The following is a 57,671-nucleotide window of genomic DNA, read 5'->3' on the forward strand; positions in this document are numbered from 1 at the left end:
GTGCAGCTCACCCCGCTGCCGGAGGGCGCCGCGGCCGCGCTGGTCGCTGCTGCGGCCCGGTGGTCGGTGGCGCCTCCCGGCGTGAACGCGAGGCGGGCGACGGCGGAGGCGGTCGCTGTGGCGTGGCACCGGCTCTACCGCAACGGCGAACTGACGCCCCATCAGCCCGCCCCGCCCGGCCCGAGCCGCCACGCCCGCCGACCGCGCACTGCTGCGCCCCTGGTTCGCCGCCTTCGCCGCGGACATCGGCCAACCGCCGCCCCGGGACGACCGGGCGCTCGACGAGCGGATCGCCCAGGGCCGCTGCACCCGCTGGGAGGACGGGGAACATCCCGTGTCCATGGCCGGGATCACCCCGACGCTCTCCGGCACAGCCCGGGTCGCGCCCGTCCACACCCCGCCGGAGCGGCGCGGACGCGGCCACGCCGGCGCCGCGACCGCCGCCCTCTCCGCGGCCGCCCGGGCTTCCGGCGTCACCGGGCTGCTGCTCTTCACAACCCTCGCCAACCCCACCAGCAACGCGCTCTACCAGCGGATCGGATACCGCGCGGTCGAGGACCACGTCGTCATCCAATTCGGCACCGAACGCGCCGGAGGCGCTGAGGACGCCGAAGGTACCCGGGGAGTAGTAGAGGCGCAGCCGAGTCGGGGAGAAGAGCGGCTGCCCACGTCGGCTCAGCCGCCCGTTCACCCGAACGGATGTCGTCAACTGGCCGTTGCGGGCGTCCTGTCGTAGGGGCCGGATCCAGCCACCGTTTCCGGGCCGGGAGGTGTCCGGAATGTCAGGTCGGGAATGCATGGGGCGGACCGGCTGTTGTGACGGAGAGTGCCGGTGCCGGAGCCGTGGCGGCCGTCCTGCGGCGGTCCGGTGGCGCCGGAACCCAGCGTTCGTGCGGTCCGTTCACTTCGCGACTGCCCCGACCATGGAGGTGCCGTGACCGCATCCCGACCCCGCGCCACGCGACTGGCCGCGCTGCGCCCCGCGAGCTTCGGCGCCGAGCCGACGGGTGAGCGGCTGGCGCGGATGCGAAGATCGCCGCAGTTCGTGGACGGCCAGTTCCGCAATCCGGTGCCCACCCGGCAGCTGCTCCGCGGCGCCGCCCTGCCGATGGCCCGTACGCAGCTGAGTCGCGAGGGGCGGCTGCGGCGGGCGCCCGTCGGGCGGATCCCGGTGCACCGCCCGGCCGCCGAGGACTGGGGCCGGCCGCCCGCCTCCGGGCTGCGGATCACCTGGATGGGACATTCCAGCGTGCTCGCCGAGATCGACGGGCATCGAGTGCTCTTCGACCCGGTGTGGGGCGAGCGCTGCTCGCCGTTCGACTGGGCCGGCCCCAAGCGGATGCATCCGGTGCCGGTGGAGCTGGCGGAGCTACCGCCGGTCGACGCGGTGGTGATCTCGCACGACCACTACGACCACCTCGACATGCCCACCATCAAGGGCCTGGCCGGCTCCGGCGCGGCCTTCGTCGTACCGCTCGGCGTCGGTGCCGACCTGGAGTTCTGGGGTGTACCGGCGGCGCGGATCACCGAGCTGGACTGGCACGAGTCGACACGGGTCGGCGGGCTGACCCTCACCGCCACGCCGGCCCAGCACTTCTGCGGCCGCGGGCTGCGCGGCGCCCAGCACACCCTCTGGGCCTCCTGGGTCGTCGCCGGCCCCGAGCACCGCATCTTCCACAGCGGCGACACCGGTTACTTCCCCGGATTCGCCGAGATCGGCGCGGCGCACGGCCCGTTCGACGCGACGATGGTGCAGATAGGCGCGTACTCCGACTTCTGGCCGGACATCCACATGACGCCGGAGGAGGGGATGCGGGCCCATCTCGACCTCCAGGGCGGGGAGCCGCGCGGGGTGCTGCTGCCGATCCACTGGGGCACCTTCAACCTCGCGCCGCACCCCTGGGCCGAGCCCGCGGAGCGGACGGTGGTGGCGGCGTGGCGAGCCGGGGCGGAGGTGGCCGTACCGACGCCGGGCCGGCCGTTCGAGCCCGCGGACGAGCAGGTCGTGGAGCCGTGGTGGCGGGCGGTGGCGGTGCCGCCGGTGCAGGGCTGGCCGAGCTGGCCGCCGGCGGGTCCGGTGCATCGGGCCGCCGCCGCGGTGACGGACGGAGCGGCGGCGGGGCCGGCGGACGGTGCGCTGGGGGCGTCGGTCGAACTTCCGTGGTGAGTCGGGGGCCGTGGTGCGCCCGGGGCGCCTGCGGCGAGGTTCAACAGTCGCTTTCTGTACGGGAGTTCGGATCTTTTCGCACCCTCGTACGGACGGTGCCTACTCAGGGAGGTGGCGCGGGGTAGCGAACCCCGGAGAGGGGCCGTACCCCGCCCCCGCAACAACTAGCGTGCGTGCTCCGCGAACTGCCAACGGCCGATCCGGAGGGCGCCGATGCCTACCGCTATCCCGCAGAGGACCGAGACGTCCCGGGAGACCTCCCGGTCCCATGGGGGACGGCACGGTCGGGTGGCGGCCTTCCCGGAGCCGGTCTCGGACGCGGCCATACGGTCCCGCCTGGTCCGGATCGCCGCCGTCCCCGCCCTGCTGGTGGCCGTGGTCTGCGCGGGCGTCGCCGCGTTCGTGGTCCGCAGCGGCGGCGCCCGGCTCACGAGCCGCGAATGGGCTGTGCTGGCCGGCGGCCTCGCCGCGGTCTGCGCCATCGTCCTGATCGGCGCCCTGGTCGGGAGCTCCGAGGCCCGCGCCCTGGCACACCGCTGCGGGCGCCTGCGCGAGGTGTGCGCCCGCGCCCGCACCGACCTCGCCGACCTCCTCGACCGGGTGCGCAACGACGAGTGGCTGCGGCCCGGCGAGGAACGGGAACCGCTGCCGGAGCCCGGCGGCGACTCCCTCACCCGGCTCGCCCACGAGGTCGCCGCCACCGGCCGGGCCGCCGAGGCCGCCCTCATCGAGGCGGTGGGCATCGTCCGCAGCGACGCCACCGGCAACCAGCAGAAGCTGGAGGTCTTCGTCAACCTCGCCCGGCGCCTCCAGTCCCTCGTCCACCGCCAGATCCTCACCCTGGACGAGATGGAGCACCAGGTCGAGGACCCGGACCTGCTCAAGGGCCTGTTCGTCATCGACCACCTGGCCACCCGGATCCGCCGGCACGCCGAGAACCTCGCCGTGCTCGGCGGCGCCATCACCCGCCGCCAGTGGACCCGTCCGATCACCATGACCGAGGTCGTCCGCTCCTCGACCGCCGAGGTCGAGCAGTACACCCGGATCAAGCTGGTGTCGCCCTTCGAGGGCACCCTGCGCGGGCACGCGGTCGCCGACGTCGTCCACCTGCTCGCCGAACTCGTCGAGAACGCCACCGAGTTCTCCGACCCGGAGACCCCGGTCACGGTGCGGGCCCGGCACGTCACCGCGGGACTCGCCGTCGAGGTCGAGGACCGCGGCCTGGGCATGCCGGCCGAGGAGCAGGAGCAGATGAACCGGCTGCTGACCGACCCCGAGCGGATCGACCTCACCGAACTCCTCGACGACGGCCGGATCGGCCTCTACGTCGTCTCCTCGCTCGCCCAGCGGCACGGCCTCCTGGTGCGGCTCCAGGGCAGCATCTACGGCGGCGTCCAGGCGGTCGTGATCGTCCCGCCGGAACTGCTGGGCGCCAACTCGGCCGAGACCCGGGAGGAGTTCCCGGACGGCATGGAGGACGAGGAGGGCGAACCGGCGCCCGGACGCGGCCGGCGGCCCCACGGCGACCGGTTCGACGACGTCCCCGAGCGCCGGGAGGTCACCGCCGGACCGGCCCCGTCCGGCGCCCCCGCCCCGGCCCGCGCGCTGCCCGCCGGCTCCGACGCCGTCCCCGCCCGCCGGCGCATCGTCCGCACCCCCGCCTCGGCCACCGCCGCCAGCGTCCAGGCCGCCGTCACCGCCCCGCAGCACGCCTCCGGCACGCCCCACGGCCCGTCCCGCGGCGGCCACCCCGCCGACCCCGGACCGGTGGTCCTGCCGCCTCCGCCGCTGCCCCTCGACGACACCGACCGCCCCAGCCTGCCGCGCCGCGTCAAGCAGTCCCACCTGGCCCCGCAGTTGCGCGACGGCCCGGTCCGGCCACCCGACCGGGCCGGGCCCGAACGCCTCCACGACCCCAACCTGATGGCCGCCTACCAGCGCGGCTTCAGCCGCGGCGACCCCAACTACGCGGCCGGCCTCGCCGCCACCGGCCACCCCGCCTCCGCTCCCGCCCCCACCCCGGGCCGGCGCGGCGGTACCGGCAGCCCCGGAGACCCCGAGCCGCACCCTGTCCCCGACCACGACGCCCCGATGGCCCGCCCCCGAGGAGACGACCCCGACCATGGTGAGTGATGTGCGCGAGCAGACGTCCACGGAGTTCCGCGGCAATCAGCACACCGACCTTTCCTGGCTGCTGACCGGACTCGTCCAACGGGTACCGCACACCCGTAGTGCCGTCCTGCTGTCCGCCGACGGCCTGGTCAAGGCATCCCACGGCTTCGAACCGGACGTCGCCGACCATATGGCGGCCCTCTCCTCCGGTCTGTACTCCCTTGCCCGCAGCGCCGGTTCCCGCTTCGGGGAGGGCAGCGACATCCTCCAGGTCGTCGTCGAGATGGAACAGACCTTCCTCTTCGTCGCCGCCGCCGGATCCGGTGCCTGCCTGGCCGTCCTCGCCGACCGCGAGGCCGACGCGGGCGTGCTCGGCTACGAGATGGGGATGCTGGTCAAGAGCGTCCGGCCGTATCTGTCGACACCCCCGCGCCACCAGGCCCCGGCGGGTGGCCGTTGACCGTTGCCCTGCCCCGCCGGCAGCGGCCGCCCGGTCCGGACGCACCATGGGTCGACGACGTGGCGGGCCGGCTGGTCCGCCCGTACACCGTCAGCAAGGGGCGCACCCGCCCCTCGGCGCACTTCGACCTGATGACCATGGTGCGGGCGACCGGGCGGCGGCCCGCCGGCCTCCAAGGACCCGACTACGACCGGGTCCTGGGGCTGTGCGACGGGCCCGTCCCGGTTGCCGAGATCGCCGCGCACATACGCCTGCCCGCCGCGGTCACCAAGGTGCTTCTCGCCGACCTCGTCGACTGCGGGGCGCTCACCGCGCGAACCCCCTCGGCCGTCTCGGCCGGGCCCGCCTTCCGTACCGACCGCGCCCTGCTGGAGGCCGTGCTGCATGGACTTCGTGAACGACTGTGACCCCCGGCCCGTGGGGGACCCGGGGGCCGACTCCTTTCCGACCGCGGTGAAGATCCTGGTCGCGGGCGGGTTCGGAGTCGGCAAGACCACCTTCGTCGGCGCGGTCAGCGAGATCGAACCGCTCAGCACCGAGGAGCTCATCACCCAGATCAGCGTCGGCACCGACGACCTGGAGGGTGTGGCGGACAAGTCCACCACGACCGTCGCCATGGACTTCGGCCGGATCACGCTCGGCCCGAAACACGTCCTGTACCTCTTCGGGACGCCCGGGCAGCACCGCTTCTGGTTCCTGTGGGACGAACTGTCCCACGGCGCGCTCGGCGCGGTGGTGCTCGCCGACACCCGACGGCTGGACCAGTGCTTCGCCGCGGTCGACTTCTTCGAGGGGCGGGGCATCCAGTTCGTCGTCGCGGTCAACGAGTTCGACGGCGGCCACAGTTACGCGCCCGAGGAGGTCCGGGCCGCCCTGGACCTCGACCCGGAGGTCCCGGTCGTGCTCTGCGACGCCCGCCAGTGCGCCTCCGGCACCCAGGTCCTGGTGTCCCTCGTCGGCCACCTCCTCTCCTCACCCGCCCGCACCGCCACCCCGGAGCTGCCATGAACGTCCCCTCCGCACGCTTCCCCTTCCCCGCCCGCCAACCGTCCTGGCGCAGCTACCCTTCCTCCGAACTCCCATATCTGGACGACGATCTGACGAGGCGTCTGCTGATCACGCCGGAGGACCACGAGGCACCCGCGCGGGTCGCCCGGCTGCGCGAGCTCGGCATCGGCAAGAACCCGCTGCCCGCCTTCGACGCGTTCGCCCGCAAGCTCGCCAAGACGACCAACACCCCTTACGCCATGGTCAACTTCATCGACGAGCGCGAGCAGTACTTCGCCGGTCTGTACGCCCCCGACCTCGACACCTCCGTCGAGCTGGGACCGGCGCCGCCCAGCGGCCGCCCGGAGCGGATCATGGCCCGCGACCACGGCTACTGCCCCTACGTCGTGGTGCGGCGCAAGGCACTGGTCCTGGAGGACGTCTGCGACTACCCGAGGTTCGCCGGGAACCCCGTCGTCGACGAACTCGGCATCCGCACCTACCTCGGCGCCCCGCTGATCGACCACACCGGCATGACGCTGGGCACCGTCTGCGTCATCGACCGCGAACCCCGGCCCTGGGGCCGCGAGGGGCTGCGCACCATCAAGGCATTCGCCGCCGAACTCGTCGAGCAGATCCACGAGATGGAGCAGCGGCAGCGGGAGGCCGACGCCTCCTGACCGGGCCCGCCCGCGGCCCCGGAGGCCCGTACGGCCGGGCCGGGGCCGCATCCCGGCGTCGCGCGGCGGCGGCCCGGCCCGGCCCGGCCCTCAGGACACCCGGACCAGCGCCTCCCGGCCGCCGGGCGCCCCGTCTTCGTCCCGCCACTCCGCCGGCGCCGCCCGCAGCAGCCCGGCGAGCCGGTCTGACCACTCGCCCTTCCCCTGGCCCAGCGCCAGCTCGCCCAGCCGCAGCAACTGGACGTCGGAGGTGCCGGCCGGAGCGAAGATGTGGTGCGCGTCGCGCAGGAAGCGCTCCACCGGCCGGTCGGTGAACAGCCCGCAGGCGGCGTGGATGTCCATCGCGTCCCGTGCGGACTCCAGCGCCGACTCCACGTTCACCAGCTTGGCGTTCATCAGCTCCGCGTCGCACGGCAGTCCCTCGTCCAACAGGTGCACCGAGTGGTACGCGGACAGCCGGGCGAGCAGCAGCCGGGACTGGATCCGGCCCAACTTCAGCTTGACGGTGGGAAGTTCCGCGAGCGGCTCGCCGTAGCGGCGGCGCTCGGTGCAGAACGCGGTGGTCTCGTCCAGTACGGCCTGGTGGATGCCGAGCGAGACCGCGGTCAGATTCGGCCGCCCGTACAGCACGCTGGAGGAGTACGCCACCGGCAGACCGTCGCCCTCCCGGCCCAGCAGATGCGTCGCCGGCACCCGGCAGTCGTCGAAGAACAGCTCCCCGAAGCTGAAGCCGTGCAGGCCCATCGCGGGCCGCTGTGGGCCGACCCGGAAACCGGGCGTGCCGGACTCGACGAGGAACGCCGACAGGCCCTTCGAGCCCTCGCCGGTGCGCACCACCACCCCGTGCAGATCGCCGATGTGGCTGTTGCCGACGTAGATCTTGCGGCCGTTGAGGACGTAGTCGTCGCCGTCGCGGACCGCGGTGGAGGCCATGCCCAGCACATGGCCGCCGGACTGCGGCTCGGTGACCGCGATGGTCGGCAGGCAGTCACCGGAGGCGATCGCCGGCAGCCAGGTCTTCTTCTGCTCCTCGCTGCCGAAGTGGACGATCTTCGCCACGCCCAGCTGCGACGCCTGCACCATCGCGCCCATCGCGGCACTCACCCGCGACAGCTCCTCGATGATCAGGGTCTTGGCGACGTGCCCGGCCCCCATCCCGCCGTACGCGCGGTCCACCGTGGCGCCGATCCAGCCCTGACGGGCGATCAGCCGGGAGAGATCCGGGCAGACGGCGCGGCTCGCCTCCATCTCGGCGATCCGGGGCCGGACCTCGCGCTCGGCGAAATCCCGTACCCGGCGCCGGAGTGCCTCATGGCGCCGGTGGGTGAAGTAGCGATGCAAGACGAGCCCTCCTCCGCGGACGTCCGCGTGCCGGCCGCTCGCCGCCTCGGGGCGGCGATGGGCGGTGCCGCGATCGTACCGGAAAGTGATCCCTCGCTCACCGCGTGCAATATTCGTTGCAATGCCGGCTACGGATCAGGCAAAACGCCAACCCGGCACATTCCTACGGACACTTGGGATCCGGAGGCGGCGCACCGCCCCGGCCGCGGGCGCACGGGCGGCGCGGTCCCAGGAGTCCCGGAGCCGCGCCACCCCGCGCCACCCGGCCGTCAGTGCCCGGGGTCGCAGCAGGACTCGCGGGCCTGCTGCCGGCCCACCGCCAGCCAGTCGGTGCCCCCCGCCGCGCGCAGCGCCGGCCCGCCGGGTGCCGGGAACGACTCCACCAGCGCCCGCTGCTCGTACAGTCGGCCGCCCTTGACCACCGCCGAGGTCCGCACCAGCGCCGCGATGTCCCGGAACGGATCGCCGTCCACCAGCGTCATGTCGGCGAGCTTGCCGACCTCCAGCGTCCCCAGATCGCGCTCCGCGCCGAACGCCCGCGCCGGCAGCACGGTCGCCGTCCGCAGCGCCTGGGCGACGCTCAACCCGCCCCGGTGCAGCGCCCGCAGGGCCAGATGGAGCGACAGCCCCACCGGCACCAGCGGCTGGTCCGTGCCCAGCGCCACCAGCCCGCCGCCGTCCAGGATCCGGCGGTAGACCTCCACCTCGATCCCGATGTCGGCCAGCTCCTCCGGCGTCGGCCGGTGCGTGGCGTTCTCCCGGACGACCGCACTGTCCCACGGCGGCATCAGCCGCGTCACCCGCACGTCCTCGGCCAGCGCCGGATCCGCGCCGATCAGCGGCGACGCCGAGAACGGCGTGGCCAGCATGTGCAGCCCGCCGGCCGTGTAGACCTCCGCCACGTCCTCGTACGCGTGCCCGGTGGCGGACACCGCATGCCCGAACTCCAGCCGCTGGGTGGCCTGGAGATGGGTCGTCAGATCCTGACCCATCTGCAACCCGGGAGTGAGCAGATGACTGCCCGAGCGGACCCCGAGCCGCTCGTGCGCGAAGCGGGCCGCCTCGGCCATCACCCAACCCGGCGCCCGCACATAGGTCTTGACGAAGTCCCAGTCCAGCGCCGCACCCCGGTCCAGCGACCGCCGCAGCCCGGCCTGGGTGCGGTGCGCCCGCCCCATGCTGTAGGCCACCCGCCCGCCGTCCAGCAGTTCACCGCAGGTCAACAGCCGCGGCCCGGCCAGCACCCCGGCGGCCAGCGCCTCCCGCAGCCGCGCCTGCTCGTAGGAGAAGCCGCCGCAGGAGACGGTGGTGGTGATGCCGTACGCGAGCTGTAGCGCGGTCTGCCGGCCGCCGTACGTCGTCTGCCAGGGATGAGTGTGTGCGTCCCAGAGTCCCGGCAGCACCGTCCGGTCCGCGGCGTCCACCCGCCGGGCGGTGCCGGCGCGGGACGCCCGGTGCGGCTCCACCGCCGTGATCCGGCCGTTCCGCACCACCACGTCGACGTCCTCGCGGACCGTGTCGCCGGTGCCGTCCCAGAACCGGCCCGCGTGCACCACGGTGTCCCGGGCCCGGGCCGGCCGCCGCTCCAGCGCGACCGGAACGGTCCGCGCCGCACCGCCGGACACCGCGACCAGCCGCAGCCGCCCCGCCGAGAGGTACAGCAGCGTCGTCGAGTCCCCGGACCACGACGGATGGTCCGCGGCCTCCTCCGTCAGCTGCCGCGGCGCACCGTCCGGCGTGCCGTCCGGCCGCACCGGCAGCACCCACAGCGCCGACTCGGCGATCACCGCCAGCCACTTCCCGTCCGGCGACCACACCGGACCGGAGTCGTAGCGGTCGGCGATCGAGACGTGCTCGGCGACCTGGTGCAGCCGGTCCTTCCCGGTCTCCGCGTCGACGATCCGGATGACGTTGTAGCCCTCGCGGAAGCGGTGGTTGAGGCGGTTGCGGTCGCACAGCGCCAGATGGCGGCCGTCCGGCGACCAGCTGGGCCGGCCCGGCAGCCCGCCCGCGCCCATCGGCGCCGCCAGCGACTTCTCCGAGCCGTCCGCCAGGGTCCGCACGACGAGATTGCCGAACATGTCCAGCGCCGCCAGCCGTCCGCCGTCCGGCGACAGCGCCGGCTGCACCCGCCCGCCGGACGCCAGCACCGTCTCCGCACCGGAGCCGAGCTCCCGGCGGCGCACCGCGAACAGCCCGTCCCGGTCGTCCGCGTACACCAGCGCCCGGCCGTCCCGGGACCAACTCGGCGCGTACACATAGCGGGTGGCCGCCGCACCGGTGATCCGGCGCGGCGCGCCACCACCCGAAGTGGGCGCCACCCACAGGGAGTTGAGGGCGGCGAAGACCACCTTGCGGCCGTCCGGGGAGAGCGCCGGCAGGTGGATCCCGCGGACCGGCCCGGCCGCCGCGGATTCAAAACCGTAGTCCTTGACGCGGTACCGCGACCGGTCCACCGGCAGCTGCGCGGTGAACGGGATGGTCTCGGTCCGCTCCGGCGCATCGGGACGGACGATGCGGAACTGCCCACCGGCAGTCACCAGCAGCGCGTCCCGCGACACCCAGCGCGGCGGCACCGGCTCCACATCGTCGTCCACCGCCACCGCCGCGCCGTCCACCACCAGCGTGCAGGTCGGCCCCGGACGGTCGGTGGTCCGCAGATACGCCAGCCGTCCGGCGGGGGACAGCGCCGGCACCATCACCTGCGCCGCGGCCGTCTCGGTGTGCTCGGTGCGGACCGCGCCCCGCCCGTCCGCGGGCACCGACGCCACCGTCCGGGAGACCAGCGCCGTGGTGTCCAGCCGGCCGCGGACGAAGACGATCCGGGTGCCGTCCGGTGACCAGCACGGGTCGAAGTCCTCCCAGGCGCCGTCCTGATGGGGGCCGTCCTGGCCGGGCAGCCCGGTCACCCGGGTCAGCCGACCGGACGCCACCTCCAGCACCCATAACCGGTACGGGCTCCCGACCACCGCGTCGCCGCCGCGCTCGGAGGCGAACGCGATCCGGGTGCCGTCGGGCGACCAGGCCGGGCCGCGGTCGTCCCACGGGCCGTCGGTCAGCTGCGTCAGCTCCGAACCGTCCGGGGCCAGCGCCCACAGGTGGAAGTTGCCGCCCCGGTAGGCGCAGACCGCGAGACGACGGCCGTCGGGGGAGAACACCGGGCGGGTGGGCTCCAGATCGGGCGGGGTCAGCGCCCGCGCCGGGCCGCCGGCGCGGGGCAGCGACCACAGGACGTTCTGCACCTCGGCGACCAGTCGGTCGCCGGCGGGCGCGAGGGTGGCGGCGCCGTTGGTGGCGGCCGTGAAGGACAGGCCCGTCGCCGCGTCGGCGGCCGGGGCACCGGCCGGTGCGGCGGGCAGGGCCTCGGCGGTGGGCGCCACGAAGCCCACCAGCCCGGCCGCGGCGGCGGCCGAGGCGGTGCCCTGGAGGAATCTGCGGCGGGAGAGCGGCGCATGCGGGATCGGGGCGTGCTCGGAACGGTCTGCGATGTCCAACGATCCTCCTGTGAAAGGGGGTTGCGGCACAGTGCCGGCACAGAACCGCCTGATCGTTGCACGCCGGACGGGCCGCGGGCCATGTCCTTGCGCGCGCCCCGTGGCCAACCGCCGCCCCGCGGGCCAGAGTGGGCGCGACCGACCACCGCCCGCCCCAGGGGAGCACCATGCAGCAGGACGTCCACGAGGCCCGCGACGGCGCCCGCATCGCCACCTACACCTGGCTCCCGGAGGCCGGTACCCCGCGCGCCCTGGTCCAGATCGCCCACGGCGCCGCCGAACACGCCCGTCGCTACGACCGCTTCGCGCGCTTCCTGACCGGCCACGGCTATGCCGTCGTCGCCTCCGACCACCGTGGCCACGGCGCCACCGCCGCCTCCACCGGCGGCCGCGGGGTGACCGGCGAGGACGCCTGGCGGGCCGTCGTCGGCGACCTCAAGGCCCTCGGCGACCGCACCGCCGCCGCCCACCCCGGCCTCCCCCTCGTCCTCCTCGGCCACAGCATGGGCGCGATGCTGGCCCGCGACTACGCCCAGGAGTACGGCGCCGACCTCGCCGGCCTGATCCTCACCGGCACCTTCCGCACCCTGCCGAGCCTCGACATCGACGCCGCCACCGCCGAACTGGAGGCGGAGATCGCCGCACACGGCCGGGCCCACCCCTCCCCGTTCCTCCCGCGCACCTTCGGCTCCTTCAACGACGCCTTCGCGCACCGCACCGGCTACGAGTGGCTCTCCCGCGACACCGCCGAGGTCGACCGCTACGCCGCCGACGAGGACTGCGGCTTCCCGTTCTGCGCCGGTCTCGTCCTCGACTGGGTACGCGCCATCCGCAAGATCAACGACCCAGCCCACCTCGCCCGCATCCCCCGTGGCCTGCCGATCCATGTCGCGGTCGGCGACCAGGACCCCTGCCACCAGCGGATGACCCTGGTCCACGAACTCCTGGAGGACTTCCGCTACCTCGGCATCCGCGACCTGACCTGGCGCGCCTACCCGGAGGCCCGCCACGAGATCCTCAACGAGACCAACCGCGACGAGGTCCGGCACGACCTGCTGGCCTGGCTCGACAAGCACATCTGATCCCCCGTCACCGCCCTGCCCCGCCCGTCACCGCGCCGCCCGCCCCGCCACCGGCGGCGGGCTACCCGCCGAGGAAGCCGGCGATCCGCCCCCGCAGGCCCCGCGGGTCGAGCCCATGGGCGGCCAGATGCTCGTCGAGCTGCCCGTAGCGGCGCAGCTCCCGGCGGCCGACCCCGAGCCCCAGCACCCGGTGCGGCCGGTCCGCCAGGGCGTCGCCGGCCTCGCGGGCCGAGGTCCCGGCCAGATACGGCTCGACCAGCACCACGTCCGAGGAGCCGGCGGCCCCGGCGGCGGCCCGCAGCGCCCGGCCGTCGAAGGGCCGCACGGTGGTCGCGTAGAGCACCGTCACGTCCAGCCCCTCGGTTGCGGCGAGCACGTTGTCCAGCATCGGCCCGACCGCGACCACCACCCCGCGGCGGCCCTCTCGCGCGGTGTGGAACCCCGCCCCGTCCACCGGCCGCGGCGCCTCGTTGACCTGCACGGACAGCCGCACGTACACCTTGTCGTCGCCGGCCGCCGCGGCCTTCCGCAGCAGCACCTCGGCCTCGTCCGGGTGACCGGGCACATGCACGGTCCAGTCGTCGAGGGTGTCCAGCAGCGCCACATCGCCCGGCGCCATATGGGTGAAGCCGCCGCTCGGCCAGTCATAGGAGGCGCCGGCGCTCACCAGCACCCCGCCGGTGCCCTGGTGGCCGAAGTCCAGCTTGAGCTGCTCGAAGGGGCGCTCCACCAGGAAACTGGCGAAGGTGTGCAGCACCGGCCGCAGCCCGGTCAGCGCCAGCCCGCCGCCGACCCCGACCAGCAGCTGCTCGCGGATGCCGACGTTCACCACCCGCTCGGGGTGCCGCCGGGCCGCTTCCGCGAAGCCGTCGAGGCCGATGTCGGCGAGCACCACGGCCAGCCGGGGGTCCTCGTCCAGCAACCGGGAGCCGACCGCGGCGAAACGCTCACGCATGGTGTCCATCACTGAAGACCTTTCACAAGAGGGGGAATCGGGGGGAGTTCCGGGCAAGCCGTGCGCGTTTTCAGCCGACGTTGCCCGGCCTCCCGGGGCTCCCGGGGGCGATGGGGTTCTTCGGCTCGACGCGGGCGACCACCGCGTGCGGCCGGCCCGGGTGGGGGGCGCGGAACGCCTCGTACAGTGCCGCGTGGTCGCGGCCGTCCACGGTGGCGGCGGACCAGCCCGCGGCCTCGAAACGGGAGGCGATCCCGCCGCGCCAGCCGTGGGTGGCCGAGGAGTTGTCGACGACGAGGGTGTGCAGCCGGTCCAGTCCGGCCGGGCCGGCGAAGGCGAGCGCCTCGTGGTTGCTGCCCTCGTCCAGTTCGGCGTCGCCGATCAGCACCCACACCGCCGGTCCGGTGCGGCCCTGGGCGCGCAGCCCCAGTGCGGTGCCGACGGCCAGCGGCAGCCCGTGCCCGAGCGATCCGCTGCCGATCTCGACACCGGGCACCAGCGTCCGGTCGGGGTGGTGGCCGAGCGGTGACTCGTACGAGCCGAAGCCCGGCAGCCAGTCGGCGGGGAAGAAGCCCTTGGCGGCCAGCACGGCGTAGTACGCCATCGGGCCGTGGCCCTTGGAAAGCAGGAAGCGGTCCCGGTCGGGGTCGGCGGTCGTGCCGGGGGAGACCCGCAGCACCCGGTCGTAGAGCACCCAGAGGGCGTCGAGGGTGGAGGTGGCCGCCGGGCCGTGCTTCTCGTCGCCGGTCATCAGCCCCATCAGCCGGGGCAGTTCACCGAATCCGCGGGCGCCGTGCAGAGGGGCGGCCACGGTGGGGTCCGTCGCTGTCGTCGTCATGGGACAGAGCCTGCAACCTCAACCAATCTTGAGGTCAAGGCGAGGGTCGCGAGAGGGTGGCGCGCGGTGGCTGGGCTCGCCCGCCACCTGCCCCGTTGCCGGCGCCGGCCGGGAAATGGCAGCACGCACCCTCTGACATGGGGTATTGTTCTCATGCACGAACGCCCGGGGAGTCCTCCGGAGCATCGGGCAGCGGGACGTGGCGCAGCTTGGTAGCGCACTTGACTGGGGGTCAAGGGGTCGCAGGTTCAAATCCTGTCGTCCCGACTTACGGAAACGTGAGTCAGAGGCCGTGTCGGAAATTTCCGATACGGCCTCTTCGCGTTGCCCGCCGGTGCCGGATGTCCGCGAAAGATGGCCGGAAATCGGCGTCGTGACGCTCTGGAGCGGAACCACGCTCCCCGGCGGTGCCGCCCTCGCCCCCGAAGCCGTACGCCAGTTGGCCGTCCGGGGCGCCCGCGGAGACCCGCCGTCCCAGCTCACCGCGCCTGAGGGCCTCTTCGATCGAGGGGTCGTTGTTGCCTTGTCACTCAACTCGCGGTTAAGTTCGGTGCTCCTCACTGTCCGTATGTGGACTGGTGCGGGGTGTTCGTGCCGTGACAGGATGGGGGTGAGGTCGCGATGGCCTTAACTGCTCGTTGGGGCAACTCGGGGAACGGGGGATGACAGTGGGGGGCGACAGCCGGGCCAAGGGGGAGGGCAGCGTGCTCGCGGAACGGCTCAACCACCTCTTCGCGCACATGCACCCACCGGGCGCCCCGTACACCAACGCCCATGTGGCCGACGAGATCAGCCAGGGGACGGCGGAGTACGGCGGGGTCAAGGTGACCGAGCAGTACCTCTCGATGCTGCGCAACGGACGGCGGACGAACCCCGGCCCCGAACTCCTGCGCGCGCTGGCGAAGTTCTTCGCGGTCCCCGTCGGGTATCTGCTGGGGGACCTCTCGCAGCCGCAGGCCGCGCGGGTGGAGGAGGAGGTCAAGTTCCTCGCCGCCATGCGGGATCAGCGGGTGCGTGCCATCGCACTGCGCTCGGTCGGGCTGCCCCCGGAGGTCCAGGACAGCCTGACGACGATCATCTCCCAGTTCCGCCGGCAGATGAACCTGCCGGACGGCCCGCCGGAGCAGGGTGGTGATCGGCGTGGCGCACGGCCCGATACGGACCGCTGAGCGCGACCGGATCTTCACTACCTGGCGGGGGGCCGGACACGAGGACGGGACGAGCATGCGAGTGGGGCAGATGCGCAGGCGGTGCAAGCAGCTCATCAAGGAGCTGCGGCTGCCCGCCTCGACCGATCTGCGGGGGATCTGCGACATCGTCGCTGCCCGGGTGGAACGGCCCGTCCACCTGGTGCCGATGAGCCTGGGCGGCGTGGTCTCGGGCATGACCGCCACCACCGAGGACGGCTACTGGGTCTTCTACGAACTCCGGACCTCGCCCTGGCACCAGACCCACATCGTGCTGCACGAACTCAGCCACCTCCTCCTCGGCCACGCCCAGGACCCCGCCGTCACCGAGGACGCGCTGCGGATGTGGACCCCGTCCGTCGACGTCGCCACCGCCATGCGGCGGATGGGCCTGACCATGGGCTTCGCCCGGCACCACGGCTACGACAACCTCGCCGAGCGGGAGACCGAGGTGCTCGGCACGCTCCTGATGGAGCACGTGGTGCCCGCCGCGGCGGAGCGCGAACTCCCGCTGGAGGGGCCGGCCGCCGAGGTCGCGGCGGCCCTGGGCCCCGCCCTCCAGCACATCCGGCACCAGCAGGTGGCCGCCGGGCCGAAGGGGGAGGCCGGTGTTTGACGTCGTCTACCTCTGCTTCGGGGCCGCCGCCTGGGCACTCGTGGCCTACAAGGCCGTCGCCTGGTTCCGGGACCGCTCCAACACCGACCTGGGCCTCGCCTGTGTGATGACCGGCGGCGTGGCCACCGTCTTCCTCTTCTCCGCGCCCAGCCTCTACCGCGGGTTCGACCGGCTGGTCGGCGTCGCCAACCTCGCCATGGTCTTCCTGTACTCCTCCGTCGTGGTGTTCGCCGCCGGGGCGCTGGTGCTGCTGCTCCGCTGGACGGCCGGCGAGGGCGACGCGGCCCGGACGCGGGCCCGCGCCCGGGCCCGGGCGGCGGTCGGCGCGGTCGCGCTCCTGTGGGCGGTGGCCGTCACCGGCTTCGCCGTGGGCCGCCCGGACGCCGTGGAACACCCCCGCGACTTCTCCACCGCCTACACCGACGCCCCCGGCGTGATGGTCTTCCTGGTGCTGTATCTGGCCATCTTCGGGGCGAGCCTGGCCGGCCTGGGCACGCTCTGCCCGCGCTACGCCGCCCGGCTCGGCGGCTCCTGGCTGGCCCGCGGACTGCGGGTGCTGGCCGCCGGCTGCTGGCTCGGCCTGGTCTACTGCGCCTGCAAGGTCGTCGGATTCGTCCTGTCGTGGACCGGGCACCCGGCGCTCTGGCTCTCCAACGGCGTCGCCCCGCTCAGCGCCTCGGTCGCCGCGATCCTCGTCCTCGCCGGCTTCAGCCTGCCCGCGGCCGGCCCCCGCGTCGCCGCCTGGCGCCGGCTGCGCCGCCTGACACCGCTGTGGCGGACCGTCACCGCGCAGACCCCCGAGGTCACCATGGACGGCTCCCGGTGGTCCGGCCGCTGGCCCTTCGCCGACCTGGAATGGCGCGCCAACCGCCAGATGGCCGAGATCCGCGACGTCCAGCGCGGCATCCGCCACCACGTCGAGTCCGACGCCGTCGACATCGTCCTGGAGCGCGCCCGCGCGGTCTCCCTGGACGACCGGCAACTGGCCGCGGTCGCCGAGGCGGCCGCCCTCCGACGCGGCCTGGAGAACCGCGCGGTCGGCCATGTCCCCGCCCACGGCGCCGACAGCGTGGTGGTCGCCGACGGTCGGGAGGCCGCCGAACTCTCCGCCGAATACGAGCACTTGGCCATGGTCGCGGACGTCTACCGTTCGCCGCTGATCGAGACCGTGCTCACCGAGTTGCGGCAGCGCAGCGCCACCTTGCGCAGCTGACCGCGACCCCGAAGACGGGGTGGCCCGGTACGGGGGTCCGGGCCTCCCGCTCCGCGCACGGCGGCACCGGCCCATGTGGCCGGTGCCGCACGGCGCCCCCACCCGTTGATCTACGCTCGGACGCCATGCAGAACACCGCCGAGACCGGCCCCGACGCCCTCGCCCCCATCGACACCACGCCCCTCCTGGACGACCCGTACGCCGCTCTCGCCGCGCTCCGCGACGCCGGCCCGGTGCACCGCATCACCGGCACCGACGGGCAGCCCGCCTGGCTGGTCACCCGCTACGACGACGTCCGCAGCGCGCTGGCCGACCCCCGGCTCTCGCTCGACAAACGCCATGCGACCCCCGGCAACTACCGCGGCTTCTCGCTGCCCCCCGCCCTCGACGCCAACCTGCTCAACATGGACCCCCCGGACCACACCCGGATCCGCCGCCTGGTCGTCAAGGCGTTCACCCCGGGCCGGGTCGAGGCGCTCCGCGCACCCGTGCAGCGCGTCGCCGACGGCCTGCTGGACACCATGGCCGCGAAGGGCCGCGCAGAACTCGTCACGGACTACGCCGGACCGCTGCCGATCACCGTCATCTGCGATCTGCTCGGCATCCCCGCCGAGGACCGCCGCGACTTCCTGGCCTGGTCGGACGCGCTCATCACCCCCGACCCCGGCCGCCCGCAGGCGATGAAGGAGGCGATCGGCGCGATGCTGGAGTTCTACACCGCGCTGATCGCCGCCAAGCGCGCCGAACCCGGCGACGACCTGCTTTCGGACCTGATCGCGGTCCGCGAAGACACCGCGGACACCACGGACGCCGCGGGTGCCGACCGGCTCAGCGAGGACGAACTGACCTCCCTGGCCTTCTTGATCCTCTTCGCCGGCTACGAGAACACCGTCCAGCTCATCGGCAACTCCGTCCTCGCCCTCCTCGACCACCCCGAACAACTCAGCGCGTTGCGCCGAAATCCAGCCGAAGTGTCCACCGCCGTCGAGGAGTTCCTCCGCTACGACGGACCGGCCCCCCTGGCCATCCGCCGCTTCCCCGTCGAGGACGTGGAGATCGGCGGCGTCCGCATCCCCGCCGGAGAGAGCGTGCTGCTCTCGATCGCGTCCGCGAACCGCGACCCGCACCGCTTCCCCGCCCCGGACCGGCTGGACCCGGCCCGCGACCTGTCCGGCCACCTCGCCCTGGGGCACGGCATCCACTACTGCCTGGGCGCGCCGCTGGCCCGGATGGAGGCGGAGATCGCCATCGGCGCCCTCATCAGCCGTTTCCCCGGCCTGCGCCTCGACGTGCCGCGGGACGAAGTGCGCTATCGCCGCACCATCCGGGCGCGTGGCCTGATTTCGCTGCCGGTGGCCTGGTAATCCGAGAACGCACAAGTTTTTGATGCGTAACCGTTCAGACATGCGGTAGAAAAGTGCTGTGACCCGCCCGGTGTGCATCCCCCGTCGCACCGGGCGGGTCCCTCTTTGCGTCTGCGCAGACCCCCGCGGCACTCCGGCCGGAGTGCCGCCCCTTGGCCCGTCTGGCGCACCCGCGCTGCGCCCACCGCCGGCCCTTCTTAGCGTGATCTCATGGCATTTGACGCGCTTGTGTCCAAGAAGACCGGTGCGCTGGCACTGATTGCCGCCGCCGGTGTGTCCCTGACCCCCATACCGGCCGACGCCCGCTCCGCCGCGTCCCTGGCCCGTCAACCCGCGGCGAGCTCCCGGCACCTGCGCCGCGAACTCAGCGCCGTGGCCTGGCTGGTCGCCGACGTCAACAGCGGCAAGGTGCTGGCCTCCAAGAATCCGCACCGCAAACTCGCCCCGGCCAGCACCCTCAAGACCCTGTTCGCGGTCACCGTACTGCCCAAGTTCTCCGCCAAACGGGTGCGCCAGGTCAGCGCCGCCGACCTCTCCGGACTCGGCTCCGGCAGCAGCGTCGTCGGCATCCGCCAAGGAGGCCGCTACACCGTCGCCGACCTGTGGAACGGCGTCTTCCTGCGCTCCGGCAACGACGCGGTACACGTCCTCGCCGCCATGAACGGCGGCTGGTCGACCACCGCACGGCAGATGCAGCAGACCGCCCGCCGGCTCGGCGCTCGCGACACCTCGGTCAAGTCCCCGGACGGCTACGACGCCCCCGGCCAGGTGTCCTCCGCCTTCGACCTGACGGTCTTCGCCCGCGCCGGCCTCGCCAACGAGGACTTCGCCCGCTACTGCTCCACCACCCGCGCCGCCTTCCCGGCCGCCGGCGGCGGCACGGCCCAACTGGAGAACACCAACCGGATACTGGTGGGCTCGCACGGAATGGCCCGCTACCCCGGCATCATCGGTGTCAAGAACGGCTACACCAGCAAGGCCGGCAACACCCTGATCGCCGCCGCCCGCCGCAACGGCCACACCCTGATCGCCACCGTGCTCAACCCCCGGTCGGGCGAGGCCAACGGCGTCTACAAGGAAGCCGGGCAGCTGCTGGACTGGGGCTTCGAGCACGTGGCGCACTCCGAGCCGGTCGGCCGGAGCGGGCGCGATGACGAGGAGGAGGAAGAGGAGGACTTCTAGTGCCGTTGAGGCGGTGGCCCGCGGTATTCAGGGTTCAGGCGTGCCCGCGCAGTCGGGGTGCCGACTCGGCGGCCGAGACCGGACCGGCCGCCGCACCGCTCTCCGGGGCGGCCCCGGCCAGGCGCCCGGTGAGGTCCCGCGCCCAGGCCGTCAGCCCGGCGACGTCGACGCCGTACGGTGCGGCGGTGGCATACGGGGCGATGGCCGCGGCGCCGCGCTCCAGCAGCGCGGCGCCTCCCGTGACATTGCCGCGCGCCGCATGGGTGAGCCCCACGGCGAGCTGGGCCAGTCCCCGCCAGAGCGCCCGCTCGGCCTCGGGGGCGGCCTTCCAGGCGTCCTCCAGGACCTCGTGGGCATGGAACGGCAGCCCGTCGTCCAGGAGCCGCTGTGCCTCCGCCAGCGTCTCGTCCGGCGTACGGGGCACGCCCTCGGGCTGCCGGGCGATCCCCGGGGAACCGTAGGGCAGCGGGCGGCCCAGCCCGTCGCGGGGGCGGGCGTTACGGGCCCGCCCCCGCTCGTCGCGGTCACGGGGGCGCGGCGCGGCGGCGCCGTCCTCCTCGTTCCGGGTGGGCTCTCGGGGGTCCTCCGGGGCATTCACCCTTCGATTGTGCGCCGTGGAACGGTGCCGCGGTCTACGCGGGGTCCCGGCCAAGCCGCCGGCTCTCCGACCGGGCGGCCACGCGACCGCCCGCCGCCCCGCCGGACCTACGCCAACTGCACCTCGTAGAAGCAGAGATGATCCTTGATCTCCGCGACGCCGTCGTGCGGCTCGGGGTAGGCCCAGACGAGGTCCTCGGGGCCCTGTTCGAGTGACCAGTAGGAGGCGGTGCCCTTGAACGGGCACACCGTATGGGTCGCGGAGGGCGTCAGCAGATCCGTGCGGACATCCTCCGGCGGCAGGTAGTAGCGCACCGGACAACCGGTCTCGAAGAGCAGCAGCGGGCGCCGGCTCTCGGCCAGCAGCTGCTCGTTCACCACGACCCGGACGTGCTCGGTGCCTTGTTTGATCTCGATGCGATGGCCTTGCGTGGACACAGCCCTGATCTCCGTTCGCGAAGGGGACGGTACAACCTCAGGGTCGCATCCGGGACAGGTTCCGGGAGATCCCTGAGGTCGTCGCATCCCGCGATCGGCAGAGTGTCGGACATGACCTACGACACGTTCTCAACCATCCGGGCCGCGGCATCGTCGACCCGGCTCGCAACACCCCAGTCCGCGACCCCTTCCTCTCATCTCCGTGCTCCGTCTCCTTCCTCCCCGACCTCCTCCTCAAGGCCGTCTCGCCCATCCCGCAGAGCGGTCGTCGGTGCGGCGTTGGCCGGTGCGGCGGCACTCACCGCCTTCGGGCCGGCGCGCACCGCCACCGCCGCGGCGCCCCGACGCCTCCGTCCACCCGTCTCACCCACCCCGCTCCCCCCGCTGGACACCGAGGCCCTGCGTGCCGCGATCGGCGACCTGGCACACCCCGAGGCCACCGGCGCCCAGCTGCGGGTCTCCGGCTCGGCAGGCCGCTGGTACGACACCGCCGGCGTCGCCGACCGGGCGAGCGGTCGACCGATCCGCGAGCACGACGCCTTCCGCATCGGCAGCATCACCAAAGTCTTCGTCGCCACGGTGATCCTTCAACTGGCCGCCGAACACCGGCTGGTGCTCGACGCCCCGGTGCAGCGCCATCTCCCCGGTCTCCTCCCGGCCGCGTTCCCAGCCATCAGCGTCACCCAGCTGCTGAACCACACCAGTGGACTGCCCGACGAGACCGGCGACGGCGTACCGGACCTCTCCACTCCCGAGGCCGTCGTCCGCCACCGCTACGACAGATGGACTCCGGAGCAACTGGTCTCCCAGGTCTCGCACGGCTCGATGAAATTCGACCCGGGCAGCAAGCAGGAGTACCGCGGGATCAACTACGTGCTCCTGGCCCTGCTCATCGAGCGCCTGACCGGCCGCCGTTACGGCGAGGCGATCACCGACCGCATCCTGAGCCCGCTGGGTCTCCGGCAGACCTCCCTGCCCGGCCGGGACCCCCGCATCCACGGCCCTCATATCCACGGCTATCTGCGTATGACCGACGGCAGGATGGTCGACATCACCGACTACGACCAGACATCCGCCTGGGGCGAGGGCGAGATGATATCGACCATCGGCGACCTGGAGCGTTTCCAGACCGCCCTGTTCTCCGGGATGCTGCTGCCGCGGCCGATCCTGGAGCGCATGTTCACCCTGCCCGACGGCGTACGCATGGTCGACGGCACCCCGGCCCGCTTCGGCGCCGGTCTGCAGACCGTCACGGTGAACGGCATCACGCTGTGGGGGAAGACCGGCGAACGGTACGGCTACTCCTCGTTCATGGTCGCCACCCGCGACCAACGGCGCCGCGTCGTCTTCACGTTCAACCCGACGCACCGGGACGCCACCCAGTCCCAGATGACGCTCCGCGTCGCCGAGGCGTTGACGAAGGGCTGAGCCGAGAGGCTCCTGGAGAGTGTTCAGGGCTTCATGGTCATGGTCATGGTCGTGGTGTGAGGGAGTGTTCGGTGAAGCGGCCGCAGGAGCGGAAGCCCAGCCGGCGGTAGACGGGCTCGCCGTCCGCGGAGGCTTGGAGGACGGCGATGCCGGTGCCCCCGGCGCGGGCCGTGTGGAGTGCGGCCAGGGTGAGGGCGGTGCCGTAGCCGCGCCTGCGGTGCGTGGTCAGGGTGCAGATGTTGTAGATACCGGCGACGCCGGCGTTGTGGAAGACCTCGGCCGAGGCGACCGGGCGGCCATCGGTGTAGCCGACGAGATGGCGGGCCGGACTGCCGGGCGCGAGCGCCTGCCGGGCGGTGCGGTCGTGGAAACGGAGGACGGTGTCGGCGGGCGGGTCCCAGTTCGCGGCGAGGACCGCGGCGTAGTGCGAGAGCTGTTCGGGGGTGGTCACCTGCCGGATGTCCAGGAGGCCGGGAGGCGGGGAAGGGAGGGAGTCGCCGAGTTCGGCCCACATGGCCGTCTCGTGGGCGGACGGCGGAAGGCCGGTCTGGGCCAGCCGTGCGGCCAGGTCCGGCGGTGTCGAGGCGGGGCCGACCCACCAGGAGAAGGGGCGGCCGGTCTCGGCCACCGCGCGCACGGTCGCGGAGATCCGTGCCGAGGCGGTGGCGGGGGTGAAGCGGGCCGCGGCGACGATGTTGAAGGTGTCGTCGGCGAGACCGCTGTCGGCGACGAGGAGGTCGGCCGCCTCCGTGACGGTCGCGCCTGCCAGGTTCCGGTGCAGATGGCAGGCGTGCTCGGCCAGGTTCCGTTCCATCCTGGCCGACAGCTCGCCTGCATCGGGGAGAGGAGTGTGTTCATGACGCATGGTTGCCGATCAGAACATGCCCGCGTTCGGGCGGCACGTTGATTTCGGGCGTCATCAGGCTGGGCTCCCGGGGGCGTTGGGGTTCGTGGGGTGGGGGAGGCGGTTGGTGGCGCGGAGGATGTTGATGACGCCCTGGTCGCGTTCGGCCACGAGGTCGGCGTAGGTGCGGTCGCCGGCGGCCGTCGCACAGCCGTCGACCATGGCGTCGCGGAGGGCGCGGTCCAGTTCGGGGGCCTCCAGGCGGGTCCAGGGGGACTTCAGTGAGGGGCCGAAGTGGTCGAGCATATGGGCCATGCCGCCCTCGCCGCCGGCCAGTGCGAAGGTCAGGCAAGGGCCCATGAACGCCCAGCGCAGGCCCGGCCCTTCGGTGATGGACGCGTCGATGTCCTCGACCGTGGCCTCGCCGTTGGCGACCATGTGCAGGGCCTCGCGCCACAGTGCCTCCTGGAGGCGGTTGGCTATGAAGCCGGGGAGTTCGCGGTCCATGGTGAGGACCGACTTGCCGGCGCGTTCGTAGAAGCGGGCCGCCCAGGTCACGGCCGCGGGGTCGGTGCGGGTGCCGCCGACGACCTCGACGAGCGGGATCAGGTACGGCGGGTTGAAGGGGTGGCCGACGACCAGGCGGGACGGGTCGGCCGCCGCGGTCTGCAGGTCGGTCATCGGGTAGCCGGAGGTGGAGGAGGCGATGACCACGCCGGGAGGTGTGGCGACGTCCAGTTCGGCGAGCAGCGCGCGCTTCAACTCCAGGTTCTCCGGGGCGCTTTCCTGGACGAAGTCGGCGTCGGCGACGGCCTCGGCGAGGGTCGTGGCGAACGTCAGCCGGTCCGGGGAGGCGCCGTCGGCGAGGCCCAGCAGCTCCAGGGCGGGCCAGGCGGCGGTGACCAGGCGGTGGAGCCTCTCCGCGGCGTCCTCGGCGGGGTCCCAGGCGGTGACGTCGTAGCCGCGGGCGAGGAAGTGGGCGACCCAGCCGCCGCCTATGACGCCGGCGCCGATACAGGCCACCCGGCGGGCGGACCCGGGGGAGAGGGAGGGGGAGGGCGAGAAGGGCATGGTGCGGCCTCCTGGGTGGGTGTGTGGGGGCGCTGGGCCCGGGGCCCAGGGGCCGGCTCCGGCCCGGCGCCTGGTGGCCCGGCCCGGGATCAGGTGCGCGGCTTCAGGCCCAGGCGGGTGCGGGCCTGGTCCGGGGTGGCGACGGTGGCGCCGAGGAGTTCGGTGATCTGGACGGCGCGTTCGACGAGTTGGGCGTTGGTGGCCTTGACGCCGCGGCTGAGGTAGAGGTTGTCCTCCAGGCCGACGCGGACGTTGCCGCCGAGGAGGATCGACTGGGCGACCCAGGGCATCTGCATCCGGCCGAGCGCGAAACTGGCCCACTGGGCGCCCTCGGGCAGCATGTTCACCATCGACTGGAGCACGCCGGGGTCGGCCGGGGCGCCCCACGGTATGCCCATGCACAGCTGGAAGACGGTGGGGTCGTCCAGCAGACCCTCGGCGAGCAGTTGCCTGGCGAACCACAGCTGGCCGGTGTCGAAGATCTCCAACTCCGGCCGGACGCCGAGTTCCTGGATCCGCCGGGCGCCGGCCCGCAGCATGTCGGGCGTGGAGACGTAGAGGGTGGAGCCGTCGCCGAAGTTGAGCGAGCCGCAGTCCAGGGTGCAGATGTCGGGGAGCAGGTCCTCGACGTGCGGGAGCCGTTCCAGGCCGCTGACCAGGTCGGTTCCCGGCAGCTGGGTGAGCGGGCGCTCGGGGTCGATGACCAGGTCGCCGCCCATGCCGGCGGTGAGGTTGATGACGACGTCGGTGCCGGTCTGCTTGATGCGGTCGACGACCTCGGCGTAGAGGCGGGGGTCGCGGGCCGGGTCGCCGGTCTCCGGGTCGCGTACGTGGATGTGCACCACCGCGGCGCCCGCGGCGGCCGCTGCGACGGCGGACTCGGCGATCTGCTCGGGTGTCACGGGGACGTGCGGGGAGCGGCGGACGGTGTCGCCGGCGCCGGTGAGGGCGCAGGTGATGATGACCTCGTCGGTGGGGGCGGTGGCCATGGGGTCCCTTCGGTCGGAGGGGCGGGTGGGGCGCGTGGGTGGCGAGTAGGGAGTGGCGAGCGGAGGACGCCCCGCCGGGAATCCATCGGGAATCCATCGGGAATCCATCCCGAACCGAACGCCCCCGTCCCCTGGAGACCCCACCCCCCAGCCCCTTCCGCAGCCCCGCCCCGCCGTCCGGTTCGTTCTCCACGAAGGTCAGCAGGGTGGTGTGCATGGTGTCGGGGCTGGTGCTGTCGGGGGCGGTGGCCAGGCAGTCGATGAGCGCGGTGGGCGGAGGGCGGTGACCTCGGGGTCGAGGGGGCGGAAGGCACCCTGGTCGACGCCGCGTCGGAGGACGTCGGCGACGGTGCTGCGCCGCTGCCGGTAGCAGCGCTCGTGGAGGCGTCCCACGGCGGTGTCGCGGGCGGTCTGTGCCCACAGGTCGAGCCAGACCAGCCACGGTCGGCGCTGCTGTGCGGTGCGCGGGGTCTGGAGGGCGATCAGATGCAGGAGTTCGGCGCGGGCGTCGGGGGCGGCGGCTAGCTCCGGTCGTCAAACTCCCGTCTGCCGTCCGGCGCCCGGCCCGCCCTCCGGGCGAACGGCGGGGGTTTGACGACAGGACCTGGTCCGCCGCCGCGGCGTTCGGCGTCCTCGTCCGTGCACCAGCGGACGGCGGCCTCCAGGAGTTCGTCGCGGCCGGGGAAGTGGTAGTGGACGGCGGCCGGGCTGGTGCCGCAGGCGGCGATGTCGGCCGGGCCGCGTTCCGGCGGTGCCGCGGGGCGTTCCGGGGCGTCGAGCAGCCAGCCGGTGTCCACCCCGCCGATGTCGGCGGGCCGGACGATCTCGGCGAGCGGGAAGCGCCGGGTGCCGCCCAGCGGACGGGACGGTTTGGACGGGGCCATCACGATCCGGCGGGCGAACTCCCGATGGCTGCGGCCGAACCGCGTGATCACCTGCCGGACGCGTTCGATGACGTGTCCGGTGTCGTCGGCGATCCGGCCCCCGGGGTCTTCGTCCATGGCCGGGGACGCTAACAGCGCGTGGAGAACACCACAACACTCGGCGACGGGGTTGGCGGAGAAAGACACTGCTCCGACGTGATGTGGGGGTGGTGGTGTTGGGAGATGGCTGATGCGGGAGTCAGTGGTGTTGCGGGTGGGGCGGTCGGCGGGGCGACGGACGGGGCGCCGGAGGGGGTCTGGAAGGTGTGGTGGAGGGGGTGGTGGAGGGGCGCGTACGGGAGCATGCCGGAAACACTGGACAAGCCGCGACAAGGGTGTGTGTGGCACAGTGACGGCATGGCTGACCGGGGAGCGCAGCAGCCCACCGTGTCGGTGCCGGACGACTGGCCCGCCCACCCGGACCTGACCCTGGCCCTCAACGGCATGGGCGGCTTCGACTGGGACCTCGACAGCGGGCTGATGCATCTGGATCCGCCCGCGCTGGAGGTTTTCGACCTCCGGCCCAGCGAGTACGACGACCGCCCGGAGACCCTCGGCTGCCGGGTGCCGGGCTACGAGGCGGCCCGGCTCGACGCCCTGGTGGCCCGCGCGCTCAAGGACGGCAGCCACTCCTACGGCGCCTACTTCCGGATCCGGCTCCGGGACGGCGGGCTGCGCTGGACGCACGCCCAGGGCAGCATCCGCCGCGACCCCACCGGCCGGCCCCGCCGCGTCATCGGCGTGGTCCGGGACGCCACCGACGAGTACGCCCACGCCGCCGAGCGGCTCGCGGTCACCGAGGAGCGCCGGCGGCACACCAGCATCGTCGAGCGCACCACCGCCGCCCTGGCGCACGCCCGCACGGTCGGCGAGGTGATCGGCGTCCTGGCCGACGAGCAGGGGCTGAGCCGGCTGGGCGCCGAGAACATCATCCTGGGCCTGGTCGAGGCCGGTCGGATCCGGCTGGTCTCCGAGGGCAGGGCGGGCAGCTTCGTCCCGGACCTGGAGTACACCAGGGTCGGCGACGAGTTCCCGATGAGCGAGGTGGTGCGGACCCTCACCCCGCGCTTCGTGCACAGCCGGGAGGAGTTCCGCACCCACTATCCGCGGCTGTGGCCGGCCATCGAGCCGCTCAACGTCAGCTCCGGCGCGTATCTGCCGCTGATCGCCCAGGGCCGCCCGATCGGGGTGATCGGGCTGTTCTTCGAGCGTGAGAGCGACTTCCAGGACCAGGAGCGCAACGTGCTGGTGGCGCTGGGCAGCAGCATCGCGCAGAGCCTGGCCCGGGCGATGCTCTACGACCAGGAGCACGAGATCGCCGCGGGCCTCCAGCAGGCCATGCTGCCGCGCCGGATCCCCGGCTTCCCCGAGGCGCAGATCGCGGTCCGCTACCGCTCGGCCCGGATGGGCCGGCACATCGGCGGCGACTGGTACGACGTGATCCCGCTGCCGGACGGACGGGTCGCCGCGGTCATCGGCGACGTCCAGGGCCACGACACCCAGGCCGCCGCCCTCATGGGGCAGCTGCGGATCGTGCTGCGCGCCTACGCCGCCGAGGGGCACGCGCCGGCCACCGTGATGGCCCGCGCCTCGGCGTTCCTCAACGAACTGGACACCGACCGCTTCGCCACCTGCACCTATGTCGACGCGGACCTGAGCACCGGCGCCGCCCGTTTCGTCCGGGCCGGCCATCTCGACCCCATGGTGCGGCACGCCGAGGGCATCTGCCGCCGGCTGCCGGTGGCCGGCGGGCTGCCGCTCGGCCTCTCCTCGGAGTTCCGGCTGCTGGACTACCCCGTCACCACCGTCCACCTGGCCCCCGGCGACACCCTGGTGCTGTGCACGGACGGTCTGGTGGAGGAACCGGGTGCCGACCTCGACGCCGGACTGGCGCAACTGGCCCGGGAGGTCCGGGACGGCCCGCAGGACGTCCAGCAACTGGCCGACCGGCTCTGCGAGTCGGCGGACGACCGGCAGGGCGAGGACGACATGGCGCTGCTCCTGCTGCGCCGGCTCGGCCCGCCCGAGCACGACACGGTCGGCCGCTTCCGGCAGCACGTCGCCCCGGCCGATCCCGCGGGGCTCTCCGCCGCCCGGCACATGATCCGCGACGCGGTCCGGGCCTGGGGCGCCCGCGAGCGCACCGAGGAGATCGAGCTGGTCGCCGACGAGTTGATCACCAACGCCCTGCTGCACACCGACGGCGAGGCGGTGGTCACCGTCCGGATGCCGCACGGTGCCGAACGGCGGCTGCGGGTGGAGGTCGAGGACGGCGCCAGCAGCCTGCCGCGCCGCCGCGAGCCGGGCGAGGCCGGCGTCTCCGGCCGGGGCCTGCTGCTCGTCGACCGGCTGGCGGATGTGTGGGGAGTGGAACCGCGCGGCGGCGGAAAGTGCGTATGGTGCGAGTTCAACTGCCCGTGACCGGGAAGGCCCTGGCCCGACCGGCACACAGCGGGCACGGGCGCCGAGGGATCGGCACGGCCACGTGAGGACTTGCACTATGGGATCGCGGGCGGAACAGCGCGAGAGCGCCCGCCAGTCGGCGGCGCGGCTCGACTCGGAGGGGGTCGGCAATGTCGCGCTGACGTGGGTGGACAACGCGGGCATCAACCGCGTCAAGGCCGTGCCGACGCAGCGGCTGGCGGACGCCGCGACACGGGGCGTCGGCATGTCGCCGGTGTTCGACGTCTTCACCTCCGCCGACGGCATCACCGCCTCCGACCACCTCGGCGGACCCGACGGCGATCTGCGGCTCTTCCCCGACCTGGAGCGGCTCACCGCCCTTGCCGCGCAGCCGGGTTGGGCCTGGGCGCCGGCCGACCGCTACGACCAGCAGGGCCGGCCGCACCCCGCCTGCCAGCGGCTGTTCGCCCGCCGGATGGCCGACCGGGCGGCCGCCGCGGGCCTGGAGGTGCGGATGGGCTTCGAGACGGAGTGGGTGGTCGCCCGCGTCCCGCAGGGCCCCGCCGACGCCGGGCGGCTCGACTACCCCACCACCGCCCCCGCCTACGGCATGGCCCGGGTCGTGGCACTCTCCGACTACCTCCGCGACGTCACCGAGGCCCTCACCGTCCAGGGCGTCGAGGTCCTCCAGCTCCACCCCGAGTACGCGCCCGGCCAGTTCGAGGTCAGCACCGCGCCCGCCGACCCGGTGCGCGCCGCCGACGACGTCGTCCTGGTCCGCGAGACGATCCGCGCGGTCTCCGCCCGGCACGGGCTGCGCGCCTCCTTCGCCCCGTCCGTCGTCGCCGGCGAGGTCGGCAACGGCTGCCATCTGCACCTCGGCCTCTACCGCGACGGCACCAGCCTGCACCGGGCCGCCGACGCCGACTGGTCCCTGGCGCCGGACGCCACCGCGTTCCTCGCCGGTGTCCTGGACGCACTGCCCGCCCTGCTCGCCATCGGCTGCCCCTCGCCCGCCAGTTACCTGCGGCTGCAGCCCTCGCACTGGGCCGGGGTCTACCAGTGCTGGGGCGTGGAGAACCGCGAGGCCGCGCTCCGGCTGGTGATCGGCGCCCCCGACGAGCCCGACGGCGGGCACGCCGAGGTCAAGACCTTCGACGCCGCCGCCAACCCCTACCTCGCCGTCGGCACGGTGCTCGCCGCCGGGCTGCACGGCATCGACACCGCGGCCCGCCTGCCCGCCCCGCAGACCGGCGACCCCGGTGTCCTCGGCGTCCGCGAGCGCGCCCGGCGCGGCATCGTCCGGCTGCCCGCCACCCTCACCGAAGCCGCCGACCGGTTCGAGAAGTCGGCGCCGCTGCGGGAGGCGCTCGGCGAGGTGCTGCACGGCGCGGTGCTCGCGGTCCGGCGGGCCGAGGAGGCCCACTACGCCGCGTACGAGCCGGCGGAGATCGCCGCGGCCACCCGCTGGTGCTGGTGATGGCCGCGCACGCCCCGGGGCCCGGCGCCCCCGACGTGCTGGCCGGACTCCCGCCGCTGGTGGACCACCACTGCCACGGGGTGGTCCGCCACGAACCGGACCCGGGGACGTTCGCCGCCTTCCTCACCGAGTCGGACCGGCCGCCCGCGGCGGGCACCACGTTCCTCGACACCCAGACCGGCTTCGCGGTCCGCCGCTGGTGCCCGCCGCTGCTCGACCTGCCTACGCACTGCCCGCCCGAGCGCTATCTGGCCCGTCGCCGCGAACTGGGCCCGGACGAGACCCGGCGGCGGCTGCTGTCCGCCACCGGGATCGGCGCCTACCTCGTCGACACCGGCCTGCCCGGCGACCTGACCGGACCGGCGGAGACGGCCGGCGCGGGCGGCGGCACCGGACATGAGGTGGTGCGGCTGGAGGCCCTGGCCGAACGGACCGCGGCCGCACACCGCGGAGGCGGCGGGGCCGGCACCGCGGACGCCGCCGAGGAGTTCACCGACGCCCTGGACCGTGCCGTGCGCGCGGCGGCGCACACCGCGATCGCCTTCAAGTCGGTGGCCGCCTACCGCCACGGCCTCGCCCTGGACCCCCGGCCGCCGGGCCCGGACGCGGTGCGCGCCGCCGCCCGCGACTGGCTCGCCGCGGGCGCGCCCCGCCTCACCGACCCCGTCCTGCTGCGCCACCTCATCTGGCGGGCCGTCGCCACCGGCCGCCCGCTCCAACTCCACACCGGCTTCGGCGATCCGGACCTGAGGCTGGACCACGCCGATCCGACGCTGCTCACCGACCTCGTCCGGGCCACCGCGGACACCGGCACCGACCTGGTGCTGCTGCACTGCTACCCGTACCACCGGCAGGCCGCCTACCTCGCCGGGGTCTTCCCGCACGTCCACGCCGACGTCGGGCTGACGCTCACCCACATCGGTCCGCGGGCGCCCGCGGTGCTCGCCGAGTTCCTGGAGCTGGCGCCGTTCGGCAAGTTGCTGTTCTCCACCGACGCCTACGGGCTGCCGGAGCTGTACGTGGTCGGCAGCGCGCTGTTCCGGACGGCGCTGGGGGAGGTGCTGGGCGAATGGACCGCGTCCGGGGCGTGGTCGGAGGCGGACGCCCGGCGGGTCGCGGCGATGCTGGCGGCGGACAACGCACGGCGGGTGTACGGGCTGGACGGCGCCGGCGGGACGGTCGACCGGTAAGGGTCCCTCGGGCCCTGCGCCTATTCCCTCGTGGCCGGGCGGCGTGGTTTACTGCCGCGTGCCCAGTACAACCACCTCCGACGCCCCGGCCGGCGACCAGGCCGAAAAGCCCCGAATACCGTTGCACGGACGGATATTCGCCGACCTGACCCCGCTGCGCACCTCGGCCGACTACCGCCGCCTGTGGTGCGGCAACACCGTCTCCTGGATGGGCCAGCAGATGACCGCCCTCGCGGTCTCCCTCCAGGTCTACGCCCTCACCCGCTCCACCTTCGCCGTCGGCCTGGTGGGTCTGTGCTCCCTGGTCCCGCTGGTCGTCTTCGGGCTCTACGGCGGCGCCATCGCCGACACCGTCGACCGCCGCAAACTGGGCCTGGCCAGCGCCGCCGGCGCCACCGCGCTGTCCGTCACGCTGGCCGCCGCGGCCCTGGCCGGCTACCACCACGTCTGGCTGCTCTACACCGTCGTCGCGCTGCAGGCCGTCTGCTTCGCGATGAACTCCCCGGCCCGCTCGTCGATGATCCCCCGGCTGCTGCCCACCGAACAGCTGCCGGCCGCCAACGCCCTCCAGTCGCTCACCACCAACCTCGGCCTGATGGGCGGCCCGATGCTCGGCGGCGTGATCGTCGGCATGTGGGGCTACCAGGCGGCCTACCTCATCGACGTGGTCGCCTTCACCGCCTCGCTCTACGCGATGTGGCGGCTGCCCGCGATGCGGCCCGACCAGGGCGAGGGGCCCGCCCGCCGGGCCTCCGTCCTGGACGGCCTGCGCTTCCTCGCCACCCGCCCCAACCTGCGGATGACGTTCTTCTCCGACCTCGCGGCGATGGTGCTGGCCCAGCCCCGGGCGCTGTTCCCGGCGATCGCCGCGCTCTGGTTCGGCGGTGACGCCAAGACCGTCGGCCTGCTGGTCGCCGCTCCCGCGATCGGCGCCGTGCTGGGCGGGCTGTTCTCCGGCTGGCTCGGCGGCATCCGCCGGCACGGCCTGGCCATCCTGCTCTCGGTGGCCTCCTGGGGCGCTGCCGTCGCCGCCTTCGGCCTCTCCCGCCACCTGTGGTTGGGCCTGTTCTTCCTGGCTGCCGCGGGCTGTGCGGACACCGTCTCGATGGTGTTCCGCAGCACCATGCTCCAGGCCGCCACCCCGGACGAGATGCGCGGCCGCCTCCAGGGCGTCTTCGTCGTGGTGGTCGCCGGCGGCCCGCGGCTCGGCGACTTCCTCGCCGGTTCCGCGGCCGATCTGACCTCGCCCGCCGTCGCGGTGATCGGCGGCGGTCTGGCCTGCGTCCTGGTCGTCACCGCGCTGGGGCTGGGCCGGCGCTCCTTCGCCCGCTACGACGCCCGGGACCCGCGGCCGTGAAGCCGCCGGAGTCCGCCGTGCACACGGGCCATGAACGGGCCAGACTCGGGTACGGGGGCTCATAGAGCCACCTGTCGTCCCGAACCGGAGGCCCGTCGTGCAGCGGCAAGATCTCGTCCGCCGTGCCCGCCCACCCGACTGCGACCGGCAGCCCCCGCCGATCCCCCCGGACCCCGGAGGCCCACCGCCCGGGCCCGTACCGGAGCCCCCGCCCGGCCCCGTCCCGGAGCCGCCACCGGGCCCCGTCCCGCCCGAACCGCTGCCGGGGCCGCCCGAACCGCCGGCGCCGCCCGAGCCGATCCCCCCGGACCCCTCGACGGTGCCGCGCCCACCCGGGCCCGACCCCGACCCGGTCCCGGAGCCGTCCCCGTCCCCGCGGCCGCTCGGCGGGACGCCGTCCCCGCGCCCGTAGGGCACATCGCCGCGCCCCGACCACTTCGCCAAGGAGGTGCCGCACATGGCCATCGCCACGGTCAACCCGGCCACCGGCGAGACCCTCAAGACCTTCGACGCGCTCAACGCGGGCGAGATCGAGGACCGCCTGGTCCGCGCCGACCAGGCGTACCAGCTCCACCGCACCACGTCCTTCGCCCGCCGCGCCGAACTCCTGCACCGCGCCGCCGACCTGCTCCAGGCCGACCAGGACGGCGTCGCCCGCACCGTCACCACCGAGATGGGCAAGCCCCTCGCCCAGGCCCGCGCCGAGGCCGCCAAATGCGTCAAGGCGATGCGCTGGTACGCCGACCACGCCGAGGCGCTGCTCGCCGACGAACGGCCCGACCCCGCCGACGTCCACGACTCCGGCGCGGTCCGCGCGGTGGTGTGCTACCGCCCGATCGGCACCGTCCTCGCGGTGATGCCGTGGAACTTCCCACTCTGGCAGGTCGTGCGGTTCGCCGCCCCGGCCCTCATGGCCGGCAACACCGGACTGCTCAAACACGCCTCCAACGTCCCGCAGACCGCGCTCTATCTGGAAGAGCTGTTCCGCCGTGCCGGCTACCCCGACGGCTGCTTCCTGACCCTGCTGATCGGCTCCGGCGCCGTCGAGGACGTCCTGCGCGACCCGCGGATCGCCGCCGCCACCCTCACCGGCAGCGAACCCGCCGGCCGCTCGGTCGCCGCGATCGCCGGCGACGAGATCAAGAAGACCGTCCTCGAACTCGGCGGCAGCGACCCCTATGTCGTCCTCCCCTCCGCCGACCTCGACAAGGCAGCCCGGGTCGCGGTCACGGCCCGCGTCCAGAACAACGGCCAGTCCTGCATCGCCGCCAAGCGGTTCATCGTCCACAACGACGTCTACGACGCCTTCGCCGAACGGTTCACCGCGGGCATGGCCGCGCTGACCGTCGGCGACCCGATGGACGAGGCCACCGACGTCGGCCCGCTCTCCAGCGAGCAGGGCCGCTCCGACCTGGAGGAGCTGGTCGACGACGCGGTCCACCAGGGCGCCCGGGCGCGGTGCGGCGGCCGCCGCCCGCCCGACCGGCACGCCGGGTGGTTCTACGAGCCGACCGTGCTCACCGGCGTCACCCCGAGCATGCGGATCCACCACGAGGAGGCGTTCGGCCCGGTGGCCACGCTCTACCGCGTCGCCGACCTGGACGAGGCGGTCGCGCTCGCCAACGACACGCCGTTCGGCCTGAGTTCCAACGCCTGGACCCGGGACGCCGACGAGCAGCGGCGGCTGGCCCGGGACCTCCAGGCCGGCGGGGTGTACTTCAACGGCATGACCGCCTCCCACCCCGGCCTGCCGTTCGGCGGCGCCAAGCGCTCCGGCTACGGCCGGGAGCTGTCCGGCCACGGCATGCGGGAGTTCTGCAACATGACGACGGTGTGGTACGGACCGGAGGAGTGACCTGCGCCGGCGGCCGGGCCGGCGGTCAGGACGTGGCGGGCGCGTCCCACAGGGTGGCGGTCAGCTCGAAGGTGGGGCCGTCCGCGCTCGCGCCGCTGCCGTCGTCCGCCGTGTCCACCTTGGCGAAGGTCACCTTGGCGACGCGGTTCCGGTTCGTCACCACGCACCAGACCGTACCGGCGGTGATCTTCGAGGCGTCCGGGTGCGGCCCGACCGGATTGCCCTGGGCGGCGGCCCGGCACGCCTCGGCGGTGACCGTGCCGGCGTCGGCCCGGCCTACCTGCACGCTGTCGTTGCGCACGAGGTTCGCCTTGGCGGCGTACAGATTCCCGCAGCCTATGTAGAGCAGGTCGGCGTCGTCGGACCTGCCGAGTGGGGCCGGGCCCGAGGACGGCGCGTCGAGGTCGAGCGCCTGGACGGCGGTGCCGAGACAGGTCGCCGCCCGTAAGGTGAGCCGGCGGTCGCGGTAGATCACCTTCGCCGTGCTGGGGGACGGGGTGTCGGACCGCGACGGGCCGCCGGCGGTGCCCGGCGGTGTGGCCTCACCGGTGCCGGGGTTCCCCGGCGTGGTCCCGGTACTCACCGTGCCGCGGCCGGCGGGGTTGCCGGTGTGTCCGTCGTCGTCCCCGAACAGCCCTCTGATCATCGACGACGTGAGGAACACGGTGAGCGCGCCGGCCACCGCCGCGGCGATCAGCACCGGCCGGGCGGTGCGCCGCGCGGGCCGCGGCGGTGGCGGTGGCGGGACGGTCCAGCCGGGGCCGAACGAGGGGGGCGGGGGCGCCCCGTTCGCCCCGTACGCGTGGGGCGTCGGCCCGGTCGGCCCGGGCGGGCGGACCGAGCCGTTCGAGCCGGCCACCCCCGACGGCCCCCGCATCAGCACCAGCGAGCCCCCGGCCCCCGCGGACCGGCGCTGCGGCCGGGGCAGGCCCCTGGCCAGCAGCGTGCGGTCCACCTGCGCGTGGATCTCGTCGAGAGTGAGCGGGACCGGCACGGCCAGGGCGTCCAACAGGGCGCCGGTGAAGGCGGTGTAGGGCTCACCGGGCGGTGCGAGCGAGGGGCGGTTCCGCGTGGTGGACGTCAGGGTGTACGTGCCGGCCAGGTCGAGCTGGCCCAGGGCCAGGTCCGTCGGCCCGGTCATCGCGGAGATCGCCCGACCCGAGAAGCAGCAGTCCAGGACCAGCACCCGGGCCCTGGCCCGGGCCTCGCCCACATGCCGTCTGACCAGGTCGATCGGGACGGCGGAGAAGCCGAGGTGGTCGCGGTCGGTGTGCGTCAGCCCCAGGTGCAGCACCCCGGTGGTGTCGTCCAGGACGCCGTGGCCCGCGTAGTAGACCAGCAGCAGTTCCTCCGCCTCCCGCGCCGCCCAGGCCAGTGCCGCACCCACGGCCGCCGGATCGGCCGGGTCGGCCACCACCCGGCAGTGCTCCGGCGCCAGCAGACCCTGGGTCCGGTGGGTGAGGGCGGTCCACAGCGCCTGGAGGTTGCCGGCGACCGAGGGGAAGTTCTCCAGCTCGGGGCTGGTGAAGCGGCTGGTGCCGATCAGCACCGCGCGGCTGGCGGCGCCGTTCGGGAACCATCTGTCGGTGTCCGGATCATTCATCGATGCCCTCCCCCATGACGGATTGTCATCGCCATCCTGGCACGATCATCCGGGCGTCAGGCCCGATTCCGACGGCCCGGCCCGGACAATCCGCGGAGACCATCTCCCGCCCTGGACAAGGGAGTTCAGGCTCCGCTTCCGTTCGGTGCGTCCGGCAGCACGAACTCGCACCACAGCGCCTTGCCCGAGCCCCGCGGCTCCGCGCCCCACCGGTCCGCCAGCGCCTCCACCAGCAGCAGCCCCCGCCCGGAGGTCGCCGTCTCGCCGGGCCGGCGGCGCCGCGGCCACTGACTGGACCGGTCCTCGACCTCCAGCCGGACCCGGCGCGGACTGCCGGGCAGCAGCTCCACCGAGACCAGGGCGCCGCTCTCGGTGTGGGTGAGGGCGTTGGCGATCAGCTCCGAGGCGGCCACCTCCACGTCGTGGGTGACCTCGCCCGCCCGCCACTGGTCCAGCGTGCGGCGCAGCGCCGAGCGGACCTCCGCGGTGCCCGCCGGGTCGGCCTGGTGGACGTGCCGCCGCATCCGCGGGGTCGCCGCCTCACCGGGGATCGCACTGCGGTGCAGCAGCAGAAGCGCCATGTCGTCGTCGGATCCCGGCTCGGCCCACAGGTGGTCGGAGAGCCGGTCGGCCAGCGCGTCCAGCGCCGCCGGCCCGGCGCGGACCGCGGCCGAGAGCGCGTCGATGCCGGCCGTGATGTCCTGGCCGGGCTGCTCCACCAGCCCGTCGGTGCACAGCAGCAGCGTCGAACCGGGCTCCAGGAACAGCTGGGTCTCCGGGAAGTGGTCCTGCCCGAAGGCGGTGGCCAGGCCCAGCGGCAGCCCGCCGTCGATGTCCGGCCAGTCGATGTGCCGGGAGGCGTTGCGGATCAGCGGGCCCAGGTGCCCGGCCCGGGCCAGGTGCAGCGTCCCGGACTCCAGGTCGGCCTGGACGTAGGTGCAGGTCGCGAACCGCTCGGTCTCCAGCTCCGCCAGGAAGCGGGAGGCCCGCACCAGCACCGTCTCCGGGGCGTGGCCCTCGCTGGCGTAGGCGCGCAGCGCGATCCGCAGCTGGCCCATCACCGCCGCGGCGTGCGTGTCGTGCCCCTGGACGTCGCCGACCACCAGCCCGGTGCGGCCCTGCGGCAGCGCGATCACGTCGTACCAGTCGCCGCCGACGTCCCGGCCGACGCTGGCCGGGTGGTAGCGGACGGTCACCTCGCCGCCCGCGATGGGCGGCAGCCGGCGCGGCAGCATCGCCGCCTGCAACCCGGTCGCGAACTCCCGCTCCTGGTCGAAGAGGGTGGCCCGCTGCAGGGACTGCGCCACCACACCGGCCAGCGCCAGCGCCAGGTTCCGGGCCTCCGGCGAGTGCACCGCCGGCTCGTGGTTGAACAGCCCCAGCGCCCCCAGGACGGTGTCCTGCGCGATCAGCGGCAGGAAGGCGGCGCTGCCGGTCGGCAGCACGTCGACGTACGGGCGCAGCCGCGGATAGCGGGCGATCAGCTCGCCGCGGGTGCTCAGGAAGCTGGGCCGCCGGGAGTGCACCGCCTCGGACAGCGGGAGGGTGTCGTCCAGTTGCGAGTGCGTCATGTCGGCGGGCACCTCGCCGTCCAGCCCGGCGGCGGCGATCACCTCGAACCGGTCGTTCGCGACCAGACCCAGCACCAGCGCGTCGGCGCCGAACCGCCGGGCGCTGCCGGCACCGGTCAGCACCCGCGTGACGTCCTTCACCGACAGCGCCCGGGCCAGCGCCGCGGTGGTCTGCTGCACCATCACCGTCTGCCGCTGCCGCTCCTGCTGGAGGGAGCGCAGCAGCGCGGAGTCGGCGAGTTCGCTGGTGGCCTCCCGGACGATGCCGATGATCCGGTACGCCACGCCCTGCGCATCGTGCAGGATCCGGCCCTGGGAGTGCGTCCAGCGCCGGGTCCCGTCGCGGCACTGGATCCGGAAGTACGCGCCGTAGGAGGAGTTGCCGTCCTGCAGGGCCTGGGAGAGCGCCGCGTCCAGGCGCAGGCCCTCCTCCGGCGGCACCCGGGAGATCAGCGACATCGGCGCGCCGTCGTACTCCCCGGGCCGCAGGTCGAAGACCTCCATGGCGCCGGGGTCGAGGGCCATGCGGCCGCCGTCCAGGTCCCAGTCGAAGGTGCCCATGCGGTTGAGTGACAGCCGTTCCCGCAGCCCGATCGGCTCGTGGTGGGACACCCCCGGTGCCGGCTCCTCGACCCGGGGCGCGTCCCGGTCGGCACGGGGGTCGTAACCCTCCGCGGAGGGGTCGGGGGGCCGCTCGGCCATGCGAACACCTTAGGCGGGGCCCCGGTGACCCGCATTCCAGGCCGCGACGCCCCCCCGGTGACGGCGTCACCGCACGTCACCGGGCGCCGTCGGCCGCCCCGTGCCGGCCGGCGCCCGCCGCGAACCGTGCCGCGCCCGTCAGCCCCTCCACCAACACCGCCTCGCCGTGCCGGAGTTCGTTCGCCAGCGCGGTCTCCTCGTCCCGGCCCTCCTGGTCCAGCAGGGAGGCCCGGTCGCTGCGCAGGCACGCCTGGGGGAGGCGGGCCAGCTCCGCGGCCAGCCGCTCCGCCGCGGTGCGGGCCGTGCCGGTGGGGACCACGCGGTTCACCAGCCCCATCTCCAGGGCCTCCGCGGCCGGCACCGGGCGACCGGTCAGGACCAGGTCCATCGCCCGGCCCGTGCCGATCAGCCGGGGCAGCCGCACCGTGCCGCCGTCGATCAGCGGGACGCCCCACCGCCGGCAGAACACCCCGAGGACCGCGTCCTCCTCCGCCACCCGCAGATCGCACCAGAGCGCCAGCTCCAGACCGCCGGCCACCGCGTGCCCGGCGACCGCCGCGATCACCGGTTTGCCGAGCCGCATCCGGGTCGGCCCCATCGGGCCGTCGCCGTCCGGCGCGACGCGGTTGCCGCGGGCGGTGCCCACGGCCTTGAGATCGGCACCGGCGCAGAACGTGCCGCCCTCGCCCCACAGCACCGCCACCCGCGCGTCGTCGTCGGCGTCGAACGCCCGGAAGGCGTCCGCGAGCCGACGGGCCGTCGGTCCGTCCACCGCGTTCCGGGCCGCGGGCCGGGACAGCACCACCGTCGTCACCGGCCCGGCCCGCTCGACCCGCACGGCGGCCTCCGCCGCACCCGCCATCAGGCGGTGTCCCCGCCGGTCCGGGCGTGCCCGAGGACCCCGGCGAGGTCGGCGCCGGGTGGCAGGGTGCCGAAGGCATGGCCCCACTCGCCGTCCAGCCGGGAGGCGCAGAACGCGTCGGCGACGGCCGGCGTGCTGTGCCGCACCAGCAGCGACCCCTGGAGCACCAGCGCCAGCCGCTCCGCCAGCGAGCGGGCCATCAGCTGGGCCCGCTCGGGGTCGCCGAGCCCGCCGAGCAGCTTGCGCAGCCCGGCCACCGCCGCGTCCAGCCGCCGGTCGGCGCCGGCCGCGGCCTCGACCTCGGCGAAGTAGACGTCCAGCGCCTCCGGTTCGCGGGTCAGGGCACGCAGCACGTCCAGGGCCGCGACATTGCCCGAGCCCTCCCAGATCGACAGCAGCGGCGCCTCGCGGTAGAGCCGTGGCATCCCCGACTCCTCGACGTAGCCGTTGCCGCCCAGGCACTCCAGGGCCTCCGCCGCATGGGTGCTGCCCCGCTTGCACACCCAGTACTTCCCGGCCGCCAGCGCCAGCCGCCGCAGCGCCGCCTCCCCGGCGTCGCCGGCCTGCGAGCGGTCCACCGCGGCCGCCAGCCGCATCCCCAGCACGGTGGCCGCCTCCGACTCGACGGCCAGGTCGGCCAGGACCGAGCGCATCAGCGGCTGCCGGTCCAGCTCCCGCCCGAACGCCCGCCGGTGGGCGGTGTGGTGCAGCGCCTGCCGCAGCCCCGCCCGCATCCCGGCCGCCGACCCCAGCACACAGTCCAGCCGGGTCATGTTCACCATCTCGACGATGGTCCGCACCCCGCGGCCCGGCTCGCCGACCGGCCAGGCGACGGCGTCCTCGTACTCGATCTCGGACGAGGCGTTGGAGCGGTTGCCGAGCTTGTCCTTCAGCCGCATCAGCCGCATGCCGTTACGGGTGCCGTCCGGCAGCACCCGCGGCACCAGGAAGCAGCCCAGCCCCTCGTCGGTCTGCGCCAGCGCCAGGAAGACATCGCTCATCGGAGCCGAGGTGAACCACTTGTGGCCGGTGAGGCGGTAGCTGCCGTCCCCGGCCGGCACCGCGGCGGTGGTGTTGGCCCGGACGTCGGAGCCGCCCTGCTTCTCCGTCATCGACATGCCCGCGATCAGACCGCGTTTGGTGAGCGGGGCGCGCAGCCCGAAGTCGTAAGCGCGGGCGGCGAGCAACGGCTCGTACCGTGCGGCGAGTTCGGGGGCGGCGCGCAGCGCGGGCACCGCCGCGTAGGTCATCGAGACCGGGCAGCCGTGGCCGGGCTCGGCCTGCGACCAGACGTAGAACTTGGCGGCGCGCACCAGATGCGCCCCCGGGCGCCCGTCGGTCCACGGCGCGGCGTGCAGACCGTGTTCGACCGCGGTGGTCATCAGCTGGTGCCAGGCCGGGTGGAACTCCACCTCGTCCACCCGGTGGCCGTACCGGTCGTGGGTGAGCAGCCGGGGCGGCTGCTGCTCCGCCCAGCGCGCCTGGTCCTGGACCTCCGTCGAACCGGCCAGCGCGCCGAGCGCGACGACCTCCGGTTCGCCCCACGCGCCGCCCTCCCGGCGCAGCGCCTCCAGCAGCGCCGGCTCGTCCGCTGCGCTGAAGTCCGCCAGCGGCGGGGCCTGATTGGTTACCTCATGGGTGACGGTCATGGTCGCGACGTTACAGATTTTCTACGAGTGACGGAAGACCGTAACGAGCCGTAGACTTCCCGGACCCATGAACGACGCCCCGCCCGCCCTCCGGCCGCTGACCGCCCGCTCCGTGGTGCTGAGCACCCTCCTCGGCCACCACCCGCCCCGGCTGCCGGTGCGCGTCCTGGTGCGGGTCGGCGAGCTCTTCGGCATCGCCGAGGGCACCGTCCGGGTCGCGCTCTCCCGGATGGTCGCGGCCGGCGACCTCCGGCAGAGTGCGGGCGGCTATGCACTGACCGCCCGGCTGCTGGCCCGGCAGGCCCGGCAGGACGAGAGCCGCGCACCGCGGACCCGCCCGTGGCACGGCGCCTGGGAGATCGCCGTGGTCACCGCGGACGGCGGCCGCCCGCCCGCCGAACGCGCCGCGCTGCGCCAGGCGATGGCCGCGCTGCGGCTGGCCGAGCTGCGCGAGGGCAGCTGGCTGCGCCCCGCCAACCTCGACCGGCCCCGCCCGGCGGTGGCCACCGCGCAGTGCACCTGGCTGACCGGCACCCCCGACGGCGACCCGGCCGCGCTCGCCCGCGGCCTCTGGGACCTGGACGGCTGGGCGGCGCACGCCCGGGAACTGCTGGCCGCGCTGGACCGCGCGGCCGCCCCCGCCGACCGCTTCACCGTCGCCGCGGCCGTCCTCCGCCACCTCCTCACCGACCCGCTGCTGCCCGAGCCGCTTCTGCCGGACGCCTGGCCGGGCGCCCTGCTCCGCTCCCGCTACGACGCCTTCGAGGCCGAATTCCGGGAACTGCTCCGGCACTTCCTGGACCCGGGCGACGGCTAGGGCGCCGCTGCCCCTGGTCCGCCGGGCGGGCCCCCGGACCTTGATCCGCCGGACGCCCCGGTCGTCGCCAGTGCGCTTGCCCCGCGCACGTGCCACCCCGTTGGCGCGGTGCTCCTCGGCCCCCGCGGTCGGCGGGTCGGTGGGGTGGTGGGGCGCACGGGCGGCGCGGTGACGCGCGGGGATGCGGGGCATGCGGGCGCGGGTGGGGGCGCACGGAACGGGTCGCCCGGGACGGGGCCGGTGCGCCGGGCCGGTTCGCGCCGCGCGGCGGGCCGGCGACCGGGCCACGGCCTGCCAAGTTCAGGTAAAACCCGGGTGGTTGCACCGTCCCGACGGCCGTGCGCGGTGTGTGCAGCCCCCGCCGCGCGTATGCACCGAGGCGGGCGGATGCACAGGGCGTAACCCCCTGGAGTCGAACGCGTGAGCGGTTTCCGCTCGATCCGGCACTCCGGGCACGAGGGGTGCGCCCCTGCCCGCCGGGTCCGTGCGCCATGCGGAGGATTTCGTCCCCCTTCCGACGGCGAGGGGGCAGAGCGCCCGTCGAAGGCGCTACCGCGCGCTCTGCCGGTGCCGACGCGGCCCGTGGTTGTCTCTTCCTCGTCGAATTCGATGGCCCGGAGAAAAACACCCGAAGTTCCAGAACTCCAGAATCCCAGAACTCGCCGAAATCGCTGACATCTCTGCGCGCCCACCGAAATACCGGCACCTCCGGAATTCGGTGCGAGCGACACCTCAGTACGCACAGCACAAGCGACGGGAGCACGCAAATGGAAACTCAGCAGGTGCCGGAAACGCAGGAATCGCCGGAACCCAAGGTGTGCCGGGCGGCGGAAAACCGCGAACCGGCGGACCGGGCCGCTCGCGGCGAGGCACTGCGCGGCCGGGGGGCCCGCGGCGTCACCGCGGCCGCCGTCCTGCTGGCCGCCGGCGCGCTGGGCGCGGTCTCCGAGGAGCCCGCCGAAGCCGTCAACAGCGGCACCTGGGACCGTCTGGCCCAGTGTGAAAGCGGTGGCAACTGGCGGATCGACACCGGCAACGGCTTCTCCGGAGGCTTGCAGTTCGGCCACTCGACCTGGCGTTCCTACGGCGGCGGGTCCTATGCGGGCCGCGCCTCCCGGGCCAGCAGGGAGCAGCAGATCCGGGTCGCCGAACGGGTACTGGCCCGCCAGGGCTGGGGCGCCTGGCCCGCCTGCTCGGCCTCGCTGGGGCTGCGCGGCACACCCCACGGCGGCGGCGTCCACCTCCTCCCGGCCCGGCCGAAGGCCGTCCCCAAGCGCACCCACGGCCGTCACCACGAGCCGCAGGTGCATTCCCACAGGCAGGTGCAGCCCTACAAGAAGGCGCCGCACCGGATTTCCGGTGGTGTGGTGGTGGTCAATTCGGGGGACACCCTGAGCGGAATCGCCGTCTGCCACGGGAAAACCTGGCGGGAGCTCTACCGGCAGAATCTCCAGGTTATCGGCGAGGATCCGAACCTCATCTACCCGGGCACCCGGCTGCGGGTGGAAATCTCCGGGGAGAGGTGACGGCCGGCGGTTGACGCGCCGCCGCAGGTAAGCCTCCACATACGATGGGCCCGGGAATTCCGACAGGAAACGCTGAAGGGTAGAGAAGGATTATCCCCAGCCTTTCCGGGGGGAATCGGTGGGAAGTTCCCGGGGATTTCGGAAGACGAGGCGTGAGGGGGAGGACAGGCCGTCCGTGGCGCCGCGGACGGCCGGTCCGAGAAAGGATCTACTTCCGCCGGACCCGCCGGCGGATTTCGTAGGCCGCCAGTACGACACCGAGCGTGAGCAGGCTCAGCCAGAACTGCGCCCGGCTGTCCGGCAGTACCGCCATCGCCCCGATCACCAGCGCCATCAGCGCCACGGTCAGCCGGCTCAGCCACGGGAAGCCCCACATCCGCAGGGTGAGCCGCTCCGGTTCCTCGCGTTCCAGCTGGCGCCGCATCCGCAGTTGCGTCACCGCGATCGCCAGATAGACGAACAGGGCAATGGCGCCATAGGAGTTGATGAGGAAGGAGAAGACGACATCCGGCGAGAGCCACGCCGCGATCACCGACAGATAGCCGACCGATGTCCCGGCCAGCAGCGCCCGGCGCGGCACCCCGCTCGCACCGACCTTGGTGAAACCGCGCGGCGCGTCCCCGTTGCGGGTGAGCGCGAAGAGCATCCGGGACGAGGTGTAGAGCGCGGAATTCAGGCAGGAGAGCACCGCGACCAACACGATCGCGTTCATCACCGTGCCGGCCGCGGGCACCGCCAGCCGGTCCAGCACCGCCGCGTACGGGCTCACCTCGATCGCCTTCGACGTCCACGGCACCACCGCGACCACCACGAGGACCGACAGCACGTAGAACGCCGCCACCCGCAGCACGATCGACCGGATGGCGTTCGCCACCGCCCGCTCCGGCTCGACCGACTCCGCCGCGGCGATGGTGACGATCTCGGCGCCGGTGAAGAAGCCGACACAGGGCACCACGGCGGCCAGTACGGCGCCGACGCCGGTGGGCGCGAAGCCGCCGTGCGCGGTCAGCCCGTCAAGGCCGCCGCCGGCCCCCGGCCACAGCCCGAGCAGGAAGAGCGCGCCCAGGAAGAGGAACACCACGATCGCCACGACCTTGATCGACGAGAACCAGTACTCGAACTCGCCGAAGGAGCGGGCCGACACCAGGTTCGTCGCCGTCAGCAGCGTCATCAGCACCAGGCTGACCGCCCACAGCGGCACCCCGGGCAGCCACAGCCGGACGATCCGGCCGCCCGCCACCGCCTCGACGGCGACCACGACGACGAAGAAGTACCAGTACAGCCAGCCCACGGCGAACCCGGCCCGGTGCCCGAGGGTCTCCCGGACGTGTGCGTAGAAGGAGCCCAGCGCCGGGCGCGCGACGGTCATCTCGGCGAGCATCCGCATGATCAGCACGGTCAGCGCGCCGGCCGCCAGGAAGGACACCACCGCGGCCGGCCCGGTGGACCGGATCACCACCCCGCTGCCGACGAACAGCCCGGCCCCGATCACCCCGCCCAGCGCGATCAGCTGCATATGGCGGCGCTTGAGGCCCTGCCGCAGGCCGCTGCCGGCGGAGTCCGCCGCCGGGTCCGCCGGTCCGGGCCGTGGCGCCGCGGTGTCCGGCGTGACACCGCCGGAGGATGTGGTTCCGCTACTCATGGGTCGCGACGCTAACGCGCCAATCCTGCGGGCCTGTTGCCGCAGTGTTTCGGCCGCGCCGGGTCCGCCGCCCGGCGCCGGTCACAGCGGCAGTGCGCAGACCGCCATCGGCGCCGCGAACGGCTCGCCCACCCGTGCCAGCGCCCCGGTCCGGGCGTCCACCGCGAAGACCGTCACCGATCCCGACTTCTGGTTCGCGGCGAACAGCCACCGCCGGTCCGGCGAGAACGCGATCTGCCGCGGGAAGTCGCCGCCCACCGGCACCGTGTCCAGCAGCCGCAGCCGGGCCCCGCCCTCCGCCACGGCGTACCGGGTGAGGGTGTTGTCGCCGCGGTTGGCGAGGAAGGCGAACCGGCCGTCGCCGGTGACCAGGAGCTGGGCCGGATAGCTGACGACCCCCGGCGCGGTCCCGGTGGACTGCGGCGCCCCCGGCACCAGCCGCCCCTCGCGCGGGTCGTAGCCGCAGACCACCACGGTGTTGTCGACCTCGTTCGCCAGATAGGCATGACGGCCCGAGGGGTGGAAGGTCAGATGGCGGGGGCCGGCGCCCGGCCGCAGCCCGGCGTACGACACCTGGGCCAGCGTCCCGGCCCGCGGGTCGAGCCGGTAGGTGTAGACGCTGTCGTTGCCGAGGTCCACGGCCAGTACGTGACGGCCGTCCGGGGCGGTGACGATCTGGTGCGCGTGCGGCCCGGTCTGCCCGGGGCCGGGCGGCGGGCTGTCGTGCACGACCAGGTCGGTGCGCGGGCCCAGCGCCCCGGTGCGGCGGTCGATCGGATGGACGGCCACGCTCCCGGAGAGGTAGTTGGCGCTCAGCAGCCACCGGCCGCCGGGGTGCACCGACAGGTGGCACGGCCCGGCGCCGCCGGTGGGCCGGCTGCCCAGCACCACCGGCCCGCCGGCCCGCCGCAGCGCGACCGCCGTCACCGCGCCGTCCTGCTGCTCGTCGACCGCGTACAGCGTCCGGCCGTCCCGCGCCAAGGTCAGATAGGAGGGGTCGGGGACGCCCGGGAGCACGCCGGTGGCGGTGAGTGCGCCGGTTGCGGGGTCGTAGCCGGCCAGGCCGATGCCGGCGCCGCCGCCGGGTTTCGAGGTGTACGTCCCCAGGAAGAGCGGTCTCGGCCGCCGCGGCCCGGCCCACGCGGGACCGCCGCCCCCGGCCGCCGCCGCGGCCCCGGCCGCGCCCGCCGCCAGCGCCCCGACGAACCGCCGCCGCCCGATCCCGCCGTGCGCCTCTGCCGCCTCGCCCATGCCACACCTCCGGTCCGGTGCCCGCCGGAAGTCAGGGTGACCCCGGCCCCACCACCCCGCAAGACCGGCAAGAGAATTGACGCCCCATCAGCCACCGCCACCCCGAGCACCCCGTACATCCCGATGATGACCACCACCCCGACACGTAGCACTCCAGTCGTACGCGACAACCCATACGCGGACGGATTCGCCGCACCCCGCATCTTTCGTAGGTTCGTGGCCAAGGCAAAAGCATGATCGAGAGGTCGCGGATCGATGTACGGCAAGGCATTCGCCCCGGAGTACCAGGGCGAACTGGGCTCGGCGCTGAGCGTGAACTCCTCCTACGAGGAGGTACTGGCCACGGCACACCGGTCACTCGCCGACGCGGACACCGCGCTGGACCGCTCCAGAGCCCAGCTGGCCGTCGCCGAGGCCAACCGGCGGCTGGGCCGGGCGGACGCCGCCGGCACCGCCTGGCGCGCCGCCTACCGCAGCGGCCGGACCGCCGGCGACCCGGCCGCCATGGCCTGGGCCCTGTGGAGCGGCGGCACCCTGGCCCGCCAGTGCGGCACCCTGCCGCTGGCCCGGCGGCTGCTCGCCCACGCGGTGGCGCTCGCCGAGACCGGCGGCGACCGCCTCGCACACGGCTACTCCCTCGCCGGTCTCGCCGAGACCGGGCGCATACAGGGCGACTACGAGGCCGTCGCCGAGCTGCACGAGCAGCTCCTGGCGCAGGCCCGGGCGCACGGCGAGGCCCGGCACATGGTCTGGGCGATGTCCGGCATCGCCCAGATGCACCGCAACACCGGCGAGCACGGCAGGGCCCTGGAGCTCTTCGAGGAGTCCGCCCGGATCGCCGCCGAGGCCGACGACTTCCGCGGCCGGGCCTGGTCGCTGCGCGGCGTGGCCGACGTGCTGTCCGTCCGCGGTGAGCCGGACCGGGCGCTGGCCCTGCTGTCCGAGGCGGAGACGATCTGCCGCACCATGGACCTGGCCGGCGCGCTCGCCTACAACCACAAGATGCGCGGCAACGTCCTCTACCGCGCCGGCCGCTACGCCGAGGCCCGCGACACCTACACCCTGGCGCTGGGCGAGTTCCGTGCGATGGAGGAGCCGCGCGGCGCGGCGCTCTCCCGGCTCGGCCTGGCCAAGTCCCGCGCCCGCCTGGGCCGCGACCGCACCCGTACGCTGCACGAACTCGACGCGCTGGAGCGGGACTTCGCCCGCATCGGGCTGCGGCACGCCCGCGAGATGGTCATCGCCTTCCGGACAGAGCTGACCGCGACACCGGCGGCAGGAACTCCCGCTCCGCGCTCCGGTGCCACCACTCGCCGGTCTCCCGCAGTTCCCGCCAGGTCGTGAAGCGGTAGCGGAAGACCCGGGCCCGCACCCGCGCGGGCGGCAGATCGGGGAACGGATTGCGGCGCAGCAGCCGCAGGGTGTCCCGGTCGTTCTCCAGCAGCCGGGCCACGAACGGCACGAACCACGACCGGGCGTAGCCCGGCGAGAGCGCCGCGAACCACATCAGCCAGTCCAGCCGCAGGTGGTAGGGCGCGAACTGGCGCGGCAGCCGCCCCGGCGCCCCGGGCTTGCCGTGGAACTCGTAGGCGTGCCACGTCGTGCCGGGCCCGGAGACCGCGTCCTCGGTGCCCTCGACGACGATCTCCCGGCGGACCCGGGTGATGCTGCCGAACGCGCCGTAGGAGTTGACCAGGTGCAGCGGCTCGTAGGAGGTGTTCATCAGCTGGCCCCGGGACACCAGGTTGCGCGCCGGGCGGTAGCTGAGTGCGACGACACCGGCCGCGGCGGCGAGCACCACCGCCTCGAACCACACCGGCGCGGCACCCGGTGCCGACGGCGGGCCGCCGAACAGCGGCGCGGCGGCCGACAGGGCCAGTGCGATGGTGATCCAGTTCAGCCAGGCGAAGTTGCCGGACAGCACCAGCCACAGCTGGGTGGCGGCCATCCCGAGAGCCGCCCACCCGGCGACCGGCTGCGGGGTGAACAGCAGCACCGGCAGGACGAGTTGGGCGACGTGGTTGGCGGCCGTCTCGACCCGGTGCAGCGGCCCGGGCAGGTGGTGGAAGAACCAGCTGAGCGGGCCCGGCATCGGCTGGGTCTCGTGGTGGTAGTAGAGGCAGGTCAGATCGCGCCAGCAGCGGTCCCCGCGCATCTTGATCAACCCGGCGCCGAACTCCACCCGGAAGAGCAGCCACCGCAGCAGCCACATGACCAGCACCGGGGGAGCGGTGTCGGCGTTGCCGAGGAAGACCGCCAGCACCCCCGACTCCAGCAGCAGCGTCTCCCACCCGAAGCCGTACCAGGTCTGCCCGACGTTGACGATCGACAGGTACATCACCCACAGCACGGCCCACATCGCCATCGCCGCCCCCAGCGACACCGCGTCCGCGGCCCCGGCCGCCACCGCCGCCGCCAGCGCCGCCCCGCTCCACGCCCAGCCCGCGAAGAAGCGGTCCGAGTAGTGCAGCTGGAAGACCGACGGGGACAGCCGGAACGGCACCCGCGCGGTGAAGTCCGGGATCGGCAGCATCCCCCGGGAACCCAGCAGCGCCCGGAACTGACGGGCCGCGGCGACGAACGCGACCAGGTAGAGCACCGCCAGCAGCCGCTGGAAGACCAGCCGTCCGAGCCATGAGCCGGGATCCGAGAACCATTCCACCCGCCCATGGGTAGCACCGGGGCCACCGGCCGGGGAGACGGCGCGCGGAACGGGGCCCTGGTGCACCGGCCCCAACTGTCCACGTTAGGGAACGGGCCCGCGCCGGCAACCGGGGAGCGGTGTGGGCGGTGCGGAAGAGGGGCTGACGGCCGGTCGGGTGAATGACGCAGCGTGGCCGCGGGCCCGCGGTGGGCCCGCGGCCACGGGCGCTTTTCCCGCCTTCGTGCGACGTGCCGTTATCGCCGGAAAAAGGCGAGCGATCCCCGAGCGGCGCCGATATTCTGGAAGATGACGGACGACCCTCCTGGGAGACGCCAACACCATTGGCCCGTCGCGGGAACGCCACAAACCCTGGCCGACCTCCCGGTTTGTGAACAAGGCGCCACCGCGTCGGAACCAATACCTCGAAGAAGGAGTGCGTGGTGGCAGTGCACAAGGCTCAACACAAGCAGCCCCGCCTGAAGCAGGGCGAGCGCCCAGGGCGTATCAAGGAAGTCCGCAATCTCGAGGCCTGGGACCGCTGCGGCCCGGTCCGGCTGGCCGGCTGCGAGGAGGATCCGGTCGAACCGCACATTGTCCGCGGCATCGACTGACCCCGCCGCGGCAGCCGCCGGCCCCGGCCCCTTCTCTTCTCCGGAGGCCGGGGCCGGCGGCTGCCGCCACCGCGATCAGGGCCGCCGGCCGAGCAGACACAGCAGCCGGGTCAGCTCGTCCGCGCCCCTCGGCGGCTCGACGGGCTCGGCGAACAGCCCCGTACCCGCCAGCACCTCGGCATACGGCTCCACCTCGCGCAGCGCCGCGCCCACCAGGCGGTCCGGCAGCCGCTCGTCGGCACCGATCGCCCGGGAGAGATCCCAGGTGTGCACCACGGCGTCGGCGGTCATCTGCGTGCAGTACGCGTCGGCTGGGGTGGTGCCGTAGGAGAGGTGGACCGAGCGGTGCAGCGCGCCCGGCTCGGCGAACGCCGCCTTCGCCGCCGCGGCGGCCCCGTCCCACGCCCCGACCGGGTCCTCCCCGAGCTGGTCGCCGTCGAAGTCCCCGTCCACCGAGGCGATGGTGGCACCGTCCCGCACCAGGCGGGGCACCCACAGCTGCTCCGAGGTGAGGTGGTTGACCAGGTCGAACACCGACCACTCCGTGCACGGGGTGGGTGCCTCCCACTGGTCCTCCCGGACGGCGTGGACCCGCTCGCCGAAGAGCGTCAGCGCCTCGGCGTGGGTGCCCAGGATGTCGTTGTTGCCCATGGCCCCGAGGATAGGAGCGGCGACCGGCGACGGCGCCCGGTGCGGGGCGATCGGAGCACCGGGCGGGATGGCGCGGTGCGCTCTGGTGGTCGCCCGGCGGTTGGCGCTTCAATGAGCCGGACCGGTGTGCGCCGGTCCTGGCCGCTCCCTCCTGGAGGCACCATGGAATCCGCCGCACCCCCTGCCATCCGCTGCGCGGGACACGCCCGCGGCTATCCGGAGTTCCTCGACCGCGCCGCCCGGATCGCAACGGCCCTGGCCGAATGGGGAGTCACCCCGGGCGACCGGGTCGCCGTGGTGCTCCGCAACGAGCCCGCCCACCTGGAGATCACCACCGCCGCCGCCCTGCTCGGTGCCGCCGCCGTCCCCGTCAACTGGCACTTCCGCCGGGACGACCTGCGGCATGTGCTCACCGACAGCGGCAGCACGGTGGTCTTCGCCCACACCGACCTGCTGGCCGAGGTGACCGCCGTCCTCCCCGACGGCGTACGCGTCGTCGAGGTCGCGGTACCGCCAGGTGTGGCGGCGGCCTGCGGGACCACCGCCCCGCCCGTAACCGGCCGGTACCCGGTCCTCGACGACTGGCTGGCGGACCGGGCGCCGCTGGACCGGCCCGCCGGCGACCGCCCGCCCACCGTCATCTACAGCTCCGGAACGACCGGGCGGCCCAAGGGCGTTCTGCGCGAACCGGTCGGCCCGGAGCTCCTCGCCGAGGCGGTGACGCGCTTCCTGGAGTACTTCGCGGTCGCCCCCGGCGGCCGGACCCTGATCCCGGCCCCGCTCTACCACGCCTCGCCCAGCCAGCACGCGGTCCTGGCGCTGGCCGCCGGCCTGGACATCACGCTGATGCCGCGCTTCGACGCGGAGGAGTTCCTGCGGCTGGTCGAACTGCACCGCATCGAGCAGGCCCAGGTCGTGCCCACCATGTTCGTCCGGCTGCTGCGGCTGCCCAAGGACGTCCGCGAACGCTACGACGTCTCCTCCCTCACCTCCGTGGTGCACGCCGCCGCGCCCTGCCCGCCGCACATAAAACACGCCATGATCGACTGGCTGGGGCCGGTCCTGCGGGAGTACTACGGCGGCAGCGAGACCGGCGCGGTGACATGGTGCGACAGCGCCGAGTGGCTGGCCCACCCGGGCACCGTCGGACGCGCCCAGGGCACCTGCGAGGTCGTCGTCCTCGGCCCCGGCGGGGAGGCGCTGCCGCCCGGCGCCACCGGCGAGATCTACGTCCGGCCCGCCGACGACTGGCCGCGCTTCAGCTACCTCGGCGACCCGGACAAACGCGCCGCCATGGAGGCGCCGGGACGGCCGGGATTCGTCACCCTCGGCGACATCGGCCACCTCGACGAGGACGGCTACCTCTACCTCAGCGACCGCCGCAACGACCTGGTGATCTCCGGCGGCGTCAACATCTACCCGGCGGAGATCGAAGGCTGCCTGCTGGCCCTGGACGGCGTGCGGGACGCGGCGGTGTTCGGCATCCCCGACGAGGAGTTCGGCGAGGTGCTCGCCGTCCACTTGGAGACCGACCCCCGGGTCCGGCTCACCGCCGCGGCGGTCCGCGCCCATGTCGCCGAGCGGCTCGCCGCGTACAAGGTGCCCCGGACGGTGGTGTTCGAGGAGCGGCTGCCGCGCGACGACTCCGGGAAGCTGTTCAAACGACAGCTGCGGGACCCGTACTGGGAGGGCCACGGCCGCCGGATATGACTCCCGCGGCCGCCGCCCGTGCGCCGGGGTCAGCCGGTCGCCGCGTCCAGCACGGGAATCAACTGCTCCTCCTCGTAGGCGAGATGGGCCTCCAGTTCGCCCGTCAGCCGCTCGACCTCGGCCCGGATGCCGCCGGGTGCCGCGTCCGGCTCGGCCAGCGTCCGGCGCAGCTCTTCCAGGAGCGCGGCGATGCTCTGGTGCTCGGCGTCCAGCCGGTCCAGCACCGGGGCGAGGTCCGGGCGGTGGCGGCGGAGCGCGGGGAACATCATGCGGTCCTCGCCGGTGTGGTGGTTGTCCAGGCCCTGGCACAGCGTCAGGCAGTTGATCCGCAGCTGCGCGCCGAGCACGGAGCCGGAGTTCGCCAACTCCCTGCGGAGAGTGGCGATCTCGCGCCGGAAGCCGTCGTGGACGAGGCGCACGCTCGCGCCCGGTGTCTCCCCGGCGAAGCGCGGCGGTCCGGCCTGCGCCGGGGTCAGCGCCACCACCGGGATGGTGCGTCGGGTCTTCGCCTGGTAGGCGGCCCAGCCCGGGTCGGCCTCGACGGCGCGGGCGAAGACCTCGTCGCGCTCCGCGCCGGTCAGCACCGTGGCCTCCGCCTCGTAGGTCAGGGGCCCGGTCTCGACGGTGACGCGGGGGTGGGCGACGAGGTTGTGGAACCACGCCGGGTGGTGCGGTGCGCCGCCGGCCGAGGCGATGACGAGGATCCGCTCCCCGTCGGGGAGATAGCCGACCGGGGTGGTGTGCCGGGCGCCGGAGCGGGCGCCGGTGGTGGTCAGCAGGACCAGCCGGCCGCCTTCGAAGGGGCCGCCGACCCGGCCGGCGTTGGCCCGGAACTCGGCGATGACCTGCTGGTTGAAGTCATGGGGCATGAAGGGTGCGTCTCCAGGGGGGAAGTGCCCAGGGCGAGGCCGCGTGGGCATGACGAAGTCACCGCACGACGGCGGCGGTGCGGCGCGGCAGGGCGCGGCACGACGGCAGGCGTGGTGCGGGAAGTGAAAGCGCGCGCGGAACGGCCGCGCGGAGAAGAGGGGATGGCGCGCGCCTGATGCGCGCGGAAGAAGAGGTGGGAGGGGCAGCGGCGGGTCTCTCACCCGCCGCGCGGTCACGAAGTGACCGGGTGCCTCACTCGCTCATGGCCCATGGCCGACCCGGTAGTCACGGCCGCAACGGTACGTGCACAGACGTGCGAAGGCAATTTCCGGACCTGCGCGGTGGTCGGCTCCCGGCGTCCTTCCGCACCGCCCTCTTCGTCCACGCCATGGCCGCCGCCGCGATCCGCACCGGGATCGGGGCGCAGCCGAACCGCTGGAAGGTGCCGCCGCGGACCGGCCGGGTCAGCCCGTCCTCGATGGCGCGGATGTTGCCGGTGCAGTCGTGACCACCGCCCAGCCGCGCGGATGGGCGGCGGTCAGCGCGTCGGCGCCGGTGGAGACGGTGTCCGCCCCGAGCTTGCGGGCCGGGCACGCACCGGGGCCGGTCACCCCCTGATCGGCGCCGCCCGGCCCCCGCTAAAGTCGCCTCACCACAGCAGACCAGGGCAGACCGGCACAGACGCCACCGCTGCCGCGGGTTCCGGGGGCGACCGCCCCGGGGGGAGGACGAACCATCACATGAGCCGCCGTTCCCAGGGATTACTCGGCGTCTGGGCCGAGGCACAGCGCCGGCAGCAGCGCCAGGCCGAGGCCGCACACCGCGCACGGCTGCAACAGCAGCGGGAACAGGAGCGGCAGGCCAGGGCCGCCGAACGCGCCATGGCCCGTATGCACCGCGAACGGCAGAGCGCCTACCGCCGGCAGCGCGAGGCCGACGCCCGCCGCCGCACCGAGGAGATCGACGCCCGCGTCGCCGCCCTCACTGGCCTGCTCGCCGACGGCTGCCGGGCCCCCGCCTTCACCGCCGACGCCCTGCTCCGCCCCGAAAGCGTCGAACCGTTCGCCCCCGGCGCACTGGCCGCCCCGGTGCCCATGCCCGACCCGGCCCGCTACCAGGTGCCCACCGGCGGCATGCGCTCCGGCACCCGCCGCGACCGCGACCGCCAGGAGGCCCGCGCCCGCTTCGAACAGGACTGGTACGCCGCCCAGGCCGCCGAGGCCCGCCGTCAGGCCCAACTCGCCGCCTACCGACGGCAGTACGACCAGTGGGCGGCCGGCGCCCTGGACGAGATCCGCCGGCACAACGCCGGCGTCCAGGAACTGGTCGCGGGCCTGCGCGCCGGCGACGCGGACGCCGTCGTGCAGTACTTCTCCGCCGCCCTCTACTCCGGCACGTCCTGGCCCGAGGGCTTCCCCCGACAGCTCAGCGCCGGCTACGACACCGCCGCCCGCCGGCTCGTCCTCGACTGGGAACTGCCCGGCCACGACGTCGTCCCCGCCGTCAAGGCCGTCCGCTACCTGCCCACCGCCGACGAGGAGCGCGAGACCGCCCGCCCGGCCGCCCAGCGCCGGGCGCTCTACCGGGAGGTGCTCGCCCAGAGCATGCTGCTGGTCCTGCGCGACCTCTTCGCCGCCGACACCTACGGAGCCCTGGACTCGGTGGAGCTCAACGGCTTCGTCGACGACGTCGACCCGGTCACCGGCCGCCCCGCCACCATCTTCCTGGCCAGCGTCCTGGCCCCCCGGAGCGACCTCGCCTCCTACCACCTGGATCAGGTCAGCGCCCCCGACTGCCTCACCGACGGACTGCGCGGCAGGCTCTCCGCCCGCCCCGACCAGCGCACCCCGGTCCGCCCCGGACGGCGGCCGGACGACATCGCCGGCGGCGCGGTGGTCTCCCACGGCACCGACGGCGAACCGGACCTCCTCGCCATGGACCCGCTCGTCTTCGAGCAGCTGATCGCCGAGCTGTTCCGCGCCATGGGGATGCACGCGGTCACCACCCAGCGGTCCGGCGACGGCGGCATCGACGTGGACGCACTGGACCCCGACCCGATCCGCGGCGGCAAGATCGTGGTGCAGGTCAAGCGCTACCGCAACACCGTCCCGCCGTCCGCCGTCCGCGACCTCTACGGCACCGTCCAGTCCGAAGGTGCCAACAAGGGCGTGCTGGTGACGACCTCCCAGTTCGGGCCCGGCGCCCACGGCTTCGCCCAGGGCAAGCCGCTCACCCTCGTCGCCGGCCCGGAACTCGTCGACCTGCTCGGCCGGCACGGGCTGCGCGGCCGCCTCGGCCCCGGCGACGCCACTCCCGGCGCGCCCGCCGCCCCAGACCCCACCGAGCCCGCCCCGGACCACACCGTCCTCGCCATGAACTGGTCCGGCGCGGCCGCCCTCGACGTCTGCGCTCTGGTCTGCAAGGGCACCACCGTGCTCGACGACGACCACTTCGTCTTCTTCAACAACCCGGCCACGCCGGACGGTTCGGTGCGGATGCTGGCCGGCGTGACGGAGGACCGCGCGGCCCTGCGGGTGCGGTTCGAGGAGCTGCCGGCGGACGCCGACCGGCTGGTCCTGGTCGCCGCGGTCGACCCGGAGACCGACCCGGACGGCGACCTCGGCGGCTTCACCGACGCCCGGATCAGGCTGCTGGACGCCGCCGGTACCGAACTCGACCGGCTGCCGGTCTCCGACGGGCGCCCCGGTGAGCGCGCCCTGGTCCTCGGCGCGTTCCGCCGCCGCGCGGGCGGCGACTGGGACTTCGTCCTCGGCGGCAAGGGCTACCCCGGCGGCCTGGCCGCTTTGGTCGCCGACTTCGGCATCGAGGTGACCTGAGACCGTCGCCCGGATCACTTCTGCCACAGCCGGGCGAGCACGTCGTCGAGACCGCGGGCCGGTCCTGGTGCGGGGCGTGGTCGGTACCCGGCACCCGCACACGGCGGGCGCCGATCATCTCCGCGAGGTACTCCCCGCACGCCGCCGGCGCATCGCCGACGAACGCCCGGCAGTCGGGGTGGGCGGTCTTCCACGTCCCGTTGACGACGGTCCTGGGCAATCTGGGCCCGAGCCGGCGGTCCGCCGCGCCGTACGAGTACCCGACCGGGTGGGCCGCGGCCCGGCCGGCGGCCGCTGCCCGGCGAAGCACTCGGCGCCCCAACTCATCGTGCCGGGCACCAACAGCGCCCGCGGCGCACCGGGCACCCCTCGTCCCACACCGTCACATGAAGCGGTTCCTCGCCCATACCGGGCCACCATGGACGCAGCGGGACGGCTGGTCTGGCTCAACAGACCGGGGGAGCTGTGGTGTTGGGGTGGGGGTCGGCCAACGGCTCTGTCGAACAGTCGCGTTGCGGCTGTGCGGACGGCCGCGGGGTGTGCGCCGATGCGGGGCTGAGGGGGGAGGGGATCTGACGAGCGGGCCGGGAGACGTCCGTCCAACGGGGTGGCGGGGCGGCGCGCCCGTCAGCCGGCCGGTCGGACGGCTGACGGCCGGCTCGGCGGCGGGACCGCGGGCGCCCGGTCGGGTGCTCGATCGGGCGCTCGGTCGGCCGTCCGGGGGAGAGCGCCGGACACCACCGCATACGGTCATTTCCGGCCCGATATGACTGGTATCTGTCGAGGATGAGTGCGTTCACCCGGTATGCGTTATCCGTTCTGCTCGCCGCACTGGCCGTCGGCTGCGGCACCCTGCCCGACGCCCGGCGGCCCGCACCGCGATCCGCCCCCGCGCACACCACGCACCGCCCCACCGCACCGTCGGCCCCGCCCCGCCGCGCCGGAATCCGCCCGGCCGGAGCCGCCCCGAGCAGGCCGTTCACCCTGCTTGCCGCCGGTGATGTCATCCCCGCCCACCCCGAGGCGCTCGGCCGGGCGCAGGGCGACGCGCCGATGGCCGGCGGCTACGACTTCCGGCCGATGCTCCGCGGCATCGCACCCGTCGTCCGCGCCGCCGACCTGGCGCTGTGCCACCTGGAGGCCCCGCTCGGCACGCTCGACGGCCCGTTCACCGGCTATCCGGACCTCCAGGCCCCGCCGCAGGTCGCCACCGCCCTCAAGGCCACCGGCTTCGACTCCTGCGCCACCGCCACCGAGCACGCCCTCGACCAGGGCAGGGGCGGGGTGGTCCGGACCCTCGACGCCCTGGACACCGTCGGCCTGCGGCACACCGGTACCGCCCGGGACGCCGCCGAGGCCGCCCGCCCCACCCTGCTGCGCACCCCCGGCGGCGCGGTGGTGGCCCACCTCGCCTACGCCGACGGCACCGAGGGCGCCCGCCCCCCGAAGGACGCGCCGTGGGCGATCAGTCCCCTCGATCCCGGGCGGATCCTCGCGGACGCCCGGGCGGCCCGCCGGGCCGGCGCCGACGTGGTGGTCGTCAGCCCCTACTGGGGCACCGAGTACCACACCGCCCCCGACGCCCGGCAGCGCCGCCTGGCCCGCATCCTCACCGCCGCCCGCAGCGACGGCCGCCCCGACGTCGACCTGATCGTCGGCAGTCACACCCACACGCCCCAGCCGATCGAGAAGATCCATGGCACCTGGGTCGTCCGGACACCGGACGGCCGACGGGCAGAGGGCGAGATGCACGACACCGGCACCTGGGTCGCCTACGGGCTGGGCGACCTCATGGGAGGCACCCACCACGACGGGAGCGGCAGGATGAGCGCGGCCGCCCGCTTCACCTTCGCCCCGCCGGCCACCCCAGGTGATCGCTGGAAGATCACCAAGGCCGAATTCGTCCCGCTCTGGTGGGACGCCCGGGCGGGCCGCGTGCTGGACGTGGACAAGGCGATCAAGGCCGGACGCCCCGACCTCAAGCCCGTCCGCCAACGCATCCGGCAACTGGTCCTGAGCGGACACGCAGCCAAGGCCGGCCTGACCATGGCCGGATAACGGCCAATGATCGACGGCCGGCTCGTACGGCGACGCCGACCCCCGGCAAGCGGAAGCCCGCACGACACAGCAGCGGCTCGCAAGCGTCCGTCCCCTCCCGCCAAGATGCCGAGTCCTGACGGGAGATGAGAAACAGAGCCCCCTGCCATGGTGCGCCGCTGTCATCGATCAAGCAGTTCCAGGTCACCTTCGACTCTGCGTGCGGGTCGGCACCGGACTCGTGGGTGAGGAGCGCCTGGCCACTCTCGACGCCGAGTGCGCACGACTGCTTCCGCTCGGCGCGGTCCGCGTGCGACTGCTGTACGACGGCCACGATTCGGGCATCGTGATGCAGGACATCGAGGGCAACGAGTTCTGTATCGACTGAGCGTCCGCCCGAGGCGGAGCGCGGTCCTCCGGTAGGGGCCGGCGCCG

At 74.1% G+C, this 57,671-nt stretch carries 45 protein-coding genes, 1 tRNA gene and 2 pseudogenes; 29 read left to right on the forward strand and 19 right to left on the reverse strand.

Annotated features, from left to right (window positions below; translation table 11 throughout):
* Positions 1 to 289: 289 nt before the first annotated feature.
* The 7 genes from K2224_RS40865 (at position 290) to K2224_RS27985 (ending at position 6,406) form a co-directional block, all read left to right on the forward strand.
* Positions 290 to 736, forward strand: a complete 447-nt coding sequence (locus tag K2224_RS40865) for a GNAT family N-acetyltransferase (RefSeq protein WP_260693870.1) — start codon at positions 290 to 292, stop codon at positions 734 to 736.
* Between the two features lie 198 nt (positions 737 to 934).
* The gene (locus K2224_RS27960) at positions 935 to 2,167 is read left to right on the forward strand and encodes an MBL fold metallo-hydrolase (RefSeq protein ID WP_221909984.1); all 1,233 of its coding nucleotides are present in this window, start codon (positions 935 to 937) and stop codon (positions 2,165 to 2,167) included.
* Between the two features lie 213 nt (positions 2,168 to 2,380).
* A complete protein-coding gene (locus K2224_RS27965) occupies positions 2,381 to 4,300 on the forward strand; it encodes an ATP-binding protein (RefSeq protein WP_221909985.1) in 1,920 nt (639 codons plus the stop codon).
* Complete coding sequence (locus tag K2224_RS27970; protein WP_221909986.1) at positions 4,290 to 4,739, forward strand: roadblock/LC7 domain-containing protein; 450 nt, start codon at positions 4,290 to 4,292, stop codon at positions 4,737 to 4,739. Before K2224_RS27965 ends, K2224_RS27970 begins: the two co-directional genes overlap by 11 nt.
* Positions 4,736 to 5,146, forward strand: a complete 411-nt coding sequence (locus tag K2224_RS27975) for a DUF742 domain-containing protein (protein ID WP_221909987.1) — start codon at positions 4,736 to 4,738, stop codon at positions 5,144 to 5,146. Before K2224_RS27970 ends, K2224_RS27975 begins: the two co-directional genes overlap by 4 nt.
* On the forward strand, positions 5,124 to 5,747 hold the full coding sequence (locus K2224_RS27980; protein ID WP_221909988.1) for an ATP/GTP-binding protein: 624 nt from the start codon (positions 5,124 to 5,126) through the stop codon (positions 5,745 to 5,747). The genes K2224_RS27975 and K2224_RS27980 overlap by 23 nt, the downstream gene beginning before the upstream one ends.
* On the forward strand, positions 5,744 to 6,406 hold the full coding sequence (locus K2224_RS27985) for a GAF domain-containing protein (RefSeq protein WP_260693524.1): 663 nt from the start codon (positions 5,744 to 5,746) through the stop codon (positions 6,404 to 6,406). The genes K2224_RS27980 and K2224_RS27985 overlap by 4 nt, the downstream gene beginning before the upstream one ends.
* A gap of 90 nt (positions 6,407 to 6,496) precedes the next feature.
* On the opposite strand, the gene K2224_RS27990 is transcribed toward K2224_RS27985, so the two are convergent.
* Positions 6,497 to 7,747 (reverse strand): acyl-CoA dehydrogenase family protein, encoded by a 1,251-nt coding sequence (locus tag K2224_RS27990; RefSeq protein ID WP_221909989.1) that lies wholly within the window; start codon positions 7,745 to 7,747, stop codon positions 6,497 to 6,499.
* Between the two features lie 269 nt (positions 7,748 to 8,016).
* Entirely contained in the window at positions 8,017 to 11,241 is a 3,225-nt protein-coding gene (locus K2224_RS27995) for an amidohydrolase family protein (RefSeq protein WP_221909990.1), read from the reverse strand.
* A 167-nt stretch (positions 11,242 to 11,408) separates the two neighbouring features.
* On the opposite strand from K2224_RS27995, the gene K2224_RS28000 reads away from it, so the two are divergent.
* Complete coding sequence (locus K2224_RS28000; RefSeq protein WP_221909991.1) at positions 11,409 to 12,323, forward strand: alpha/beta fold hydrolase; 915 nt, start codon at positions 11,409 to 11,411, stop codon at positions 12,321 to 12,323.
* 61 nt (positions 12,324 to 12,384) lie between these two features.
* Here K2224_RS28000 and K2224_RS28005 read toward each other — a convergent pair whose 3' ends face one another.
* Both K2224_RS28005 and K2224_RS28010 read right to left on the reverse strand, forming a co-directional pair.
* Positions 12,385 to 13,287, reverse strand: coding sequence for a transketolase family protein (locus tag K2224_RS28005; RefSeq protein ID WP_221909992.1), 903 nt, complete (start codon positions 13,285 to 13,287; stop codon positions 12,385 to 12,387).
* Between the two features lie 61 nt (positions 13,288 to 13,348).
* On the reverse strand, positions 13,349 to 14,116 hold the full coding sequence (locus K2224_RS28010; RefSeq protein ID WP_221909993.1) for a transketolase: 768 nt from the start codon (positions 14,114 to 14,116) through the stop codon (positions 13,349 to 13,351).
* Positions 14,117 to 14,309: 193 nt separating this feature from the next.
* Between K2224_RS28010 and K2224_RS28015 the strand changes: the two genes are divergently transcribed.
* From K2224_RS28015 to K2224_RS28040, 6 genes are all read left to right on the forward strand, one after another.
* Positions 14,310 to 14,383, forward strand: a tRNA-Pro gene (locus tag K2224_RS28015).
* A 395-nt stretch (positions 14,384 to 14,778) separates the two neighbouring features.
* Positions 14,779 to 15,285 carry a helix-turn-helix domain-containing protein gene (locus tag K2224_RS28020; protein WP_221909994.1) on the forward strand — a complete coding sequence of 169 codons (507 nt, stop codon included), beginning with the start codon at positions 14,779 to 14,781 and terminating at the stop codon, positions 15,283 to 15,285.
* A 61-nt stretch (positions 15,286 to 15,346) separates the two neighbouring features.
* Positions 15,347 to 15,919 (forward strand): hypothetical protein, encoded by a 573-nt coding sequence (locus tag K2224_RS28025; protein WP_260693871.1) that lies wholly within the window; start codon positions 15,347 to 15,349, stop codon positions 15,917 to 15,919.
* On the forward strand, positions 15,912 to 17,132 hold the full coding sequence (locus K2224_RS28030) for an MAB_1171c family putative transporter (protein ID WP_221909995.1): 1,221 nt from the start codon (positions 15,912 to 15,914) through the stop codon (positions 17,130 to 17,132). The genes K2224_RS28025 and K2224_RS28030 overlap by 8 nt, the downstream gene beginning before the upstream one ends.
* A gap of 125 nt (positions 17,133 to 17,257) precedes the next feature.
* A complete protein-coding gene (locus K2224_RS28035; RefSeq protein WP_221909996.1) occupies positions 17,258 to 18,496 on the forward strand; it encodes a cytochrome P450 in 1,239 nt (412 codons plus the stop codon).
* Between the two features lie 210 nt (positions 18,497 to 18,706).
* Positions 18,707 to 19,678 carry a D-alanyl-D-alanine carboxypeptidase family protein gene (locus K2224_RS28040; protein WP_221909997.1) on the forward strand — a complete coding sequence of 324 codons (972 nt, stop codon included), beginning with the start codon at positions 18,707 to 18,709 and terminating at the stop codon, positions 19,676 to 19,678.
* A gap of 34 nt (positions 19,679 to 19,712) precedes the next feature.
* Here the strand turns inward: K2224_RS28040 and K2224_RS28045 are convergent, their stop codons facing one another.
* Together K2224_RS28045 and K2224_RS28050 are read right to left on the reverse strand one after the other, a co-directional pair.
* Positions 19,713 to 20,276 carry a DUF309 domain-containing protein gene (locus K2224_RS28045; protein ID WP_221909998.1) on the reverse strand — a complete coding sequence of 188 codons (564 nt, stop codon included), beginning with the start codon at positions 20,274 to 20,276 and terminating at the stop codon, positions 19,713 to 19,715.
* A gap of 107 nt (positions 20,277 to 20,383) precedes the next feature.
* Positions 20,384 to 20,713 carry a DUF427 domain-containing protein gene (locus K2224_RS28050; RefSeq protein ID WP_221909999.1) on the reverse strand — a complete coding sequence of 110 codons (330 nt, stop codon included), beginning with the start codon at positions 20,711 to 20,713 and terminating at the stop codon, positions 20,384 to 20,386.
* Positions 20,714 to 20,992: 279 nt separating this feature from the next.
* On the opposite strand from K2224_RS28050, the gene K2224_RS28055 reads away from it, so the two are divergent.
* A complete protein-coding gene (locus tag K2224_RS28055; protein ID WP_260693525.1) occupies positions 20,993 to 22,141 on the forward strand; it encodes a serine hydrolase in 1,149 nt (382 codons plus the stop codon).
* A 43-nt stretch (positions 22,142 to 22,184) separates the two neighbouring features.
* On the opposite strand, the gene K2224_RS28060 is transcribed toward K2224_RS28055, so the two are convergent.
* The 4 genes and pseudogenes from K2224_RS28060 to K2224_RS28075 all read right to left on the reverse strand — a co-directional run.
* The gene (locus tag K2224_RS28060) at positions 22,185 to 22,955 is read right to left on the reverse strand and encodes a GNAT family N-acetyltransferase (RefSeq protein ID WP_221910001.1); all 771 of its coding nucleotides are present in this window, start codon (positions 22,953 to 22,955) and stop codon (positions 22,185 to 22,187) included.
* A gap of 105 nt (positions 22,956 to 23,060) precedes the next feature.
* Complete coding sequence (locus K2224_RS28065; protein ID WP_221911997.1) at positions 23,061 to 24,056, reverse strand: 3-hydroxyacyl-CoA dehydrogenase NAD-binding domain-containing protein; 996 nt, start codon at positions 24,054 to 24,056, stop codon at positions 23,061 to 23,063.
* Positions 24,057 to 24,145: 89 nt separating this feature from the next.
* Complete coding sequence (locus K2224_RS28070) at positions 24,146 to 25,045, reverse strand: 3-keto-5-aminohexanoate cleavage protein (protein WP_221910002.1); 900 nt, start codon at positions 25,043 to 25,045, stop codon at positions 24,146 to 24,148.
* Positions 25,046 to 25,229: 184 nt separating this feature from the next.
* Positions 25,230 to 26,046: pseudogene (locus tag K2224_RS28075) on the reverse strand (TetR family transcriptional regulator C-terminal domain-containing protein); the annotation flags it as partial.
* 279 nt (positions 26,047 to 26,325) lie between these two features.
* On the opposite strand from K2224_RS28075, the gene K2224_RS28080 reads away from it, so the two are divergent.
* The 5 genes from K2224_RS28080 (at position 26,326) to K2224_RS28100 (ending at position 34,253) form a co-directional block, all read left to right on the forward strand.
* Entirely contained in the window at positions 26,326 to 28,389 is a 2,064-nt protein-coding gene (locus K2224_RS28080; protein WP_221910003.1) for a SpoIIE family protein phosphatase, read from the forward strand.
* A gap of 79 nt (positions 28,390 to 28,468) precedes the next feature.
* Complete coding sequence (locus K2224_RS28085) at positions 28,469 to 29,851, forward strand: glutamine synthetase family protein (protein WP_221910004.1); 1,383 nt, start codon at positions 28,469 to 28,471, stop codon at positions 29,849 to 29,851.
* The gene (locus K2224_RS28090; protein ID WP_260693526.1) at positions 29,851 to 31,041 is read left to right on the forward strand and encodes an amidohydrolase family protein; all 1,191 of its coding nucleotides are present in this window, start codon (positions 29,851 to 29,853) and stop codon (positions 31,039 to 31,041) included. Before K2224_RS28085 ends, K2224_RS28090 begins: the two co-directional genes overlap by 1 nt.
* A 58-nt stretch (positions 31,042 to 31,099) precedes the next feature.
* The gene (locus K2224_RS28095; RefSeq protein ID WP_221910005.1) at positions 31,100 to 32,398 is read left to right on the forward strand and encodes an MFS transporter; all 1,299 of its coding nucleotides are present in this window, start codon (positions 31,100 to 31,102) and stop codon (positions 32,396 to 32,398) included.
* Between the two features lie 457 nt (positions 32,399 to 32,855).
* The gene (locus K2224_RS28100) at positions 32,856 to 34,253 is read left to right on the forward strand and encodes an NADP-dependent succinic semialdehyde dehydrogenase (RefSeq protein WP_221910006.1); all 1,398 of its coding nucleotides are present in this window, start codon (positions 32,856 to 32,858) and stop codon (positions 34,251 to 34,253) included.
* A gap of 25 nt (positions 34,254 to 34,278) precedes the next feature.
* On the opposite strand, the gene K2224_RS28105 is transcribed toward K2224_RS28100, so the two are convergent.
* The 4 genes from K2224_RS28105 to K2224_RS28120 all read right to left on the reverse strand — a co-directional run bounded on the left by K2224_RS28105 (position 34,279) and on the right by K2224_RS28120 (position 40,640).
* Positions 34,279 to 35,856 (reverse strand): caspase, EACC1-associated type, encoded by a 1,578-nt coding sequence (locus K2224_RS28105; protein WP_221910007.1) that lies wholly within the window; start codon positions 35,854 to 35,856, stop codon positions 34,279 to 34,281.
* 125 nt (positions 35,857 to 35,981) lie between these two features.
* On the reverse strand, positions 35,982 to 38,129 hold the full coding sequence (locus K2224_RS28110) for a SpoIIE family protein phosphatase (protein WP_221910008.1): 2,148 nt from the start codon (positions 38,127 to 38,129) through the stop codon (positions 35,982 to 35,984).
* 76 nt (positions 38,130 to 38,205) lie between these two features.
* Positions 38,206 to 38,991, reverse strand: coding sequence for a crotonase/enoyl-CoA hydratase family protein (locus K2224_RS28115; protein WP_221910009.1), 786 nt, complete (start codon positions 38,989 to 38,991; stop codon positions 38,206 to 38,208).
* Complete coding sequence (locus tag K2224_RS28120) at positions 38,991 to 40,640, reverse strand: acyl-CoA dehydrogenase family protein (RefSeq protein ID WP_221910010.1); 1,650 nt, start codon at positions 40,638 to 40,640, stop codon at positions 38,991 to 38,993. The genes K2224_RS28115 and K2224_RS28120 overlap by 1 nt, the downstream gene beginning before the upstream one ends.
* A 67-nt stretch (positions 40,641 to 40,707) precedes the next feature.
* On the opposite strand from K2224_RS28120, the gene K2224_RS28125 reads away from it, so the two are divergent.
* Entirely contained in the window at positions 40,708 to 41,457 is a 750-nt protein-coding gene (locus K2224_RS28125; protein ID WP_221910011.1) for a PaaX family transcriptional regulator C-terminal domain-containing protein, read from the forward strand.
* Between the two features lie 767 nt (positions 41,458 to 42,224).
* Positions 42,225 to 42,983 (forward strand): transglycosylase family protein, encoded by a 759-nt coding sequence (locus K2224_RS41455; RefSeq protein WP_221910012.1) that lies wholly within the window; start codon positions 42,225 to 42,227, stop codon positions 42,981 to 42,983.
* Between the two features lie 208 nt (positions 42,984 to 43,191).
* Here K2224_RS41455 and K2224_RS28135 read toward each other — a convergent pair whose 3' ends face one another.
* Together K2224_RS28135 and K2224_RS28140 are read right to left on the reverse strand one after the other, a co-directional pair.
* The gene (locus K2224_RS28135) at positions 43,192 to 44,625 is read right to left on the reverse strand and encodes an amino acid permease (protein WP_221910013.1); all 1,434 of its coding nucleotides are present in this window, start codon (positions 44,623 to 44,625) and stop codon (positions 43,192 to 43,194) included.
* 81 nt (positions 44,626 to 44,706) lie between these two features.
* The gene (locus K2224_RS28140; protein ID WP_221910014.1) at positions 44,707 to 45,876 is read right to left on the reverse strand and encodes a lactonase family protein; all 1,170 of its coding nucleotides are present in this window, start codon (positions 45,874 to 45,876) and stop codon (positions 44,707 to 44,709) included.
* 255 nt (positions 45,877 to 46,131) lie between these two features.
* On the opposite strand from K2224_RS28140, the gene K2224_RS28145 reads away from it, so the two are divergent.
* Complete coding sequence (locus K2224_RS28145) at positions 46,132 to 47,220, forward strand: tetratricopeptide repeat protein (protein ID WP_221910015.1); 1,089 nt, start codon at positions 46,132 to 46,134, stop codon at positions 47,218 to 47,220.
* Here K2224_RS28145 and K2224_RS28150 read toward each other — a convergent pair.
* Positions 47,114 to 48,538 (reverse strand): lipase maturation factor family protein, encoded by a 1,425-nt coding sequence (locus K2224_RS28150; RefSeq protein WP_221910016.1) that lies wholly within the window; start codon positions 48,536 to 48,538, stop codon positions 47,114 to 47,116. The genes K2224_RS28145 and K2224_RS28150 overlap by 107 nt on opposite strands.
* Positions 48,539 to 48,960: 422 nt before the next feature.
* On the opposite strand from K2224_RS28150, the gene K2224_RS28155 reads away from it, so the two are divergent.
* Complete coding sequence (locus K2224_RS28155; protein WP_221912312.1) at positions 48,961 to 49,131, forward strand: hypothetical protein; 171 nt, start codon at positions 48,961 to 48,963, stop codon at positions 49,129 to 49,131.
* A gap of 75 nt (positions 49,132 to 49,206) precedes the next feature.
* On the opposite strand, the gene K2224_RS28160 is transcribed toward K2224_RS28155, so the two are convergent.
* Positions 49,207 to 49,782: a TIGR03086 family metal-binding protein gene (locus tag K2224_RS28160; RefSeq protein WP_221910017.1), complete on the reverse strand. Its 576-nt coding sequence runs from the start codon at positions 49,780 to 49,782 to the stop codon at positions 49,207 to 49,209.
* A gap of 162 nt (positions 49,783 to 49,944) precedes the next feature.
* Here K2224_RS28160 and K2224_RS28165 point away from each other — a divergent pair, with 162 nt between their 5' ends.
* Positions 49,945 to 51,492: an AMP-binding protein gene (locus tag K2224_RS28165; RefSeq protein WP_221910018.1), complete on the forward strand. Its 1,548-nt coding sequence runs from the start codon at positions 49,945 to 49,947 to the stop codon at positions 51,490 to 51,492.
* Positions 51,493 to 51,521: 29 nt separating this feature from the next.
* Here K2224_RS28165 and K2224_RS28170 read toward each other — a convergent pair whose 3' ends face one another.
* Positions 51,522 to 52,361, reverse strand: coding sequence for a nitroreductase/quinone reductase family protein (locus K2224_RS28170; RefSeq protein WP_221910019.1), 840 nt, complete (start codon positions 52,359 to 52,361; stop codon positions 51,522 to 51,524).
* A gap of 314 nt (positions 52,362 to 52,675) precedes the next feature.
* On the opposite strand from K2224_RS28170, the gene K2224_RS28175 reads away from it, so the two are divergent.
* The 4 genes and pseudogenes from K2224_RS28175 to K2224_RS28190 form a co-directional block, all read left to right on the forward strand.
* Positions 52,676 to 52,870, forward strand: coding sequence for a hypothetical protein (locus K2224_RS28175; protein ID WP_221910020.1), 195 nt, complete (start codon positions 52,676 to 52,678; stop codon positions 52,868 to 52,870).
* A gap of 232 nt (positions 52,871 to 53,102) precedes the next feature.
* Complete coding sequence (locus tag K2224_RS28180; RefSeq protein ID WP_221910021.1) at positions 53,103 to 55,199, forward strand: restriction endonuclease; 2,097 nt, start codon at positions 53,103 to 53,105, stop codon at positions 55,197 to 55,199.
* A gap of 786 nt (positions 55,200 to 55,985) precedes the next feature.
* The gene (locus K2224_RS28185) at positions 55,986 to 57,257 is read left to right on the forward strand and encodes a CapA family protein (RefSeq protein ID WP_221910022.1); all 1,272 of its coding nucleotides are present in this window, start codon (positions 55,986 to 55,988) and stop codon (positions 57,255 to 57,257) included.
* Between the two features lie 190 nt (positions 57,258 to 57,447).
* Positions 57,448 to 57,624 (forward strand): annotated as a pseudogene (locus K2224_RS28190) (VOC family protein); the annotation flags it as partial.
* Between the last annotated feature and the right edge of the window lie 47 nt (positions 57,625 to 57,671).

This window comes from Streptomyces sp. BHT-5-2 (assembly GCF_019774615.1).
In the GTDB taxonomy this organism is placed as follows: domain Bacteria; phylum Actinomycetota; class Actinomycetes; order Streptomycetales; family Streptomycetaceae; genus Streptomyces.

Bases quoted from the DNA above. Each gene is read 5' to 3' on its own strand.
- K2224_RS28140 (WP_221910014.1), bottom strand. From the start codon at position 45,876: ATGGGCGAGGCGGCAGAGGCGCACGGCGGGATCGGGCGGCGGCGGTTC.
- K2224_RS28165 (WP_221910018.1), top strand. From the start codon at position 49,945: ATGGAATCCGCCGCACCCCCTGCCATCCGCTGCGCGGGACACGCCCGC.
- K2224_RS28100 (WP_221910006.1), top strand. From the start codon at position 32,856: ATGGCCATCGCCACGGTCAACCCGGCCACCGGCGAGACCCTCAAGACC.
- K2224_RS28070 (WP_221910002.1), bottom strand. From the start codon at position 25,045: ATGGCCACCGCCCCCACCGACGAGGTCATCATCACCTGCGCCCTCACC.
- K2224_RS28065 (WP_221911997.1), bottom strand. From the start codon at position 24,056: ATGCCCTTCTCGCCCTCCCCCTCCCTCTCCCCCGGGTCCGCCCGCCGG.
- K2224_RS28060 (WP_221910001.1), bottom strand. From the start codon at position 22,955: ATGGAACGGAACCTGGCCGAGCACGCCTGCCATCTGCACCGGAACCTG.
- K2224_RS28090 (WP_260693526.1), top strand. From the start codon at position 29,851: ATGGCCGCGCACGCCCCGGGGCCCGGCGCCCCCGACGTGCTGGCCGGA.
- K2224_RS28135 (WP_221910013.1), bottom strand. From the start codon at position 44,625: ATGAGTAGCGGAACCACATCCTCCGGCGGTGTCACGCCGGACACCGCG.
- K2224_RS28105 (WP_221910007.1), bottom strand. From the start codon at position 35,856: ATGAATGATCCGGACACCGACAGATGGTTCCCGAACGGCGCCGCCAGC.
- K2224_RS28040 (WP_221909997.1), top strand. From the start codon at position 18,707: ATGGCATTTGACGCGCTTGTGTCCAAGAAGACCGGTGCGCTGGCACTG.
- K2224_RS27980 (WP_221909988.1), top strand. From the start codon at position 5,124: ATGGACTTCGTGAACGACTGTGACCCCCGGCCCGTGGGGGACCCGGGG.
- K2224_RS28170 (WP_221910019.1), bottom strand. From the start codon at position 52,361: ATGCCCCATGACTTCAACCAGCAGGTCATCGCCGAGTTCCGGGCCAAC.
- K2224_RS27985 (WP_260693524.1), top strand. From the start codon at position 5,744: ATGAACGTCCCCTCCGCACGCTTCCCCTTCCCCGCCCGCCAACCGTCC.
- K2224_RS27970 (WP_221909986.1), top strand. From the start codon at position 4,290: ATGGTGAGTGATGTGCGCGAGCAGACGTCCACGGAGTTCCGCGGCAAT.
- K2224_RS28125 (WP_221910011.1), top strand. From the start codon at position 40,708: ATGAACGACGCCCCGCCCGCCCTCCGGCCGCTGACCGCCCGCTCCGTG.
- K2224_RS28000 (WP_221909991.1), top strand. From the start codon at position 11,409: ATGCAGCAGGACGTCCACGAGGCCCGCGACGGCGCCCGCATCGCCACC.
- K2224_RS28020 (WP_221909994.1), top strand. From the start codon at position 14,779: ATGACAGTGGGGGGCGACAGCCGGGCCAAGGGGGAGGGCAGCGTGCTC.
- K2224_RS28080 (WP_221910003.1), top strand. From the start codon at position 26,326: ATGGCTGACCGGGGAGCGCAGCAGCCCACCGTGTCGGTGCCGGACGAC.
- K2224_RS28035 (WP_221909996.1), top strand. From the start codon at position 17,258: ATGCAGAACACCGCCGAGACCGGCCCCGACGCCCTCGCCCCCATCGAC.
- K2224_RS28110 (WP_221910008.1), bottom strand. From the start codon at position 38,129: ATGGCCGAGCGGCCCCCCGACCCCTCCGCGGAGGGTTACGACCCCCGT.
- K2224_RS28145 (WP_221910015.1), top strand. From the start codon at position 46,132: ATGTACGGCAAGGCATTCGCCCCGGAGTACCAGGGCGAACTGGGCTCG.
- K2224_RS28010 (WP_221909993.1), bottom strand. From the start codon at position 14,116: ATGACGACGACAGCGACGGACCCCACCGTGGCCGCCCCTCTGCACGGC.
- K2224_RS28115 (WP_221910009.1), bottom strand. From the start codon at position 38,991: ATGGCGGGTGCGGCGGAGGCCGCCGTGCGGGTCGAGCGGGCCGGGCCG.
- K2224_RS27965 (WP_221909985.1), top strand. From the start codon at position 2,381: ATGCCTACCGCTATCCCGCAGAGGACCGAGACGTCCCGGGAGACCTCC.
- K2224_RS28180 (WP_221910021.1), top strand. From the start codon at position 53,103: ATGAGCCGCCGTTCCCAGGGATTACTCGGCGTCTGGGCCGAGGCACAG.
- K2224_RS28120 (WP_221910010.1), bottom strand. From the start codon at position 40,640: ATGACCGTCACCCATGAGGTAACCAATCAGGCCCCGCCGCTGGCGGAC.
- K2224_RS28085 (WP_221910004.1), top strand. From the start codon at position 28,469: ATGGGATCGCGGGCGGAACAGCGCGAGAGCGCCCGCCAGTCGGCGGCG.
- K2224_RS28160 (WP_221910017.1), bottom strand. From the start codon at position 49,782: ATGGGCAACAACGACATCCTGGGCACCCACGCCGAGGCGCTGACGCTC.
- K2224_RS28185 (WP_221910022.1), top strand. From the start codon at position 55,986: ATGAGTGCGTTCACCCGGTATGCGTTATCCGTTCTGCTCGCCGCACTG.
- K2224_RS28005 (WP_221909992.1), bottom strand. From the start codon at position 13,287: ATGGACACCATGCGTGAGCGTTTCGCCGCGGTCGGCTCCCGGTTGCTG.
- K2224_RS41455 (WP_221910012.1), top strand. From the start codon at position 42,225: ATGGAAACTCAGCAGGTGCCGGAAACGCAGGAATCGCCGGAACCCAAG.